Here is a 57,671-nt window from a genome sequence, read left to right on the forward strand (position 1 = left end):
ATCTACAACGACTGGAATGGGCACATCTGGGCGAACCGAGGCGACGGAAAGCCGATCAAGGGAGTTCGAACGACCGAGGAGCTTCACAATTACCTTTACGAGAGGCTGAAGTCCAGCAGGTAGAATCATCAAGCTCCTCGTCGTCCAGGAGATTCTGGATGAGGAGTGGGTGCAGAAGATGTAGAAGGCAAGGCTGTGGTATGTCCGTTCGTGCACGGATAGAAGATGCTCTTATCGCACGGTGCTATGGGCGCCACGAAGGCGCACTTCTGTCGACCTTGGTCGCGATCGCGGCTACATCTCGTCAGCGTTATCCTCGCCATGAGGTGACAGGGGTTCTCAAGAAAGACATGGTCGTGCCTGAGTCTGATCGAAGGCTGCGACCGGCGGGCCACGCATCAGCGCCGGGGAGTTGCGGTTTGATTCGCTGATCGCCGGTGTGCTCACGTGGTCTGCGCTTGCAGAGCCGCGCTTGACCACGGCACCGCGCTTCGCGCAGGAATGGCGGGCTCCGGAACGGGCCGTCGCGGCGTGTCGTCATGCCGGCGCGCTAGATTCGCGAAGGCGGTCCGGTTGGAGCCTCGCTTTCCGCGGAGAACCCGGCGGGCAGCGGCTCGAGGTAGTTTCTCGCATAGGCCTCGCCGATCGACTTGACCATCATCAGAGCGACCAGCGCGAGGAAGACATCGAAGACGTCGGAAACCACGTACGCGAGGGCGGACACGGCATAGTCGTTCGCGTCTTCGGCGCGGATGCTGAGCCGGAATGCAAGGCGTCCGAGGAACGCTGAGATGAGCCAGAGACTCCACCACCAGACCAGGATCGAGTGAGGCGCATCCTCGTCCTTATGACTCACCATCCAGATTTCCTTCATCGACTGGTACGGCTTGAACAGGTTTGCAATGGGGACGAAGTACCATCCGACCGACCAGCCCGGGGTGAACTCCATGGGCTCATCGGACAGGGCCCGGAGGTTCTTGTTGCTTCGATGTATCCATCGAAGAAACGTGATGGCCGTGACGATCCAGAGGATGAACTGAATCAGGCCGGTAAGCGCGACGGCGGCGTCCGACGCGAGCAGAACTTCATTCGGGTCCACATCCGCTGGAAGAGTGGCGTACGAGTAGTAGTCATAGACGCCGGCTGCCGCGGCGATGCCTGCCACGAAGACGGTCATTGTCAGAAGAATGCGCAGGGCGCGCGTCAGTCCAGCGTGCGGCTTGAAGTCCATGGCGCGGCCACCTCCGTGGAGAACACCGACCCGTCTCGCGATCCCGGAACGGTGGCATCGTATGCACTGCAGAGTAACAGAGGCGACCGCCGTCGGTGGTTGCAGCTCGCCCGTGGCTGAGCGCTCGTTGCGCCGTGATGGATCGAAGGTCCCTGCCCGCTTGTAGATTCCCGCTTGCGGGGGAATGACGGATTCGGGCGCTGCGGCACGTTCGCACTCAGCAGCGGCCTTCGATGCGACTCGGGCCAGGGAGCCGGATGCTGAGTGGCGCCCTTGGTTATGGCGCGAGTGGGACGACATTGCATGTTCGCGGCCGGCGGTGCTTACTCGTCTGAGGAGAGTCCTGCGGGCGGAACTGCCGGTGGGCTGTTCTCGGGTACGATGCGCCAGATCACGCCCGTGCCGGGGACCGGTCTGGGCTTGTCGCCCACGGCCATGGAGCCGAAGTCGGCAACATAGAGCGCGTTGCCGTCGGGCGCGAAGCGCACATCGAGCAGCCGGCGCGGCCCGGCGGGATCGCCTTCGGGTGAGATGCGGAGGATGCGAGGAGCCGGCAGGTCGTCGCCGTATGAATAGCCCGCCTCGGCGATGTACATCTCGCCGCTGTCTCCGAACTCGACGCTCGTGGGATAGGTCAGGCCGCTGACCACGACCTCGACGCGGAAGCCCTCGGGCACCTCGACTTCGGACGCGTCGGGCGGCGGCACTTCGGGGCCGAGGAGCATCTGCGTTGCAGTCTCGCGATGCGGCGCTTCCTGCGTGCCGTTTTTTCTGATGTCGTCAATGAGCACCTCCATCTCGGCGATTTCGCGGCGCTGGGCGGCGATGATCTCATCCGCGAGTTTGCGGACACGCGCATCGCCGATCTGAGCCCGTTCGCTGGTGAGGATGGCGATGGAATGGTGCGGGATCATGGCCTCCATGTAATCCACATCATCGACCGTCACCTGGCTGCGCACCAGCCAGAGCGAGACTGCGAAGATCGCTGTGCTGGCGACATAGATGGCGACGTTGAGAACCCGGTTCTTGTGCATGCCGAGCATGAACGTCAGCATGATGACCGCCATGCAGGCGCCCATGATGAGCGCCATGAACACCCGCGTTTCGCTGAAGTGTGCGTGCCCGATGATCTGATACGAATTCACGTACGTCAGAAGGTACATGAACACAATCGAAGTCGCGATCATCAGGGCAAAGCGAACGTAAGGATTCATGGCGGGCGCTCCTTTGACTTCATCCGACGCGGAGGCACTCTGACGTGCAGCAGTTCGCGTCGCTGCAGCGCGCTGCCGACGGCGGAAAACGTCGTTCTATGTTGCGGCAAAGGAGGTATAGCCTGCGCGGCACGGCAGGGGCCTAAGCAGGCGGCCTAGAGACCTGAAGGGAGCGCGGAGGCGGCGTACGGCACTGCACGTTCGCACTCAGCACCCCAGAGCCGGATGCGCAGTGGCGCACTTGCATCGCGCGAACAGGGCGTGGCTGCCCGTTTGTGGATGCGGATCTTCCGCGCCACCGTGAGGCGAAGAACCTCCCTGACGGTCGAGGCTCAGTTCAGCGCCTACTGCGCGGTGAGGAATCCGAGTTCGGCGTCGATGGTGATGACCGTCTGCGAGGTGCCGCGCGAGAGAGTGATGACCGCGTCGGTGCTCTGGCTCAGGCGGCCGTAGGCGTCGTAGGCGAACTCGTCAGCCACCATGCCCGAGACGGCGATGGCGACGTCCACCGCGAGATCGGCGCGACCGACGCCCATGGTCGTGTCGTACGGGTCGCCGTTGGTCATGGTGAACGGCGTGGCCGGATCGGACGCCGGCGTGATCCACCAGCGGGCGTTGGCCGTATCGAAGTGAACGGCCACGTCGTCGGTCGGTTCGTTGATGGCGGTGGCCTGGGCGAAGTCGAGGTCGCTGACCATGAGCGCCGCTCCGGCCGAGACGTAGGCGGAGTCGGACGTGCCGAACATGGGTATGACCATGGCTGCGGCAATCATCATCAGAATCGCGGTGAGCATCACTTCGAGCAGGGTGAAGCCGCGTTGTTGGATTCGTGGCAAGCGGGTCATGTCGGTTCTTTCACTTTCAGCCTTCGACGTCGGCGGAAGCGGTATCGGTCTGATCGCCGGCCGGCTCGATGCCCGTGCGAAGCAGGGTCCACTCGACGAGCCGGTTGCGCGGGCTGGGATCGTTGACGCCCAGCAGCGGCAGCGGAAGCGGAATGTTGAGCGCTGCGGCGAGGGATGCAAGCGAGGCGTCGCTGATGTTGGTCACGGTGGCGAGCAGGACGGTGTTGAGCGTGCCGTCGTCGTTGTAGAGCGGGCCCTCGGTGTTCGTGTAGCCGCCGCGGTTGTCGAGTCGCGGGTCGTAGTGAAGCACGCTTGACGAGAGGACGCGCGCCTGCTTGGCGAGGAGGGCGCCCATGAGGCACGAACCAGTGGCGATGCTGACATCTGCATTGGGTGCATAGATGCGGGCGACGGCGATCGAGCCGTTCTGAAAGCGCCAGGTCTGGTGGTTGGTGAGACTGCCCTGGTAGATCTGGCATTCGGCCGGGTTCTTGTAGGCTTCCAGGCCCCGCTCAATGTCGCTGACGGTTGCAGCCTGTGCGAGTGAGAGGCCGATGGCGGCATCGTCCACGGTAAGGCTGCCGCTGACCCAGATGCGGCAGCGCACGCCGGGACTGACGTTGATAGTCGAGCCGTTGCGGATGGTGAGGTTGCCGTCAATGACGAAGTCGTGGTCGGTTTCGACGAGCATGCGGCCGCCGTTTTCGATCGTCACGTTGCCCGTGACGCGCCGGGTCACGAGCGAGCCGGAGTTGACGCGGACAACGCCGGAGTCGGCGATGCGCACGGAGGAGAGGATCCACGAGTCATTGGAGAGAACAGTGTTGCTCGTGATGTTGACGTTTGGCGTGGGCGAAGGAGAGCACATGGACGTGTTGGCCGGCGGCGGGTTGAGCAGCGGAAGCGTCAGGTTGGCCGCGAGCGAGCGGATGCGCAGGTCGCTGCCGTCGCTGGACGCGTCGCTGACGACTGAAGCGCCGCCATCGCTGTCTACATGGACGCAGCCGTCCAGGACGTGCGCGGAGCCGGAGACCAGTACTTCCCCGCCGGCGATGTTGTTGGTTCCGAGCCAGAGGGGCGCGCCCCACCGCGCGTCCGGCGATGCGGCCCAGCGCGTGACCACGGAGTCGGTGACTTGGACGGTGCTGCCGCCGAAGAGCGCAAAGTCGGCAAACGTAGGCATCGGCGCGGCGTCGTCGAGTTCGACGTGGGCGCGGGCCTCGGCGATCTGCGTCATGCCGTTGCACGAGCCGGTCGCGGTGATGTGGAAGTACTGCGTACCCGGAGCAACGGGCGTGCCGTCGAGCGCGGTGACTTTGACCGTAACCGTAGCGTTGCCGACGGGCTCGCTGTCGATGAGCACGCCGTTCACCATCGTGTCACGGAAGTCGGCGTCCTCGCACTCGAAGATAGCCCGCGCCATCTGGAGGCCGGCGGACGCGGCCATGCGCGCCGTCGAACCGCTGGCCACATTGCTGCTCAACTGCGGGGCGTTCTCGCGGCTGGCGATGTAAGCGGCGGCCATGATCGACGCGGCGGCGAGGCAGAAAACCACGAGCATCATGGCAATGCCGCGGCGCCGGCGCGCAGGTGCAAGTGAACAATGCGCACGATGAAGTTCGGTTGAGGCGCGTTTCATGATGTCGGCTCCTCCCACTGCTGGACGCTTGCCGCCGTGACGACGGCAGCGCCGCCGATGGCGTCTTCGAACGTGATGGTGAAAGTGACCAGGCGCTTGGCCTGCTCGGTGCTGGTGAGATGGTGGACGTCGAAGGTCCCGACGCCGTCGCACAGGCGCACGGTGTTTGTATAGGTCAAGAGTTCGTAGGATTGCAGCGTCGCCCACCAGTCGGTGGTGGCGACGGGCAGCACCACGTCGAGCAGGTCGCGCTCGACGGGCGAGAGCGAGTCGGGGAACGAAACGTAGTGCAGCCGAATCGTGCCCGTGTCGGGATCATGGTCGATCCAGCGGACTTCGGTGGCGTGGACGGTCTGGCTCTCGCGCGTGTCGTCGAGCCAGATGACCAGGCGGCTCGTGTCGGACGAAAGAACGCAGCGCGCCGGCGAAACGTAACTGGCCAGGCGCACCATGGCGGCCTGCGAGCGGACGGTGGTCTGGCGCGTGTGCTGGTCAAGTTCGGTGGCGCGGGCGACGGCGGTGACCATCCCTCCCATCGCCACGGAGATGAGCGCGGTGACCATGAGCGCCAGGAGAAACTCCAGCAGCGTCATGGCCCGGCGCGCATGGCGGCGGATCGGGATGTGCCGCAGCGGCTTCATCAGGATGCGGGCTCCACGATGAACACGACCAGGGTGACAAGCGTGCGGTCGTTGAGGTCGTAGGTCTCGACGGCGACTTCCTTGCCGCGCACCTTGACGCCCCACTCGGGCATGTCCTTGAGCAGTTCGAGCACGGCGACGCGCCGGCCCACTCGGTAGAACGATTCGGGATAGTTGACGCCGGCGAACGTCTGCATGGTGCCGGGCGTTTCGTCGCGGCCGTCGTAGGTGTCGAGCGCGTTGTAGTCGAGGGCCATGACTTCGGCCAGGAGCGCCTCGGCGGCAAGCGCGCCCTGCATCTGATCGACCGCCTCCGTCGCGTGCTGCCGCCCGCCGCCCAGCGCCATGGAGAGGGCGGTGACGGTGAGCGACATGATCACCAGCGCGATCATCGCCTCGAGCAGTGTGAACGCAGGTCGAGGCCGGCCGGGATGAGCGAGGGAGGCGTCGAGCATCAGCCCCCTCCCGCCGCGATAACGTCTTCGACGGGCGTGGCGCGATCGCGCTCGACCTTGACGCCGTAGCGTTTCATCCAGCGCGCCGTCACGCGCGCCTTGTCGCGCGGCGTGGCGGCGAAGGGATCGATGGGAATCGGCAGCGGCGGCGGGGCGGCCAGCAGCGCCAGGATTGATCCGAGCGTGCTGTCGTTGAGGTCGGTGAGCAGCAGTCGGATGTCGTCGCGCAGGTCCATGTCGGCGGCATAGAGCGCGCTCTTGGGATTCGTGTAGCCCGTGCCTTGGTCGAGGCAGTGGTCGTAGTAGACGACGCTCCCATTGGCGAGAATGATGCTGCGGCCCACGACGTTTCCGAAGATCGCCGTGCGGTTATCAATGGAAATGTCAGCCTTGGCGGCGCCGTACACGCGGGCGCAGATGTAGGAGCCCTGGTTGAGAATCCACGATTTGCTCGTGTTGTCGCTCCAGACCCACGTGGCGGCGGTGTCGAGATCGAGCAGGTTGATATCCACCGAGTTGATCGACGTGATGCGGTAGATCGTGCACAGGCGCGGGTCGAAGTACTCATCCATGCCCTTGCGCGCATCGCGCGAGAAGTCCCGCCAGCGCACGGGCAGGCCGATGACCGAGTCGTTGATGGACATCGTCCCGCCGGCGAAGATGCGCAGACTCACGCCCGGACCGATTTCGATCGCGGCTCGATTGAACATGTTGAAGGCGCCGGTGACGACGATGTCGAGCTGGCCGTTCTCGACCTGCAGCACGGCTTCGTTCTGGATCGTGAGCGGGCCGGAGATGGCCATGGTGCGCTTCACGCCGCCCAGATCGAGTTTGAGCGTGGCCCGGTTATCGATGGTGATGCTGTTGTAGCGGCGATCGCCGGGCGACACGACCGTGGTGTCGGTGGTGATGGTGGGAGTCCGGGCGCTGGCCCAGAGCAGGCCGCTGAAATCAGGCGTCGGACAGGCCGGCAGCAGCACCGTCTCGTTGTTCGAGAAGTTCACGCGGCGGATCGGGACGGTGACCTGGGCGGAGTCGCTGATGGTGCCCACGGCCGCGGTCGCCATGACGTAGCCCAACGCGTCGGGCGCGTTGGTCTTGGCGGCAATAATGAGCGAGCCGCGCGTCGTGGCGTTGGTGCCCACCTTGACCGGCAGGCCGATTTCGGACATCGGCGCGGCGGGCCAGCGCGCGATCCAGCCATTCATGACGTTGATGGACGAGGCGCCGAACGCGGCGAACTCGCTCAGGTCGACGCTGACGGTCTCTTCTTCGATCTTCTCGGGAAGCGGCGTACGGACCTGCATCCCTACGAGTTGGCGCATGTCGCCCACGCTGCCGCTCGTGACGACGACGGGGTATTCGCAGGTTGAACCGGGATTGGCGCCGGAGATGTCCTTGACCCGGATATCCACCTTGCCGTTGCCGATGGGAAGGCCGCTCACGAGAACGCCGTCGCTCTGAGCGCTGCGCCAGTCGAAGGTCTCGCATTCCATAATGGCCGTGGCGAGATCAGCGCCCGAGTCGGCGATGTAGCGCGACTGAATGCCGTCGTTCACGTTCGACACGATCTGCGGCGCGTTCAGCTGGCTGGCGACGTACGCCGAGCCGATGACGGCCGCGGCGGCGACGGCGACGATGACGAGCACGATGGCCACACCGCGATGCCTGAGGGGATGAGCGGGTGAGGAGGTGAGGGGGTGACGGGGCACGGACGCGTTTTGGTTCATGCCTTGTTCCCCTGATGCCTCAATGCCTTGATGCCTGCTCATGAGGAGGGCTCCTGAAGTTGTCGAATGCTCGCGGCGGTGATGATCGATTCGCCGCCCACCTCGGCCGTGAACTGCACCTGCGCGGTGATCATGCGCTTGGCCTGAGTCGATGCGGTGCTGTGAGAAATGGTCAGAGCGGCCACTTCATCGCACAGGCGAATCTGCGCGGTGTAGCCGGAGGCCTGCATGGTGGCGAGCGCGGCCCACCAGTCCGCGCCGGCGACGGGCACTTCGACATCCAGCGTGTCGCGCTCGATCTGCGTCATGCTGTCGGGAAAGCTCACGTAGTGAATCACGACCGTGTCGGTCGCGGCGTCGCGCTCGATCCAGCGAATCTCGGTGAGGTGCACGGTGCCGCTCACGCGCGAGTCCTCGAGCCAGATCACGATGGACTCGGATCGCGAGGCCGTATCGAGAATGCACAGCGCTGGTCGAATGTAACTGCCCAGCCGCACGTCCAGCGCCTGGCCGCGCACGATCGACTCGCGGCTGTAGCGGTCGGCCTCGACGGAGCGGGCCACGGCGGTGATCATGCCGCCCATGGTCACGGCGATCAGCGCCGTGATCAGGATCGAGATCATGAATTCGAGCAGCGTGAGCCCGCGCCGAACAGCCCCCAGAGAATGACGGAAGCGGCTGGTCATGGCGCCGGCTCCGGAACGAAGCGCGACAGCGTGACGATCACGCGGCCGTCCAGGTCATACGCCTCGACGGCGATGTCCATGCCTTTGATCTTCGCGCCCAGGGCGCCGATGCTGAGCAGCTGCTCCACGACTGCGGCGCGGCGGCCGATGCGATAGAACGATTCCGGATAAGGATCGTCGTCAAACGTGACCATCGAGCCCGGCGACTCGTCGTGGCCGTCGTAGGCAATGAGGCTGGCGTAGTCGGCGGCGAGGATCTCATCCATGAGCGCCTCGGCGGCCAGGCCGGCCTGCAGCTGATCGCGGGCCTCGAGCGCGTGCTGGCGCCCGCCGCCCAGCGCCATCGCCACGGCGGTGACGGTCAGCGACATGATCACCGACGCCACCAGCGCTTCGAGCAGCGTAAAGCCGCGTGCAAAGCCGCATCGGGCCGGACAGGTGGCGATCGGGCTGTTATGGGCCGCAAGGGTCATGGAAGTCTCCTGATGAACTATCGAATGTTCCCTCCCCCGGCGGGAGCGGCAGACGGCGATACCGCCCGATGCCGCGGCCAATCGAGCGAACGAGCGGCATGGATACCGCAGTTTCGCGTCAGCAGGGTCCGGGAATCGACTTCCCAGCGGGAGCGGCCGAGAAGAATCGGCCTGCGCTTGGCGTTGGCGCGGGCGGTTCGCTATCGTCTGGGCAATCCGCCATGCCCTTGCTGCTTTTCTGGTACATCCTGCGCGACCTGCTGAAGGTGCTGGCCATCTCCACGGCGGTGCTCGTGACCATCATCTCGTTCGGGGCGGCGATCAAGCCGCTCAGCGACGGGACGCTGGGCCCGGTCGCGCTGCTCAAGTACATCCTGCTGGCCATGCCGCCCATGCTGCAGTTCGCCCTGCCTTTTTCCGCGGCGTTCAGCGCCACCATGGTCTACCACCGCATGACCTCCGATAACGAGATCTCCGCCTGCGCAGCCAGCGGCGTGTCGTATCCTCAACTGCTTCTGCCCGCGGCGACGCTGGGCGTGGTTCTCACCATCGCCTTGTCTCTCATCAGCAACTACGTCAGCCCGGCGTTCTGGGAAGCCATGGCTCGCACGAGCACGCGCAGCGTCGCCGAAGTCGTAGTCGGCCGCATCTCGCGCGGCGAGCCGGTGCAGACGGACACGCTCACGCTCTACGCGAGGCAGGCGCTGCGCATACCCGTTCCCGAAGGCGTGGACGCCGACGCGGCGATCGGGCTCGACCGCGTGCTGGCGGTGAACATGCGGCGGGGTGAGGTCATTTCAACCCAGACCGCCCGGCAGTGCATCATCTACCTCAAGCACACCGGCAGCATGACGGTCATCACGCCCATCATGGACCAGGGCCGCATGTTCCAGATCAAGGATGAAGGCGCGCAGGTGCGGGTAAGCGCCTCGGCGGCGCTGCTGCCCGAACTGGTGGTGGAAGACGAGATCGAGCGCTCGCCGCGCTTCATGGATGTCGGCCGGCTCAAGGCCGTGCACCGCGCGCCGGAAACCTACTCGCGCGTCGCGCAGAAGATCGATGAACTCCGGCGGTGGATGACCCAGCGCGAACTCTTCCACCTCATCGACCAACGCCTGCGCGAGACGGGGACGATGCGATTCTCGACCACGCGCCTCGGCCAGGACAACCAGCCGGTGGCGGCGCAGGTCGAACTCGCCGCCGGCGGACTGGTGGCGGGGGACGAGTCGTGGACCGTCCTGCCCCCGGCGGGCGGCGGGCTGGTGCGACTCACCATCACCGAAGGCATCAAGCGCACCGTCGCGCTTGAAAGCAGGCAGGTGAGGCTGCGGCCGCGCATCCGCCTGCTGCCCGAAGAGCCGACGCTGGACGCCGAGTTCAGTCAGGTCACGCAGATCGCGCTGGACACCTCGCCCAACCGTTCAAGGCAGTTTGAGCAGCAGACGGTGCCCTACCTGCGCGTCGAAGCCCCGATCGTGCGCGAACTCCAGAATCAGCCGGCTCGCGAACTCGTCAAAGCCGCGCAGAAATACGGCGACGACGCGACGCTGCGGCGTCTGGACACGGCCATCAGAACCGAAGTCAGCCGGCTGCTTCGCAGCATCGTCGCACGGATCCACGAACGGGCCGCGATGAGTGTGAGTTGCCTGGTCATGATGCTGCTCGGCTCGGTCCTGGCCATCTCGATGCGCAACGCCCTGCCCCTCACCGTCTACTTCTGGTCGTTCATCCCCGCGATTCTCGGCCTCGTCGTGATCAGTTCGGGCGCCGACGTCGTCAACGACGTGAGCCAGTTCAAGCACGCGGACGTGGTCGGCCTCGTCGTCATGTGGTCGGGCAACCTGCTCATGGCAGCCATGTCGCTGGCGTTTCTGCGGAGGGTGATGCGCAACTGAGCGCATAGTGCGATGACGTTCCTCGATCGTTACATCCTCCGCCAGTTCCTGCTGAACTTCGTGCTGCTGTTCCTGCTGCTGTTCGTGTTCACCTGCATGGTCGATCTCTTTCTGAACATCGACCGGTTCGTCGAAGCCGTGGATGCGACGGTGCCCGCCGAGGGCATGAGCGGGCTGGCGCGGGCGTCGGCGACGGCGTGGATGGTGATCGACTTCTACGCCCCGCGCGTGTTCCAGTTCTACTCATTCCTGCTGGGCATCATCAGCATCGGCGCCATCGGCTTCACCCTCGTGCAACTGCACCGGCACCGGGAGATGACGGCGGTGCTCGCCGCGGGCGTGAGCCTGCACCGCGTGGCCATGCCGCTCATCATCGCCGTGATCGTGCTCAACGTGCTGCAACTGGTCAACCGCGAAGTCATGCTGCCGCGCCTGGCGCCGATGCTGCTGCGCCAACACGGCGAGATCGGCCGCTCGGAAGTCGAGGGCTTTCGCGTAAACATGGCCAGCGACGGCAAGGACCGCGTCATCTACGCCCGGCATTTCTCGCCCGCCGCCGGCAAACTCGAACAGCCGTTCATCTGGGAGTACGACGAGAACGACGAACTGGCGCGGCTGATCACCGCGAGCAGCGCGAAGTGGGACGGCGACGGCTGGGCGCTGACCGACGGCCGGGCCACGCCGCTGAGCCAGGCCGACACCATGACCGCCCCGGCGCCGCAGCCCGTGGCCCGGATCCAGTCGCACCTCGATCCCACCGCGCTTCTCATGCGCCGGCATCTTGAGTTTCGCCAGATGCTCAACCTGCGCCAACTGGGCGAACTCGTGCAGCGCGAGGGCACGCGCGGCGTCGATGAGCTGCAGCGCATGCGCTTCGGCCGCTTCTCGCAGGTGCTCATCAACATCCTCACGCTGCTCATCACCCTGCCGTTCTTCCTCCTTCGCGAGCCGCGCAACCTGCTCGTGCAGTCGGTGAATTGCTCGGCCGTCGGCCTGACGGCGCAGATCGGCGGCGCCGTGGGCGTCACAGTCGGCATTCCCTGGGTGCCGCCCGCCGCGTCGGTGTTCGCCATCCCCCTGCTGATCCTGCTGCCGCTCGCGGTGTGGCGCCTGATGCGAGTCGAGACATGAGCGCCGGCGAAGATCAGAGCGGGCAACCCCGCGACGCCTACCTCGAACCATATCGACAGGCCGTCGAGCACTTCGGCGCGACCTTCGACGCCACGCTTTGGCACAATCGAGATTACCAGATGGTCCGCTTCGATGTGCTCCGGCAGATGGTGGACCTGAACGACCTCGTGCTGCTCGACGCCGGCTGCGGCCTGGGCGATCTGTGCGAGTTCCTGGCCGAGCGCAACGTGCGGCTGCGGCGCTACGTCGGCGTGGATGGCGTGGCGGAGATCATCGCCGGCGCCGCCGCACGCCAGTTGCCGCGCGCCGAGTTCCACTGCCGCGACTTCGTGGCCGACCCGGCCGTGCTGGCGATCGGCCAGCCGGATGTGATCTACTTCTCCGGCTCGCTCAACACCGTGCCCGAGCAGCAGGCCCGCGCGGTGCTCGAGCGGGCGTGGACGACGGCGCGGCGGGGCGTGGTGTTCAACTTTCTATCCAATCGCGCTTCGCCCGCCGCCCTGAGCCGCGACACCGGCCCGGCCCGCCGCTTTGACACCCTCGACTGGATCGACTGGGCGCTGCGGGCCACTCCGGTGATGCTCTTCCGCCAGGACTACCTCGGCGGCCACGACGCAACGATCGCGATGATGCGGTCCGCAGCGGATTGACGCACAGTGTTGCGGCTTCGACGGCGAATTGATGCACGGTACAATTCGCACCTTTTCGCGAGGCCGCCATGGCAGTCATCGTCCAAACCGCGCTCATGCTCGTCGTGTCAAACCTCTTCATGACCTTCGCGTGGTACGCGCACCTCAAGGACCTCAACCACAAGCCGTGGTTCATCGCGGCCCTGGTGAGCTGGGGCATCGCCTTCTTCGAGTACCTCGTTCAGGTGCCCGCCAACCGCATCGGCTACACGGAACTCCGCCTCGATCAGTTGAAGATCATGCAGGAGGTGATCACGCTGATCGTGTTCATCCCCTTCGCGGTGCTGTACATGCGCCAGCCGATGAGGCTGGATTACCTCTGGGCGAGCCTGTGCATCTGCGGCGCCGTGTATTTCATGTTCCGCGGCCATGTCGCACCCGTGGCGCCGCCGGCGCCTTGAAAGTGCGCCTTGCACTCCAAACCGGCCAAGCGCTCACTACAATACGAAGTCGCCAACCCAGGGCGAATGGGCCACCGACGAACCGCCACACAGGAGGAAGAACATGCTCATCCAGGTGAACGCGGCCGAGTTTCACAGCACGCCGGCGATCATCGCGCACGTCGAAAACGAAGTGGAGAAGGCCCTCAAGATCTACCGCGATCGCATCACCCGCGTCGAGGTGCACCTGCATGACGACAACGGACCCAAGGCCGGGCCGGACAAGCGCTGCGTCATGGAGGCCCGGCCGGCTTCGCACAAACCGCTCGCCGTCGAGAATACCTCCACGGACATGTACGAGGCCATCATCGGCGCGGCAGGCAAACTCGAGCGGGCCGTGCGCAAACTCGTGGAGAAAGAGCGCGAATACGGCGGCGGCAAGTAACATCTGCAGCGCTGCTGCATTGACAGATCGATCAACCATCATCGCTTCGCACGCCGGAGGCCGCATGGCACTGCAACTCGGAGACATCGCGCCCGACTTCACCGCCCAGACCACGCAGGGCACGATCCAGTTCCATCGCTGGCTCGGCGACGGCTGGGGGATTCTCTTTTCGCACCCGGCCGACTACACCCCCGTGTGCACGACCGAGCTCGGCGCCTGCGCGCGGCTCATGAGCGAATTCGATAAGCGCCACGTAAAGGTCGCGGCGCTCAGCGTCGATCCGCTCGAGTCGCACCATGGCTGGATCGGCGACATCAACGAAACGCAGAACGCCGATGTGAACTTCCCCATCATCGCCGACGCCGACCGCAAGGTCGCCAACCTCTACGGCATGATCCACCCCAACGCATCAGAGACGGCGACGGTGCGCAGCGTCTTTGTCATCGGGCCGGATAAGAAGATCAAACTCACGCTCACCTACCCCGCCTCGACGGGACGTAACTTCGACGAGCTGCTGCGCGTCATCGACTCGCTTCAACTCACGGCGAACTACCAGGTGGCGACGCCGGCGAACTGGAAGCACGGGCAGGACTGCATCGTGGTCCCGGCCGTGCCGACGGCGGACATCCCGGCCAAGTTCCCCAAGGGCTACCGCGAGGTGAAGCCGTACCTAAGGTACACGCCGCAGCCGAATCTGTGAACATCATGTCCGCGCGATCGCGACGGTCTTTCATGCCGGGCGCAAACCCCGCTGCAATCCCTCCAGGCGTTCGGCCTGCTGGCGGCGGACCTGGTCGAGCACGAGGCGCGGGATCTTCCAGCTCGCCTCTTCTTCGGGCGTGTTGCTGCAGTGCTCCTGGATCACGCGGTACATCATCTTGAATGCATCGCGCGGCTGGCGCATCTGATCGAGCGCATCGACGATGTCCTGGCGCTTCACCGTCTCGTCGAAGAGCGTTGTCAAGCCGATCGGCTCGGCCCCCTCGTCCATGCACGCGTGCAGGCGCGCCGTGCACAGGTCGTAGAGCATGGCGCCCGACCACGTGAGGCGGTCGATGAGGTTCTGTTTGTCCAGCCGCGCTTCCTGAAAGAAGTTGCTGCTCTGGCGGTGCAGTTCGTGGCGCAGTTCGATGGGCAGCATCATCTTGAAGGCGATGCCGCTCTGCTGGAGGAACTTGTTGTTGAACAGCGGCCAGACCACGGCCTTCATGCGCTGCACGTCGCCGCTCACCAGCGTCGGTTCATCCACGCGGTCGATGAGCACGATGAGCCGCTCAAAGCCAAAGGGCTGCACGGCGCGGCGGAGACGGTCGAGCATGGCGTAGCGCGGATCGTCCAAGTCATCCACCGGCCAGCCGCCCGCGCGGCGCAGGTCCGCAGGCAGCTGCTCGAGCGAAGCGCGGAACGAGTCGGCCGATCGATCGAGCACGCGCAACTGGCCGGAGAGTTGCCGCGAGAGGCGCGACAGGCGCAGCCGGTCGTAGAGCACCTTGGCGCTGACGCCCAGCGTGAGCAGCGCCAGCAACCCCAGCCCGATGTGCATGAGCCAGTCAGTCTGCTCCTGATAGTGCTGCCAGGCATAAGCAATGCCGGCCAGGACAAGAAGGATCCAGAGGATGTTGCGCACCCAGCGCATGACGTTGATCCACGAGCCGCGCCGATCGCGCATCGCCCGGCGCAGCAGCCGGCCTCGGTTGACGGCCTGGTCGGGCCGGTCGTAGAGCGACTGGAGAATGACCCAGTCATTCTGCGTGTCGCGATCGAGGCGGCGGATTGTCTGCCGCGCATCGGCGCCCAGTTCGACGTGACCTTCGCCCTTGCGGCCGACGACGGCATCGACGAGATCGGCCACCGCGACGCTGAGCAGGCCGTCGATGTGATCGACCAGCCGCAACTGCTGGAGCGATTCGAGCGGCGTCTTGCCCCTGACGCGCCGCGCGAAGCGATCAAGCACCGGGTTCCATTCGTCGTAGGCGATGACGAGCGTGCGCCCCTTGCCGCCGGGCTGGGCGGCGTCGTACTCGTTGATGCGCTCTTCGAGCAGGAGTCGAATGGCGGTCTTGCCGCTGCCCTTTTCGCCGAAGACGACCGACGACGCGGGGCGATTGAGATCGCCAAGCACCTTGTAGAAATCAGGATGGGGCGACTGGCCGTGCAGGCGCGCCAGCACCTCATCCTGCCGCGCCTCTTCCGCCATGAACGGATTCTCGCGGATCGACCAGTGCTTGAGAAAGGTGGAAACGTTCATAGGCCCGATATTCGGCTTGAAGCGCGCCTCCCGTGCAGATTCGCCCAGGCAGGCGGCTCAATGAAGCATATGCGCTGCAACCGCGGTTGAACCGCCGTGCGGCTGCGGGACGAATCGGCCGCGCTGATCCGCTCCGCGCGTTATTGCCCGCGAGCCGGTCGGTCTGTAGCACCTGTACCGCGCGCCATCGAGACAGCCCGCGCACTTTGCTGCACCCGGTTCGACATCACCGCCACCGTATGGCACGCTTGAGGCGGGATTGCACGCGGTGCAATCGGGTGGATGGGACCTGGGAGTGGTGGATCGTGACCGGTGCTGAATTGACCAGAGCCGTCCAGTCCTTGCCGCTGGCGATGCGCACACGCCGCAACCTCGGCGCTTCGCTGCCGTTCGGCTACTGGAAGCGCCGCCGCATGGCCGTCGCGCTGCTCATGCTCACGCACATTCCCGTGATTGCCTGGGCGGCGACGCGCGCGCCCGTCGTCTCGGTCGCGCTCAGCGCCGGCTTCTTTGCGTGGATGTGGACGCTGGCGCGCACCCGCGCACTGCGCGGCTGGTCGGTGCGCCTGCCCGCCGAGGTCATCGCCGATCTGCTGCGCGTGCTGCTGCTCGTGGGCGCCCCGGCCGCGGCTCTGGCGTGGCTCGCGGGCGAGCCCATCTGGCTGCCCGTGCTTCTGCAGGGCTTCACGTTTGCCGCGCTCGCCGGACAGGCGTTGTTCTTTCGCGGCAAGCCGGCGTCGTGGGTGCGCATCCTCGGCAGCCCGTCGAACCTCGGCGCCGCCGTGGGCACGTTCGATCAATGCCTCGATCTGCTCGGCCACGCCGGCTGCCGCTTCGCGCCCTTTCGCGCCGACCGGCCCGAGATCGACGCCTGGGAGCGGCGCATCCGCGCATGGGTCGAGCGCGGCGAGACCGTGCTCGTCCTCGAAGCGCAACTGCGCGACCTCGCGCTGCGCCTGCGCTCGTGCGGCGACGTGATCATCGGCGACGACTGCCTGCTGTTCGCCTCAATGGCCCGGCCCGCCGGTCCGGCGATGAACATGATCCTCGACTGGCTCAACCGCGCCATCGCCTTCGCCGCCACGCTGACTCTCTGGCCGCTGGCGCTGCTCATGGCGGCGCTGATCAAACTCGACGACGGCGGACCGGTCTTCTTCGCACAGGAGCGCGTCGGCCTCAACGGCGCGATCTTCACCGTCTACAAGTTCCGCACCATGCGCACCGACGCCGACAAGTATGGCCAGAGCCCGCGCGGCGACTTTGACCCGCGCGTCACGCGCGTCGGCCGGTGGATGCGCCGCCTCTCGCTCGATGAGTTCCCGCAACTGGTCAACGTGCTGCTGGGGCAGATGCGCCTCGTCGGCCCGCGCCCCGAGATGCCCTTCATCGTCGAAAAGTACGACCAGCGCCAGCGGCAGCGGCTGCTCGTCAAGCCGGGCGTCACAGGCCTGTGGCAGGTCTCGCCGCATCGCAACGACCCGATCCACGAACACATCGAATACGACCTCGCCTACATCGCCCACCGCGGCCCGATCATCGACCTCGCCCTGATCATCGCGACACTGGGTCTGGCGAATCGCAGCGGAGCGTGAAGAGTGCTACGGATCGCGCGATGAGATCACCTCGTTGAGAAGCCGCTCGACGGCGTCATAGGGAGTTGGGTCGAAGAACGGAGACCGCTTCTGTTCAAGCGAGCGCGCCATCCTGACAAAGTCGAGTGAAGACCGCTGAAGATGATCCTGCATCAGCGGATCGGCCCCGAAGGCGAGCAGGCGGCCGACCGCCCGCTCGCTGACGCTGAGAGATTCCACCATTAGAATGGTCGCTCCGCTCTCGGTTTGGTGGTCGAGGTTGAGACCCGCGCTCAGGAGCAGTTTGACGAGATCGTCAGTCGCTGCATCCCAATCGACAGCAAACAGCAGACTTCGCCCCTGCTCGTCCGTGACCAGCGGATCGGCGCCGGATCGCAGCAGCAGACGGACGACCGGATCATTGGAACAGCTGACTGCCGCCCAGAGCGGGGTGGGCCCATGCACGCTCTCCAACGCGCAGTTCGCATCGGCGCCGTATTCGAGCAGAAGTTGCACGATGTCCGCGCCGGTTCGAGCAGCAGCGTCCCAGAGTGCCGACTGGTCCATGGATTCGAGACGGGTTCCGTTTTCGAGCAGCAACTGCGCCGCTTCACGCTGGTGGCAACTGACGGCCATGAGCAACGCGGGTTGCAGGAGAGACTGCGCGTCTTCCAAACCAGAATTCGCTATGCGGGAAAGAAGATACTGGAGATTATCCAACCTCCCGCTGGCAGCGGCGCTCTGGAGGGCTCTTGCGAACGCCACGCTGCTGGTTGGATCCTGGTCCATCTCAACCAGGAACGCGAGTATTTCCGTCGAGCCGTAGTCTGCGGCGTCGAGAATCGCCTTGTTGCGATTGAGAATCGCTGCGCGCTGAAGCATGAACTGCACCGTTTCGAGTGAGCCGTGACGAACTGCGACGTCGAGAGCGGAGTTGTTGCCATCCCCCGCATTGATATTCGCGCCTGCTGCGAGCAGTACCTCCATGACCTCGCGTTCATCGTGTGCTGCCGCCCACATGAGCGGCGTCGAGTCTTCAGGCCATGGAACCTGAACGATTGAGTCGGGCGTCCGACAGTCGGGCGAAATGCCCGCCGCAAGCAGCTGTTGCACACATTGGACATCGCCCCTTCCCGCTGCGACGAAGATGGGATCCAGCCGCACCGCGCGGATGGAGGTGAGGATCGCCAGTGCCACCAGCACAAGACACGAGATGGCAATGAGCCCTATTACGGCTCTCAGGTGCGTGCGCGAGGGCCACGGCCAGCGCTCCCGCTGATCCCACCCGCATTCCGGACAACGATCTGAGACCGCCCCGCGCATCAGATAGCTGCATGAGATGCACGCCTCTCCTCGTCGCCGCAGGCCGCGCCGGATGACCATCGGAAGCGAAAGCACGATCATCAGCCCCAGCCACACGCCTGCATGCACCAGCGAATCGATGAGCAAACCGACAGGCACCAGCCGCAACGGCATGGCCGAGCGCGTGAGAAGCGTTGCGTGCTCCCGGGTGGGTTGCCAAACCACTCCGGCGGCGCCGGGCGGCGGGTCATGGATCCACGGCAGCCGCACAGGCTCCACAATGATGCCCGCGTCAATGGCATCATCGGCCGAGACAAACGGATTGGCAGGATCCGGCCAGGAGACACGCAGCGCCGGCGCCGGCCATCCATGCCCAAAATCGCACGACCGGTCAATGCTCGGACTGATCACCGGGCACCACCACGGCGTCTCTTCCACCACCGACGAGAGAATCTCATTACGACCAGACGGCCGGCTGCGATGCAGCGCGACGGAGGCAAGCCCGCGGAACTCGGCGACGTTCCAGCGCTGCCATGAATACCGATGCGAACTCGACCACCCTAGTGGATTCCACCGAGCCAGACTCGGCTTGTCAAGAATGGCGTCCCCGGCAGCGACGCCGATGGATGAGAGTGCGCCCAGCACCAGGAGCAGGGCGGAAAGAAAAGCCAGGCGAGACGGAAGAAATCCGGGCATGCGTCTCCGTGGGTTCAGACGTTCGATCATACCGGCAGTTCCACGAGCAGCGGGTTCAAGCCGCCCACCGCGGCCCGGTGCTCGACCTCGCACTGATCATCACGACCCTCGGGCTGGCGAATCGCAGCGGGGCGTGAGCAGTTCGGGCTTGCTAGCATGTCGCCCGAGGCTCAGCATGCGCATACGAGACCTGATCAGCATTCTGCTTGTGGTGGTGGTGCTCTTGGCCATGGCATGGCTCGACAACTCAAATCACCTTTACTATCCGGGTGGCCGGGGAATGGTGTCGGTGAGTTCGTGCTTCGGCTATGTCGCCGGCGGACTCATTATCATCGCAGCAATGTGCACGGTGTTGGGAGTCGGTCCGGGCGGCATTCCGAAATTGACGCTTCACTGTGTTTTCGGATCAATTCTGGGTGTGGTCGTCGTTGGTGTAAGCTCTGGGTGGCTTTCGTCGTGGCAGTACATGGCCAAGAACCCGGGCGAGCAAATCTACATCGACTGGTTCAGCGACGTGGCCGGCCTGCTCACATTTTGTCTCATCTTCGGTGGCACCCTGTACCTGCCGTATCTGAGTCGGAGTCAGGTGGGAGAAACTCGCTGCCGCAAGTGCAACCACGTATTGCGCGGCCTTAAGGAGCCGCGCTGCCCGGAATGCGGCGAGGCGATCTGACGCAGGCGGCCGCCGCTGGATGGCCCACGACAGACCCAGCCCGCCCGGCGACAGTGTGATATATTGTCTCCAATGACGGAATCCGATGATCATCACGCCGGCATCCGCGCCATGCTGCGCCTGAGCATGACGCCGGGAATCGGGCCGATTCTCATTGCGCGGCTGCGCGAGCGCTTCGGCTCGGCGCAGGCCATCCTGGAAGCCCCGCTCACCCACCTCCAGCAGGTGCAGGGCATCAGTGCCGAGAAGGCCAGAGCGATTCAGCGCGGCGTGGATGAGGGCGAAATCGACGTCGAGCTGGCCGAGGCCGAGGCGCGCGGGGTCGCGGCAGTGAGCATTGACGATGCGGCCTACCCGCCGCTGCTCAAGCAGATTCCCGACCCGCCGCCGGTGATCTATGTACGCGGCTCGATCGCGCCGACCGACGTGTACTCCATCGCGATCGTCGGCACGCGCAACTGTTCGGCCTACGGGCGCGATCAGGCCGGGCGACTGGCGTCAGCGCTGGCGACGCGCGGCCTCGCGATCATCTCCGGCGGTGCGCGCGGCATCGACACCGAAGCCCACCGTGGCGCGATGCGCGGCGGCGGGCGCACGCTCATCGTCATGGGTTGCGGCTTGTCTCACCATTACCCGCCCGAGAACGAGTCGCTGTTTGAGTCGGTCGTCGCCGAGGGCCGCGGTGCGCTCATCAGCGAGTTTCCCATGCGCCTGGGCCCGAGCAAGGAGAACTTCCCGCGCCGCAACCGCATCATCTCGGGCTTGTCTCTGGGCACGCTGGTCATCGAAGCGGGCGAGCGCAGCGGCGCTCTCATCACGGCGCGTCTCGCCTGCGAGGAGCATCATCGCGAAGTGTTCGCCATACCCGGCAACGTCGATTCGCCGCGCGCTTCGGGCTGCCACAAGATAATCCGCGAAGGCTGGGCGAAACTCGTTACCGGCGCTGCGGACATTCTCGAATCGCTCGAGGGCAGCGAGCACCTCGTGGCCGGAGCGATGCAGCAGGCGGGGATCGATAATCGCGATTCTCTCTTCGCCACGCCGGCTGATTCCCATGCGCCGACCAAGGTGAAATCAACCCCGATCGGCGAACTCAACCTCACGCCGAGTCAGCAGAAGATACTCGCGGCGCTCGACGGCCAGCCCGTGGAACTCGATGAACTCTCCGCGCGCACAGGCCTCGCGATCCACGCCCTGCAGGCGGACCTGACGATGCTGCAGATCCGCGGCCTGGTGGCCAGGGCGGGACTGAGCGCTGTCGAACGGCGGCGGTAGACCTCGCGCGCCTGCTCGCCATCCACGCTATTCGAGCAGCGAGCGCCCCGTCATCGCGGCGGGAACATCGATGCCGGTCATGTCAAAAGCCGTGGGCATGACATCGGCGAGTCGTCCGCCGGTGCGCAGAACGCGCCCCTTGAATCCCTCGCCGACGATGATGAGCGGCACGTCGTACATCGTGTGCGCCGTGTGCGGCCCCATGGTGGCGGGGTCGAACATCTGCTCGGCGTTGCCGTGGTCGGCCGTGACGATGAGCGAACCGCCACGCCGCAGCGCCGCGTCGACGATCGCGCCGACGCAGGCGTCGACGGTCTCGACGGCCCTGATAGCCGCGTCGAGTTTGCCCGTGTGGCCCACCATGTCGGCGTTGGCGAAGTTGACGATGAGAAAATCCTCGCAGTCTTCCGCCGCCAGCCGCGCCAGCACCGCGTCGCGCACGCCCGCGGCGCTCATCTCCGGCTGCTGGTCATAGGTCGAGACTCTCGGGCTCTGGATGATCTGCCGATGCTCGCCTTCGAAGGGCTCATCGCGATAGTCGTTGAAGAAGAACGTCACGTGCGCGTACTTCTCCGTCTCAGCGCAGCGGAACTGGGTGAGGCCGAGGCGCGAGAGGTATTCGCCGACGATGTCGTGCAGCCGCGGCGGCTTGGGATAAGCCACCTTCACCCACTGGTTGAGTTCCTTTTCGTATTCGCACATGGTGATGACGTGCACGTTGCGCTGGTCATCGCTGTCGCCGGTGCGATTGAAGCCGCACTGCCCGGTGTCGGGTGAGGGCCTGACATGGCCATGGAATTCGGGCATGGCCAGGGCGCGGACGAGTTGGCGCGGCCGGTCGCCGCGGTAGTTGTAGAAGATGACGATGTCGCCGGGATCGATGCGGCCGGACATGGCGTCTTCGTCGCTCGCGCCGACCATGGTGGGCGTAACAAACTCGTCGCCGCGCATCTGCTCGTCGGGTGGATGGTCGTAGTGCTCCTGGACAGCGTCGCTGGCTCGCTTGGCGCGAGGCGGCGCGGGACCCGTCGAGTCGGCGCTCCACGTCAGGCAGTCCCATGCGCGGCGGATGCGCTCCCAGCGGTTGTCGCGGTCCATCGCCCAGTAGCGCCCCATCACCGACGCGACGCGCCCCACGCCGATCTCCGCGAGCCGGCCTTCCACCTGCTCGACGAAATGCACGCCGGTGAACGGCCCGGTGTCGCGCCCGTCGGTGAACAGGTGCACGCAGACCGACTCGGGCCGCAGGCCTTCGCGGCGACAGAGTTCGAACAGCGCATAGAGGTGCTCGAGGCGGCCGTGCACGCCGGCGTCCGAGCAGATGCCCAGCAGGTGCAGGTGATGCCGGCCGGACTGCCTGATGCGCTCCGTCGCGTGAAGGAAGACTTCGTTGGTGAAGAACGACTCGTCACGGATCGCCTGGCTGATGCGGACGGAATCCTGGTTGACAATGCGCCCGGCGCCGAGGTTCTGGTGGCCCACTTCGCTGTTGCCGGTCGTGCCCTCGGGCACGCCGACGTCTTCGCCGCTCGTGTGGATGAGCGTTGTCGGGTATTCGGCCATGAGCCGTTCGGCCACGGGGGTGCGCGCCAGGCGCACGGCATTGAACGAGTCGTGCTCGCGGTTGGGGTTCTCGCCCCAGCCGTCGCGAATGAGAAGAACCAACGGCGTATTGACGGGCTGGAGGCTTGTCATGATGAGAAAGGATATCGCGCCACGGCTCGGATGACGTCGGGCCGCGGCATGAGGCTTCCCGCAGCGCGCGATCCACGGGCGCGATCTAGACTTGGTCCTATGCATGAGCGGGTGCGCGATGAGCTTCTCGGCTGGCTGGGGCGGTTTGTCATCCGCCGCCGCGTGCCCGTGCTGCTGGCGGCGCTGCTGCTCGTGGCCGGGAGCGTCTGGCTGGCGCTGGCGCGCCTGACCATGCAGACCGACCGCAGCTTTCTCGTTTCACCCGATCTGACGTGGAACGCCGCCTACCTCGCCTATAAAGAGGAGTTTCCGCGCTGGGGCGACGTGATCATCGCCGTCGATCGCGGCCCGCGGGCGCGGCGCGCCCAGTCACCCGAATTCGACCGGGCGGCGATGTTCGTGCGCTCGCTGGCCCAGCGGCTGCGCGACGATCCGGCCGTGCTGGATGTGCTCGACGGCTACACCTTTCGCCCGCAATTCGCCCGGCTCATGCTCACGCTGCCCGAGGGCGCCTACGAGCGGTCGCTGGCGGAGTTCCGCTCATCGCGCGTGGTGCTGGAGTCGACTTCGATCGTCGATCTGCTCCGGGCGACGCTGACGGGTCTCTCCCGCGCCGCCCAGCCGGCCAGCGCAACGGGTTCGCTTGAAGGGCTGAGCAACCTGCTGCGCTCGATCGACCGCGCGATGGATGACCCGGCGGCGCCGCTGTTCGCCTCGGCAGGTGGCTGGCGGCCGCTTGAGAGCGATTCAGGTCGTTACCTGCTGTTGTCGGCGGCGCTGCGACGCGAAGGAGCGTCTGTTTCAGGTCTGAGCGAAGGAATCGCCGCCATCCGCCGGCACATGGCCGAACTGCAATCCACCCGGCTGTTTGCCGGCATCGAGGCCGCCGTGACGGGCGTGGGCGCGATCGAGAACGACGAGACGGCGCAGTCCATGGCCGACTCGACGTTCACTTCCGTCCTCGCCTTCGCGCTGATCGCGCTGCTTCTCGTGATCGTGTTTCGCGGCGTGGTCGTGCCGATCTGCGCCGCCTTGACGCTTCTGAGTGCCGTCGCGTGGAGTTTCGGCTGGGCCACGCTCGTCGTCGGCCACCTGCAGGTGCTCAGCGTGGTGTTCACGGTGATCCTGCTGGGGCTGGGCATCGACTTCGCCCTGCACCTCACCGCGCGCCTCGAACTGACGCGCGAAGAGCACGAAGATCTCGGCGATGTGCTGTCGCGCGTCTATCGCGGCATCGGGCCGGGCATCATCACCGGCGCCGTCACCACTGCGGCGTCATTCGCCGTCATGCTGCTGACTGATTTCAAAGGCGTGGCGGAGATGGGCGCCATCGCGGCGGGGGGCATTCTGCTGTGCCTCATCGCCATGCTCAGCGTTTACCCCGCGCTGCTCTCGCTGCGGCCCGACTGGCGCAAGAGCGTGCGGCACCGGCTGGGTGGAGAGGATGCGCACTTCGCGCACGGGCGACTCGACGTGGTCGATCGCCGGCCGCGCACTGTGCTGATCATCGCGCTGCTGCTCGTCGCCGCCGCAATCCCCGCGGCGCTGCGCACGCGCTACGACCCCAACCTCCTCAATCTCCATCCGCCGGGCGTCGAGAGCGTCATCTGGGAGCACCGCCTGACCGAAGACAGCCGGCGCTCGGCATGGATCGGCATCAGCATCGTCGATTCGCTCGAGCAGGCGCAGCGCCAGACGCTCGCGCTGCTGCAGCATGATGAGATCGCCGCGGTCGAGGGCGTGGGGTCGCTGTTTCACCCGGAGCGCGAGCAGCGGCGAGAAGCGTTTGTGCAGGACATGCCTCGCGACATTCCCTCTTCCACAGATTCGACGGCGCCGCAGGCGGCCCAACTCATCGCGCAGGTGCGCGGCGGCATTGAAGCGGCCGCGGGCGGCGACATCGAAACGGGAGAGACGCTCGACCCGGCGCTGCGCGAAGCGCTCACTCAAGTACTCGCGGCGAGTGATGACCTGCTCGAACGATTGCGCGGGCCGGATGCGGAGAGCCACTGGGCCAACGTCGCGCAGGCGTGGCGGCGCGATCGGCAGACGCTGATCGAAACCTGGCAGGCCGTCGCCGACCCGCGGCCGCAGACGCTCGACGACCTGCCCCTGCCGCTGCGCACGCTCAACATCTCGCCCGACGGGCGGCTGCTGCTGCGCATCCAACCGGCCGATCGCGGCGGCTCGGTGCTCGATCCCGACCGGCTGCGAGCATTCGTCTCGGCGATGCGCGCCGTTGATGCTGATGTGCTCGGGCCGGCCGTGCAGATCTACGAATCGACCACGCTCATCTCGCGCGCCTACACGATTGCCACCTGCCTGGCCGTCGCGGCGATTCTCATCCTGCTGCTGCTCGATTTCCGTTCGCTCGCGGATTCGCTGCTGGCGCTGCTGCCGGTGGTGGTTGGATTCATCGGTCTGTTCGCCGTGATGGGCGTGACGGATCTTCCGCTGAACTTCGCCAACATCATCGTCATGCCGTTCATCTTCGGCATCGGCGTGGATGCGGGCGTGCACATCGTGCACCGCTGGCGCGATGACCCGACCGGTGTGCCGCGCGGACTCTCGGGCGGCACGGGGCGCGGCATCCTGCTCACCACGCTCACGACCGTCATCGGATTCGGCTGCATGGCCCTGGCGCAGCACCGCGGCATCCGCGGCCTGGGCATCACCATGGTCATCGGCCTGACCATCACGCTCATTGCCTGCTACACCGTGCTCCCCGCAATCCTCCGCCTGCGCACCGCCGCCGAGGATGTGCATCGATAAGTGGCGATCGCAGCGCGTGCGCGGGCAAGTGTGCGCGAGTGCCTTACTTGTGGCGCAAAACTTGTGGCGCGAAGGAATGCTACTGCACGTTTGCGGGTTCCTGCATCTCTTACGGGTGACTGCGCTTCCAACCGTCGTTGAGTGCGGGATCCAGCACGGCCACATCAGCGGAGTTCAGCAGTTGGCGCGCGAGATTGTCCATGAGGATTCGCTCCTGCGCCAGCCGCGCCGCGCGAGCCATGTCGGTCTTGACCAACTCATAGGCAACGTTGCTCCGCGGGATCTTCTGCACCATCTGCACGAGCGCAAAGCCGCTCTCGAGCGGGATGATCGGCGAGAGATCCCCTTCATCGAGATCCGCCAGCACCTGCCGAAGCGCCATGGGATAGGAGGCGTCATAGGGCGAGATCGCGTCGAGCAATCCGCCGCGCTGCGCGCTGGCGGCATCCGTGCTGACCAGCGCCGCCACTTCGGCAAAGGGCTCGCCGGCGCGGATGCGGCTCAGCGCCGTGGCCGCCTCGTTCATCGTCGCCGACGTGATCAGCCGCACGCGGTACTTCGGGCCGTAGAGCTGCTCGTACTGCGAGCGGATCATGGTCTCGTTGATCTCGACGTCATCTTTCACCAGCTCACGGAGCATGGCGTTGCGCTTGAGCATGAGTTGAAACCGCCGGTCGCCCAGCGAGCGCCGCTGGCGCACGGCCTCGAGGCTCAGCGCCGCCCGGGTCGGGTCCGAGTCGAGCACCTCCATCATCAGCAGGCGCTCGCTTTCGATCGCGGCCGCATCGACCGTCTTGCGTTCGCGCACAAGGCGCTGGGACAGGAGTTTGTCGAGAATGAGTTCCTCGAGGATGGCGCCGCCGGCCGTTTCGGCCAGCAGGTCGCGCAACTGTGACCACTCCACCGCCTGCCCATTCACCAGCGCGGCCGGCGTATCGTCATCAGGCGGATTGACGGCCCCGGCCCCGGGAAGCAGCAGAAAGCACAGCAAGGCCGCCCCAGCCAGGAGCGGTGCGGCAAGGCGGGAGAAGTGCGGCATGGGCGATTTCCTTGGCGATAGCGGGTTTTCTGAATACGCTGACATGGGTCCTTCATCAGACCGTCGAGAAGACAGGATGTCAACCGCGTGCCCGGCGGAGATGTGAGCGGCCATGAGCGAGTCCCAGCCCGAGGTCATCTGTCCGTACTGCGGCCACACGCAGACCGGCGCCACGCGCTGCGACGTCTGCGGCGGCCTCTTCGAACCGCTCAGCCGCCAGGCCACCCAGAACGCCATGGGCCCATGGTTCATCCGTGATGAGGCTCAACCCTTCCGGCCCGGCTGCTGCTACGACGTACTCGTGCGCATGATTGAACGCGGCAAAGTGGGCCCGGCCACTATCGTGCGCGGCCCCACCACGCAGCAGTTCTGGAAACGCGCCGACCGGGTGCAGGGCTTGTCTCACCTCATGGGCCTGTGCTTCTCCTGCGGCGAGCGCGTCGGCCGCACCGACGTGTGCTGCGAGTTCTGCGGCGCCATGTTCACCGAAGAAGACGAACGACAGGTGCTCGGCCTGGCGCCCGTGCGCGACCTTGAAAAGATCGCCGCCGGCAAGATCCCGCCAGCCGACGAGGGCGTGAAGGACCCGCTCGCCTCCGTCGGCTACGACCGGCTGCGGGCGGCGGTCGAAGCCGCGGCGCAGGCCGAGACGGGCGAGGCTGCCCGCTCGGCGCTGGCGGATGCAGCCGATGCGGCCATCGATTCGACGGACCATCTCGGCGTGCCTCGCCAGCCGCGCCGCCGCCGCATCGTCAAGGAGCAGCTCACACCCGGCCAACAGGCCGTCGAACGCCTCCGGCGCGAGCGGCGCCAGAGGATGATCAAAGCGGGCGTTGGCGTGGTAACGGTGCTGATCGCCGCCGTCGTGCTGTTGTGGGTGCTCGCGTGGACCGGCGCGGTCGCGCTGCCGTTTGCCGTTCCGGGCATTGACGGCTCGTCGGGCGCCAACCGTGCCGCGGCCCCGGGTCCGGTCAGTGGCGCCGGCCGGACGACCGACAACGAGCCGCCAAGCGAAGGCGGCGGCCCGGCTGACCAGCCGGCGGACGAATCCGGCGGCGGTTGAGCAAATCGCCTGAACCGCGCGCTTCCGCGGGGCGAAAGGATCGAAGTAATGCGACCAGCAGCAATGTGCGAGCCCTGCGCTTGAACCCTCAGCAAGCCAACGATGCGGCTTCGTCGACTCCGCGTCCGGCGGTGCGCATCCGGCGCGGCAGCCGACCCGCCACGCCCATGCGCGTCTACATCTGGTCGCGCCCCGCCTCCGACGGCAAGGCCCCACCGCCGACGACGCAAGCCGGCGAACCCACGCCGGTGGTCATCGAACTGGCCGCGTGGCTGCGCACGTTCATGATCGTCGCTGCCGCCCTCGTCGCCGTGCCGCTGGCCGGGCTCATCGGCTATCGCCAGGGCTTTGCCGAGAGCGTCGGCGTGCCCGACCTGCAGCGGCAGTTCGGCTCGAGCCTGACCGACGGCGTGCAACTCATCCTGGCCGCCCCGCTGCGCATCTTCGAAGCCGGACTGGCCGACACGCTTTCGCTCATGCTCGCCATGCTGCTCGTCGTGACCGGCGCCGGCGCGCTGACGCTGGCCGTCATCGGCAATCGATCGGCTGACGAAAGTGGCGCGACCGCCGAACCCTCGCCCACCGCGCGCGCAGCGGCGGCGCTGGGGCTGGTCGTGTGCGCGCTCGTGAGCATCGCTCAGATCGTCTGGGTCATCGCGCGCTCGCAGGCGGCGCTGGGCGAGGTGATGCCGTGGACCGCCGAAGCTTTCGCGCCTTGGCACGAGTCGGTGCGCATCACCGCCGGGGTTGACCTCATCGCGCTGGCCGGCGCAGTGGTCTGGCTGCTGGTGGCCGTGCGGCTGCGCTGGATGCTGTGGCTCCGCGCGCTGACGCTGGTCCTGTGCGGCTTCGCGATCGCGGCCCTGTTCACCGCCGCATCGATGACCAACTGCATCGCATCACAGGTGGACCAGCAGCGCAGCCTCCTGCGGCGCGGCGACTCGACCGGCGCCGTCGCAGCCGATCTCATCCTCGGCCACACGAGCACCCACCTGGCCATCATTCGCGACGGCGGGCAACTCGAACTCATCTCGCCCGATATCACGATCACCGTCACCGGTCGCCAGAGCCTCGCGCAATTCATCATCCAGCCTTGATGCCCGCTGGAGATCTGTCACTCATCGCCGGGCGCTGACGGTGATGGGAGTTGGCGCCCAGGCTTCGCTGCCGCAGCGCACCATCCCGCGATCCATCCAGTAGAACTCGACGGTGCGCGAGTGATACATATCGGTGCGCCGGTAGATGCGAAACGGCAGGCCGAGCGATTCGGCTTCAGCGCAGACGTACTCGTACACGCCCGGCAGTAGTGCGAGATTTTCGCCCTGCACGGAGCCGCCGCGGCCAATGGGCAGGAACTGGTAGAGGTGCCAGGCGTGGACGTTGCCGCCGCGCTGAACGTAGTCCCCCAGCCAGCGCCCGACCTGGACGACTTCATCGAAGTTCGCCTGCGTGATAACGGTCGAGATCGTGACGGACTTACCCACGCGCCGCAGCGCTTCGAGGCGATCGAGGATGATGGCGTGGTGCCGGCCGCGGTAGAGGCGCATGGCGTTGTGCGCTTCGGGCTCGATGGATTCGAGCGGCAGCACCCAGCGGTCGATGGCATCGAGCTGCTCGAAGCCGCGCGGCACGGCGATGCCGTTGGTCCCGACCTGCATGGTCAAGCCGAGCCGCCGGCCCAGCGCGCCCAGGGCGATGACGTCGTGTGGCCAGTCGAATGGCTCGCCCCCGCCGAGCACGACCGAGCGCACCGTCCCGCCGGCGCGGAGGTCGCGCAGCAGCCGGGCGGCCTGGTCGAAGGTGAACGCGTTGAAGTTGTCTTCCGTGATGCAGAAGGTGCAGTGCATGTTGCAGCGCGGCTGGAGAAAGACCACGGCGACGCACGGCCCGGCGAATCGCGCGCCAGCCGCTGGTGAGCATGATTCCTGGAGCGGCAGAGTGGGCGAATCGGCGAATCGAACCACGGCGGGCCTTTCCTGCAGCGCGGAGCTGGAAATAGGAGTAGATGCTCCTTTATAGTAGCATATGGATGCCCTTCCCGCACCCGGGGAACCACCCTGTTCGCCGCGCCGCCCTCTGCACCGAGCCGCGAAATCAAAAGAAGCGGGCTCGGCGCACGCGCCGAGCCCGTCAAACCCGAAAAAGGTACCTGGTACCTTTTGTTAAGATGGGAGATCTGCGTTCCCGCCTGCGTCAGTTGATCCGAGTCGCAACCACGTTCGTCTTGTTCTCGAACTGGCACGCCTGGAACCACACGTTGCGGCCGCTGCCGCCCATCGGGATCGGCAGCGTCCAGTTGCACGCGCCCGAGCCGTCGGTCTGCTTGACGCCGCCCGCCTGGCGCGGCTGGGCAAGATCGAGAGTGACGTTCAGCTGCGGAACGAAAGTACTGCCCGTGCCCGCGAGGCTGTAGACGAGGTACGTCGCCGCGTTGGGCGTCGCGCCCGTCACGTGGAACGAACCCGGCTGCCCACCGGTAAGCGGATCGACCGCCAGCGTCGCGCCGCCGCCGAGCCAGTTGATAAGAATGTCATCGATGATGATGCGCGGCAGCGAGTACTGATTGCCGAAGGTCGAATAGATCTTCAGTTGATCGAACTGCGCGCCCGAGACGCTCAACGCGTTGATGGCGCCGTTGTCGCGCCCGCCGCCATCGGCGATCTGGAAACTGTCGCTCGCTACGACCTGGCCGCCCATGAGCGCATCGAGGTGCACGACGATGCCGCCCCACGGCCCGTTCTCGTAGTAGCCGACGTCCATCGACACCGAGTCGGCCACGCCGTCGAGATCGACCGTCACGCTCGACAGCCGGCCGAGGCTGAGGTTGTCGCCGCCGATGTAGGCGTTACCAAAGGTCAGCAGTTTGTCTTCGCTGCCCCAGCCCGGAAAGTCGTTGTACCACGCCGTCGCGTCTTCGCAGATGCACTCATCGGTCGGCTCGGGGCCGAACGGCGAACCATCGGGGAACACGCCCGAGACGTTGTTGAGGTCGTGGAACGTGAGGCCCTGGTACGACCACGGATCGCCCAGCGGACCTTCGGCCTGGTCTTCAAAGTCGACAAGCACGGGTTGGGCTGCGGCCAGGCAGGCCATGGACAGCACGGCGGTTGCGGCGGCGAGGGCCGCGTGACGCTGATTCATCTCGATCATCCTTTCCAAGGGTTCTTCACCAATCAAAGCCATCAACACAGTGCATCGCAGGCCCGGTCATCGAGGCGGCAGGTCGTGGCGGATCACGACCGAAGCCGGCATCGGCGGGTAGGCCATGCGAATGCGATACAGATCAAACTGGTCCGCGTCCCAGCCCACCGCCGAGAACGCAGCCCGGAGAATCTTCTGGTAGCCCGGCACATCGGGCGTGCGCGCAACCGTGATGCCGCGGCCGAGGAGCTCAATGGTCTCGCTGGTCGGCAACCGATCCTGCTCATCCTGCGTGATGGGCGAGTTGAGTTCGCCGAACACGCACATCTCGCGCTGCACGCGCGGAAACAGCCCGCGATGCACGAACTGGTCGTAGACGAACACCTCGGCGGGCGTGCGGACGACCGCGCCAAAGAGCATGCGCTTGTGCCCCGGCGTGGCGTGCACGGGCGACAGTTCGCGCAGCACCTCCCCGGTGACAATGGTCTGCTGTCCCGTGAAGCCGACGGGGGCGGGAAGCAGTTCGTCATTGAGCAGTCCCGGCTCGGCGCTGCGGCGGCGCAGTTCAGGCAGCGGCTGCGAGCAGAGGTCGAGCATGACCGGCACGCCGCCCATGGCTTCGGCGCCCTGCGGATCGAGCGGAGTACGCAGCATGCGCCGATCGGGAACGGTGTCATCGATGATCGCCGACTGGCTCACGATCCAATGCACGTTGCGCCGCACGCGCTTGAGGCCGATGAGGCCGCGCACCTGCACGGCGTCGAACCAGTCGCTCTTGCCGCGCGAGAAGTTGAGGATGCTCGTGGAGAGCAGCGTGCGCGCCTGGGCGCCAAAGATGAAACTGTTGCCCTGGAACGCTTTCTCGCGCCACTTTACCTCGGCCTGCTGCAGGCTGCTCTCGGACGCGGACTCGACGAGCATTTCCATGGAGGTGCGGTCGCCGGCGTGAGTCCTGACGAGATCGGCAAAGGAATCCGCCGCGGCGCGAAAGGTGTCAGATGTATGTGTCGGCAGGCCGAGGCGCTGGAGCGCGCTGAGCAGCGCCTCCATCCCCGCGGGAGTTGGCACGTGGCGGACCGCGGCGAACGGATCGGGCTCGTAGGCGACGTGCCGCACCTGCCACGCAAGTTTGCGGTGAATGCCCAGCGCATCGCAGATCTGGGTGATGCCGACATCCCCCCCGCCGCAATACCGCTCGAGCACGCCCGCAAAGAGGTCCTGCAGGGCGGGCATGCGTCGGGCAACATCCTGTTCAAAGGAGAGTTCGGGCATTGGCGGGCGTCGCGCGGGTGATGAGTTGCGACCAGTATACCTCGTTTCTGATATCCTGTCAAAAACTGTTTCAGAAACAAATGGGCGAAGTCAGCCCTCGATTCGAGGGTTATTGCGCCGCTCGACGGGTGCGCCGCACCGACGTGTAAGCGATTTGGGGGAAACCGAGGCGTTTTGAGATAATCCCTTGCGAAATCATCGGCATTTCCCTTAGGATGGGGAGGAAGCGACAAGATCGCTGCATTGGCTGTTTTCAGCCGGGGGACTACCGAGATGGGAAACGGTGTTTTCCGCGACGGTGCGTTGCAATTCAACTGGGCCGTTTTGGGCGTTCTGGCGGCGGCGGAACTGGCTGCTGCACAGTCCGGACTGCCTTACACCATTGCTCCGCCAGGCGATGCCGTCGCGTTCGGCCAGTCCGTGGCCTCGGGCGGTGATGTGGATGGCGATGCCCTGCCCGACGTCTTCGTCGCCGACCCGGCCTTTGCGAATGAGCATGGCGTGGTCGGCCGGTGGTCGCTCTTCAGCGGCGCCGACGGCCAGCTGCTCTGGACCGTGACCGGCGACCAGACCTGCGCCCGACTCGCCGCGCCGGTCGCGATCAACCTTGGATCATCCGGCGTACGCGATCTCGTTCTCAACGGCTCGTGCAACGCACTGTTCGTCGGCGACTCGCTGACCACCTTCGGCCACTGCGTGCGAATGACCCAACAGTGGGATGTGACGTTCCGCGGGGCCTACGTCGATCCCCAGACCTCGGCCGTCGGCGGCTTCACCAAGATCGATGGCAATCTCCAGAACGCCCTGCTGCTCGGCCGCAACCCAGACGAAACCGGCGTGATCGAAGACTGGCCGTTCAGTTCCTCCCGGCGGCGCGAGGTGAGCTGGCTGGACGACTCGCCGGACAATCAGAGCATCCTCAGGTTCCAGGTGGTCGCGGCCGCCTGGCAGGGCTGCGCGCGCCTCGACTGGGCAGGTCTGACGCCGCGCTCGCGCCACATCCTCATCGCAACGCCAATGAGTCCGCCTGTTCGAATCCGAACCATGCTCGATGGCGGCTCACCGCAGACGGATCCAAATTCCCCCGGCCCGTGCGCTCCAGCCTCAGTGATGGTTCTCGACTCCATTCGAGGCGAAGCGCTTGAGCCGGGGTGGGGCGTTGTTGAGAGCCGGGTGCTCACGGGCAAGGACATCGTCGAACAGACCGACGCTGAGATCGTGCTTCTGGGTTGTCGGCTGTCTGTGCCGGAGATGGCTCGCGGCTTTGAAGTCGGCAGCCACTCGTGGGGCGGCGCGACGAGCACCGACCACGCCGATGCGTCGAACTGGGATCCCGCCATGCTCGCCGATGAAATGCGCGCGACGGAGACGAATCTCGTCATCATCAAACTCGGCCAGAACGACGCCGGCGGCTGGCCGCTGCCGAGGTCCGAATTCAAGGCGAACATCGAGGTCATCATCGAAAAGTACACCGCGGCGTGCGCGCCCGGAGTCCGCTTCCTGCTCGTCTCGACGTGGGAAACCGCCAGCCGCGGTGCGGCACTCGCGGAGTACGCCGATGCGATGTTCGAGATCGCAGCAGCCGATCCGGCCCGGATCGCGTTCTGCGATCTGTTTCGGTATGTGCGCGACGAGTTGGGCCCATGGGACGCCTGGCATGAGACCTATCTTCGAGACGGCATTCACGCCAATAACGCGGGCGACGATCTTTTTGGCTCCTACCTCTGGACAATGATCAACACGCGCGATGACCCCGTCGCGCGCTCACTCAATCCGCTGCTGAACCACGAATACATGCTCACCGGCGCAATCATCGGCGATCTCGATGGCGACCGCAAAGCCGAGGTGCTCGTGGGCATCCCAAATGCAGACGATTTGCGCGGCGCGGCGTCCGTATTCTCAGGCGCGACGGGCGCGAGGCTGTTTGAGTACCGCGGCGTTCATCCCGGCGATCTTCTCGGGCTGGATGTCGAGGGCTTGGCGGATCTCAACGGCGATTTCGTGCGCGAGTTTGCGATCATCACCGACGCCGACGCGACGGATCGCGCCTCGCTGACCATTTATGACGGCGCGACCGGCGAACGCTATCGACCCGGACCGGTGACGCCATACCCTGCGCGGCGCCTGCGCGACGGCGGCGATCTCGACGACGACCACGTTGGCGATCTCATCATCGGCACGCGGAGCACATCTGCCGGCGAACCGCGCGGCGAAGTGCTCGCTCTCTCGGGGCGCACGGGCGAAGTTCTCTGGAGCGAGGAGCGCGGGGGCGGTTTGTTTGGCTCGGCCATTCTCGCCGGCGCTGATTACAGCGGCGATGATGTGCCCGACGTGGCGTCAACCTTCGGACCCGACGGCAAGATCGTGTTGCTGTCGGGCGCGGATGGCGCGGAGTTCGCAACCATTGACCCGCCGCCGGGCGTTCATTGGGACGCCCTGTGGCCGGCGGATCTCAACGGTGATGGAGAGTGCGAGATCGCAGCCATGCGCGTCGAAGGCGCGCGCTTTGGCGCGGACGTTGTTTCTCCATCCGATGGCGGCGAGGTTCATTGGGCAATGGGAAGTGCGCCCATCGCGCCGCTGCGCTCGATCAGCGGCAACGAACTGGCAGTGGCGGATGTGAACGGCGATGGGGCGGATGATCTCATCATCGGCTCAGTCGGCAGCGGAGCGCGCATCCTGGGCGGCAACACACTGCTGCTCAACTTCACTCAGCGCGCACTCGACTACCGACTCACGCCCGGCCGCTCGTACGGCTTTCAGATTTCCGGCGCGAAACCAGAGCGGGTCGTCCACGTGCTCGGCTCGCTCACCGGCAACGGGTGCACCATGCTGCCGCAACTGGGCATCTGCATGGATCTTCAGAAGCGGCTCTATTATGTCGGCCAGGCGGATGTGGATGCGCGGGGCATGGCGCGTTTCACGCTCGACGTGCCGACCGGCGCGCCGCCGTGCCGCATCTGGATGCAGACGATTGATCCGGCCGACCCGGCTCGCGGCGCGATCAAGAGCAACGTGATGGAACTCGAAGTGACGCGGTAGAAAAGTACCCGGCGCCTTTTGCTAAGAGCCCCTGACACAATGGCACGTGAATTGCTGATGGCCGGAGTTCGAAGCGGTCTTCTGACGATCTCATCTCGATACTGATCACTTCGCATCGGCGGTGCTCTGATTCCAACGGCACCCTGCTTCGACCCGCTTCGGGCGAAGCATGCGAGATCGCTGGGAGGTCTCACAACTGAACAGATTCGTCCGCGTCATCACCCCCGGCATGCTTCACGCAGAGCCGATGAAGCATGGCACCCGCATTCACTTCCCGCCCAACTTCGCCCGGTTGTGTTCGACCACACTCGGGCCCCAGCCCCCAACGAGGTACGGGCCGACCCAGCCCCATGAAGGCACGCGCAAGGTCCCGCTTTTTTCGAGTTGGAGCCAGTAGTAGTTGCCGGTGCGCTCGTGGCGGACGACGGACTCGCCAAGGCGCTGCGGATCGTCGGACTTCATGAACTGTTCGAGCAGCGATTCGAGCCGGCGCTGCGTCGCCGCCGCCTGGCGTGCGTCCTTGAGTTCGAAGTACACCGTCGTCGCGCCCGGCACCGGCACCGCCGGCGGCGGATCGTTGCTCAGCACCACGTGCGGCTCAAACGCCGACCAGAGCGCATCGTACGTCGCCCGCTGGCGCAGCCGATACTGCTTCACGCTCGCGTCAAACTCATCCAGTTTGTCGGCCGCGAGCGTGTCGCGATAGGCGCCCAGCACCCGATCGAACGCGGCGGCGAAGTCGATCGGAATGACCACGCAGTACTCCCCCGCCGGCCTGGGCAGCGTGAGGTCATCCGGCCAGTGATCGAGCGTGAGCGAACGACTCACGACGAGATCGTGCCGGTCACGGCGCCGCTGCCAGGTGAGATCGGCCACGAGAAAGGCGCCCCTCCACCGGCCGTGAAACATCCAGTTGCGCGCGCCATCGAGACGCCACGTCGTGAGCATGCGGCGCGGCCGGCCCTGCGCGAGGATGTCGGGCATGGTTTCGTGCAGGCGCTCGAAGTTGATCCAGATCTCGAGAAACGACGGCTCGACTGCATCGCGCTGCTGCTGCTGCACGGTGAGGCGGTGCAGAGTCAGCGTCGGATTCTCGGCGCCGGCCGCCTGCGCGTTGACCCAGCGCTCCAGCGAGCCGCGCCCGAGCCCGACGACGAACGAATCGGGCAGCGAAGCCCATTCCACTATCTGCCATGGCGACCAGTTCGGTTGGCTGAATCGCGCCGCCCGGCTGCCGGTCGGGAGGTCAAACAGCTCCTGCCCGCCGCTCGCGGCCTGGCCTGCTCCATCGCCGGCCGGCGCCTCACTTTGATAGTGCGAGAGGATCGTGCCCAGCGTGGAAAGAAACCCGCGGTGGTCGCGCGACGACTCGAGCACGAGCACGCTCTGCAGCTGCGTAAGCCGAAAGCCGTTCTTCGCCTGCACATCGAACTCGGCGTCGAGATCGAGCACACACAACGTGTGCGGCACAGCGCCGGCCACGCTCGCGGCGAGGATGCCGTCAAAAAGCGGATGAAAGTCCGGGCTCACCAGCCCCGCCTGCTCGGCCAGGCGCAGCGCCAGCGGCAGCATCGCGGCAGTCTTGGAGTCGAACCGCGAAGGATCGAAGCGATAGAACGCGACAGCATCAGGCGGAATGCGCGGCGGCGCCGCGGCTGCCGGCAGCGCCGCGCAGGCAAGGACCGACAGCGCCAGCACAGCCTGAGCCGCCCACCCCCGTCGCCGCGCTTCATTCGAGTGTCGCATGATGAACCAGACGCCCCCACCGCCGCAACGTGGGCGAAAAAAGCCGAACGCCCCCGAATTGAATCGGCGGCGCCCGGCTGAGTCCACATGTGTGCGTCAAAGTCAACGCATGTCTTCATCCGTTTCGTCGGCGTCGTCGCCGTCTTCCATTTCTTCGAACATCTCCATCTCGTGCATGTGCATCATGTGCTCTCTGCTCTCGATGGTCTGCTTGTGTTCTTCGGCCATGGCCGCGGCGATGCCGATGCCCACCAGCGCCGGAGTGACCCCCATGGAGCCCGCGCCGCCGGCGATGTTGACCATGAGCGAGGGATCGCCCGACGACTTGTAGACGAAGTCATCGCCGTCGATGCTCGTCACGCCGATCCATGCCTGCGCGTTCTTGCTCAGCGCGGCGACCGAGGGCGTCACCAGCCCCGGATCGCGCGAGGGATCGACCGGCGAGCGCACGAAGTTCGCCACCGCGGCGCCGACCATCTGCGCAATCGGATAGCCGCGGTTGATCGTGGCGGGCATGTCCATGAACGACACCTTGATGGCGTGCTCGAGCATGCCGGCGCTGGCCTGCCTGAAGCGCGGATTGTCGGTCAGGCTCGGCCGGCCGCTGCGCCAGTGATCGACCGCGGCAAGGACGCCCTGGGGCGTGGCGCCGATGACGAGCCGCTCGTCGATCACGCCCAGCGACACTTCGATGGGCACGGGCAGTCCGGGGAAGGCGAGGCTGAAGAGACTGGCCGCCTTGCCGCCGGAGGTGGTGTCCCACTGCCGCACGCGCACATAGCCATGCAGCGGCGTGGCGTGGAGATTGGCGGTGTTGGCCAGGCTGGAGAGCGCATCGGCCATCGCCGGGCCGTCCACGTCGGGCTGGATCATCACCAGCGACATAAGTCCGCCGCCGCCGGTTTCGTCGGCCATGTACGCGACCCAGGTCTTGCCGAGCGCATCGACGAGTGCGGCAAGTTCGGGCACGCCGGCCATGGCCGCGGCCATGCTGGCGGGCTCGGCGAAGCTGCTCAGGTCCTGCACCTGCGCGCTGGCCATGGTTACATCGCGCGGAATGAGCCGGTACGAATCGGCCGGAATGGACTCGAACTGCACGTTCATCGGCACGCCCATGCCTTCCATCGTTGCGGCGATGTCCTGCATGAGCGTCACGCCGCCGCGCATCCGCAGCACCGACCAGCGCCGGCCGTCCTTGATCGCCGAGGCGCCGATGAGATCGAGCGGGCCCTCGGGGAGGAAGCCTTCGATCATCTGGCTCATGTTCATGGCGTCCGGCTCGCCGCTGGCCTCCATCACGCGCTGGGCGACCCTGGCCGCCGCCTTGAGATTGAAGTAGATCTGGCCGTCAAGATCGGCGCTGGGCAGTTCAGCGGGACCGGGAACGGTCAGCGCGCCCATGGCGAGCCCGTCGCCAGCGCTGTCGAACCCGGCGATGAACTGCGTCTGCGCTTCGTTGGCCGGGCCGAAGATGAACTGGCCCATGGGCAGCGCCACGCTCATGAGCTGGTTCTGGCCGGGCGACAGCGCCAGGCCGTGCTCCTGCGCCGCCATGCGCGCGAGGAACTGAACGGCGTTGTGCATCTGCGCCGTGGTATCGCGGTTGCCGGTCTGGACGATGATGCGGGCATCGAGATCAGGCACCATGTTGACCATGCCGCCGTGATCGATGATCGCCAGTTCGCAGGGATGATCGATCATGCCGACGATCATCGGCATCACGCTCTTGAGGAGTGCCAGGCCCTCCTGCGCGTGCTCGTCGTCTTGCGTCAGCATGCTGATCTCGGTCGGAAGTTCGGTCAGGCGCTGGCCGAGCATGCCCATGGCCCGGGCGAGCCCTTCATCCTGGGGCGCGATAAAGATCTGCTTGAGCCCCGGCCCGCGGACCACCAGCAGCGCTTCATCCTGGGCGAGCGCCGGGCCCGCCGCCACCGCCGTCGTGCACAGCGCCGCCACGGCCAGCCGGCGCGGTTGAATCAGAATCGTCATGACCACTCTCCTTGCGTCGTTGCATCTCTCGGACAGTTCCACCAGTCGCCGCCCCGCCGAGGGGCAACTACATTACATGCTGTGAATCGCAACCCACCAGAACCGGTGAATCGTATCGCCATCGTGCGGCCCAGCGCGCTGGGCGACGTCTGCCGCAGCGTTCCCGCCCTGGTCAGCCTCCGCCGGGCCTTTCCGCAGGCCGCCATCGACTGGATCGTCCAGGACACCTTCGTCGATGCGGTGCGGGCGCATCCCGACCTCAATGAAGTTGTTCCGTTTCCGCGGCGGCGGTTTTCACGGCTCTGGCGCAGCCTGCCGGTGGCCAGGGAGTGGTTCGCGTGGAGTCGCGCTCTGGCAAGTCGTGGCTACGACGTGGTTTACGATCTGCAAGGCCTCGCCCGCAGCGGGCTGATCACCTGGCAGACCCGCGCCCCGCGGCGGGTCGGCTTTGCCGATGCGCGCGAAGCCGGGCACCTGGGCTACACCCACCGCCACCGCATTCCCGCGACCATGCACACCGTCGATCGCATGCTCGCGCTGCTGCAGGCCGACGGCGTGCCGGCCGAGCGCGACATGCGCCTCTACGCGCCCGACGACGCAACCCAATGGTGGCGCCAGCAGCGCGATGCAGCGCAACTGCAGGATTCGCCCTACGCCGTCGTCGCCCCCACCAGCCGCTGGGCTTCAAAGCGCTGGCCCGCCGAACGCTTCGCCCAGCTCGCGCCGCATCTGCGCCGAGCCGGTTTCGATCGCCTCGTCATCGTCGGCGGCCGCGACGAGCGCTCGCAGATCCAGCCGCTGCTCGACCTCGCCCAGCGCGACAACTCCATCGTCGACCTCGTCGGCGCGACCACCGTCGGCGGCCTCATGGCGGTGATCGCCGGCGCGTCGCTGGTCATTGCCAACGACTCGGCAGCGCTGCACATGGCCGTCGGATTCGATCGGCCCTACGTCGCACTCTTCGGCCCCACCGACGTATCGCTCGTCGGGCCCTACCGCGGCGAGCAGTGGGTCATCCAGCCGCCCGTCGATCCCGCCGCCCTCAATCACAAAGACGCGTCGCTGGGCTCGAGCATCATGGAGCGCATCAGCCTGAACCAGGTCATCGAGCGCATCGACCAGCGCCTCGCAGCGCCGGCGGAGCGACCGCAGTGACGCCGACGCCTTCACCTCATCCGCCGCGCCTGCTGCTCGCCAGCCGTTCGCCGCGCCGGCTGCTGCTGCTGCGCGAGGCCGGCTATGAGGTGGACGCCATCGACACCGCCATCGACGACGGCGAACTCAGGCCCGGCCGCGTCACCATCGCGCAGTGGACCGCGGCGCTGGCCCACCTCAAAGCCCGCGCGGCGCTCCACGCCCACGATGAGTCTTCGAATCGTGGGATGTTCCTCCCCGCCCACGCGCTCATCATCGGCTCTGACACCGTCGTCGAGATGGATGATCGGCTCATCGGCCAGCCGCGCGACGCCGACGACGCCCGCCGCATCATCCTCGACCTCGCCGATCGCGAGCACGATGTGATCACCGGCGTTTCGCTCATCCATGTCGCCACCGGCTGCGAAACGCTCTTCTTCGACGTCGCCAGGGTCACCGTCGGCCCCATTCCTCCCAATTCAATCGACGAGTACGTCGCCACCGGGCAGTGGCGCGGCAAGGCGGGCGCCTACAACCTTTCTGAGCGACTCGCCGCCGGCTGGCCCATTCAATACCAAGGCGATCCAGCCACCATCATGGGTCTGCCGATGAAGCGACTGACCCGCTGTCTCGCGAATCGCTGGAACATCACGCCCCGCACCATGTCCAAAGACGCCGCCTCCTCATGATGCTCCTGGCCAAACTCACCGCCGACTACGGCCCGCTCGTCCCGCTCGCGTGGACGGCGCCGGCGGCGGTCATCATCATCGGCGCCCTGGTCACCTACTGGCGCCGCCTGCGCCCGCGCGACATCCCGCGCAGCCGCCGCCGCATCCGCCGGGCCAACACCATCGTCCAGTTCACCCTGACGCTCATGCTCGTCTACGCGCTGAGCATTGCCGACGGCGACCGCCGCCCGGCCCAGTTCACCGTCGCGTGGATCGGCGTGGTGCTGCTCGTGCTGCTCACCATCGGCTTTGCCATCGCCGACTCGCTCAACACCATGCGCCTCCACCGCCGCATCCAGCGAGACCTGCGCCGCGGTGCTTTCTCCGACATCGCCGACGCCAAGCGCCAGCAGCAGTCCGCCAGCGCCAAGGCCGCCCCGCGCGCAGGTGGCCATGAATAACAGAACTCAGCCCGATCGACGCGCAACCATCGCCGGCCCCGGCAGTCCGATGCCCCAGGCGCTGCGCTGGCTCGGCCGGCCGCTGAGCCTGATCTACGGCCCTATCGTCGCGCGCCGCAACCGCTACTGGGATCGCCACGCCCCAAACCGCGTCGAGCGCCCCGTCATCAGCGTCGGCAACCTCAGCGTCGGCGGCACGGGCAAAACCCCCGTCGTCTCCTGGCTCGCGCAACATCTGCAGCAGGCCGGCTGGCGCCCCGCCATCGCCATGCGCGGCTACAAATCGACGCACGGCGGCAAAAGCGATGAACAACTCGAACACGAATCGCGCCTCGCCGCCGTGCCCGTCATCGCCCACCCCGATCGCCACGATGCCATCGCGCGCTTCCTGAACACCCACGAGGACATCGACGTCATCCTCCTCGACGACGGCTTTCAGCACCGCCAGTTGCACCGCGACCTCGACATCGTCCTCATCGACACCCTGCGCCCGCCATTTCGCGATGCGCTGCTGCCGCGCGGCTACCTGCGCGAGCCCGTCGCCAGCCTCGCCCGCGCCGATGTCATCGCCCTCACCCGCGCCGATCTCGCCTCGACCGATGCGCTCACCAGCCTTCGCTCGCGCGTCGCGCAGATCGTCGGCGAACCGCCGCCCGTCGAGTTCCGCTCCATCTGGTCCTGGCTCGACTCGTCCGAGGCGCCCGAGCCGCGCCCCATCGACTGGCTCCGCGGCCGCACCTTCGTCGCGGTCTGCGGCATCGGCCACCCGGACGCCTTCCTCGCCATGGCCGGGCGCGCCGGTGCGCAACTGGCCGATACCATCATTCTTCCCGACCATGCCCGATACACTGCGGCCCTGCTGACCGACATCGCCCGCCGCGCCCGCGACACCGCCGGCGTACTCACCACCGCCAAAGACTGGGTCAAGATCAAGCCCGTGCTCGAACAGCAACGAATCAACCTCGCCGTCCATCGGCCCCGCCTCGACTTCGAAGCGACGCGCGGCGGCGATGAACTGATCAGCCGCGTCACCACCATCGTGCGCCAGCACCTGGAGCGATCATGACCGCCGCCATTCGCAAGTGGCTCACGCTCGATGCGCTGCTCCGGCGACTCGATGAACATCGAAAGCGCGGCGAGCGCATCGTCTTCACCAACGGCTGCTTCGACATCCTCCACGTCGGCCACGTGCGCTACCTCCGCGCCGCGCGCCGCCTTGGCGAGCTGCTCGTCGTGGGCCTCAACAACGATGAATCCGTCCGCCGCCTCAAGGGCAGGGGCCGGCCCGTCAACACGCTGGCCGACCGCGCCGAAATCCTCGCCGCACTGCCCTTCGTGACGTATCTCGTCCACTTCGACACCGACAGCGTCGAGCCGCTCATTCGCAAAGTGCGGCCCGACGTGCTGGCCAAAGGCGGCGACTACAAACCATCGCAGGTCGTCGGCCACCGGTTCGTGCGCTCCTATGGCGGGCAGGTCGTCGTCCTCGAACACGCCAAAGACCGCTCAACGACCCACACCCTCAAGCGCCTCGGCCGCGGTTGAGTCGTGTGCAGTAGGCTCCACCCGAGGTTCGCCAGTATCATTGCAGCGCAAGCCACCGGATAACGGAGGATCGCGCCATGCCAGCCCTCAGGAGCAGAGGTCGCTTTCGCTGGGCAACGACTTTGATCGCCATCGGCTGTTTCCTCACGGCGCCATCGACGGCGCCCGCAGGCTTCGATGACTCCGCCGAGCCGGTCGAAATCCGCCAGAGCGATGTGGATCTCATCGCCCGCCATGTTCGACTCGATGGCGGCCAGCGCGAATTGGTCCAGGCGCTCTTTACCGGTTACAGCCTTCAGTACCGCGCAGCGGCCGAGGCGCATCGCAGTCGCCGCGACTCGCTTTTCAATCAGGCGGCGGAGGAGCCCGATCACCGGCGGCAGATTCAGGTGGAGTGGCGCGCTATGCACGAGCAGTGGCGCACGACGCGGCAGCGCCTCAACAGCGAGTTCTTCGATTCCATCCAGGCGCTGCTCACTCGCGATCAGCTCGATCGCTGGCCCCTGGTGGAGCGCGACCAGCGCCGCCGCCTGTTGCTTCAGGCGACACCCCGTTTCTTCGCCGAAAACGTCGATCTCTTCGACGTCGTCGAGCAACTCGACCTTCCCGCCGAGAGCCGCGAACTCGTCGACGCTCCGCTCAACCGCTGGGCGGATGAACTCGATGCGCTGCTCCAGGCTCGCCGCGAAGCGCAGGACCAGTGGGAGCAAATCCAGAAACGACGCAGCTCAGCGCAACTTGCGGCCGACGACGAGCTCGTGCGCAGCGCTCGCGACCGCCTCGACCATGCGTGCCAGTCCATTCGCAATCTCAACGTGCGCGTCGCCGAACTCATCAGCACCCAGCTGCCGCCTCCCGCCGGAAGCGACTTCCGCGCCGCGTTCAATCTCGCCGCATACCCCACCATCTATCGCCTGAGCGCAGCGGCTGGGTACATCGACAAAGCGCTGCAATTGCCCGACCTGACTTCCGAGCAGCGATCCGCAATCGAGACCATCGGGAGGGAGTATGCATCCGAGGTGCTGCTCATCAACGACCAACTCGCCGTCCTGCTGCGCCGCCAGGAGGACGCCGATCCTCAAATGGCTGCCCTCAAGCGCAACGCCTTCGAGCAGCCCGGCGGCGTGAAGATCGACGCCGAAGGCAATGCCATCATCGGCAATCTCAACGGCGTCGCATCCATGAGCTTCACCACCGGGCCGATGCCCGGCGGGAGAGAGCGCCCTCGGGTGATCGTCCCTGGTCTCGATCGCGCCGAACCGGACTCACCCCAGGGCAAACTCGAAGTCGCGAAGCGCGATCTCATCCAGCAAACGATCGATTCCGTCTTCGCCACTCTTTCTGCCAGTCAGCAGACCGCTCTGCCAAAGCCCACGGCCGAGCAGATGCTCAGCCCGGAAGAGCACATGCGCCGCGTGATGGAGAAGGCATTTGCCGGCGCGGCCATCACACACCACGACGATGGCAGCGTCACGTTCAAGATCACGATCGAAGATCAGTGAGCAGGTCGCTTATCCACCCACACCCTCAAGCGCCTCGGCCGCGGTTGAGTCGTTCGAATCCGGTTCGTCGCCGGCGGCATCACCATCGCGCTCCGGCGGCGGCGCGTGACCATTGCCCCCCGCCGCACCGTCCTCGGTGTCCATGCTCGCCAGCACCGGCCGTTCGATGCCGCCCATCTGCGGGCGCACCGCCAGCGGCCGCAGGTCCATCGTAACCGGATGCCGCCGCTCGGCCGTGACGCGCCACAGCAGCGCCAGCGTGAAGATCCGCAGGATCGCAGACAAGCCGAACAGCGTCATGTACGCGTCGGTCGATTCCGACATCAGCCGCAGGATGACCCCGCCCAGCACCGACCCGCCCACCATCGCCACCGCGTTGGCAAAGTTGTACGACGCGAGCACGCTCGTGCGTTCACGGGCTCCGATGTTCTCGAAGATGAGCAGGAACACGCCCAGGTCATACGCGGCCCAGACCACGCCTGACGCGAGTTGCACGCCCACGAGAAACGGGATCGACGGCGAGATCATCCACAGCGCCGACATCGGCAGGATGCCCAGCCCGCCGATCCACAGCAGACGCCGCGCCCCCAGCCGCTGCGCCACCCGCCCCCACATCGGAAACGCGAGGAACTTGGCCACGAACGACACCGCCAGCAGCAGCAGGTACTGCTGGTACGAGAAGTGCAGCTGGCCGAGCATGTACGGCGTGAAGTACGGCCCCGAGATCTGAATCGCCACCTGCACGGCGAGCATGTACGCGATCAGCTGGCCGTCCGAACCGCCCGTCATGCGCTTCATCAGCGCCACGGGCGTCACGAGCCGCGTCGCCTCATGATCGACGCGATCTTCGCTCTGCCGCGCCAGAAATACCATCGAGACGAACCGCATCACCGCCGCGATCGAGAACAGGATCGCAAACGCCGTAAGCACCTGCTCGGTTTCGCGGCCGAATTGCAGCAGCAGTCCCCCGCCGACCAGCCCGAAAAACACCGCGACCTGCGACAGCCGGCTCCGCCAGGCAAAGTACCGCGCCCGGATGCGGCCGGGCACGATCGACTCCATCCACGTGTTCCACGGCGGGCCGCACGCCAGCGCCGCGCCCCAGTACACCGTCGCCGTGACGTACAGCGCCCACACCGGCATCGAGCCGACGAGCGCGCCGATCGCCAGCGGCACGAACGACAGCGCCTGGATCGTCGCAAACAGCACGACCGCCTTGCGGTTCGACCGCAGCCGCTTCACGAGGCGCGGCACGATGAGTTGCAGCGTCGCGCCGCCCAGAATCGGCACCGTCGCGATCAGACCCGCCGCCGTCTGGCTCCACCCCAGCGCCAGCGCGAACGCCGCCAGGTAGGTCTCGCCCACGCCCACCATCACGCAGTACGCCACCGCGTCCGTCACGCTCGACGACAGGTTGCGGCGCAACTCGCCCCGGCGGCGGTGCGGCTCCGGGCTCAACTTGAATGCAGACTGCGACATGGGAACTCGAACCGCCGCCGGGATCATCGAAGAAACATCGACCAGACGCCTCGCCCGGATTGCCGCGCGGCGCTCGGATTTGCCATGGAAACGAAAGTCAGATCGTAGCGGCCCGGCCTCAGGGGCGTTCGCCTCAATCTTCGTCCGGCTCGCCGTCGGGCCGGTCAGGATCGGCGTCGAGATGCTGCCGGTCGCCGAAGATCGCCGTGCCGATCCGGACCAGGTTCGCCCCGCACTCGATGGCGATCTCAAAGTCGCTCGTCATCCCCATCGAGAGAATGTTGAACGCCTTGCCGCCGATGCCCTGCTTGCGGATCTCGCCAAAGCAGTCGGCGCACCGCTCAAACGCGCCTCGAATCGCCTCCCGGTCGTCGGTGAGCGGCGCCATCGTCATCAGCCCGCGCAGCCTCAGGTGAACCATCGAGTCGATCTGCTCGGCGAGGTGCGCCGCGGCCGGCATCGCCACGCCCGACTTCTGCCGCTCGAACGAGGCGTTCACCTGCATGAGCACATCCACCGGCGCCTCCCGCCGCAAGGCGCACTCCTGGATCTCCTCGGCCAGCCGCAGCGTGTCCACCGTGTGGATGAGCGTCGTCAGTTCCAGCGCCTTCTTGACCTTGTTGCGCTGCAGGTGCCCGATCATGTGCCAGCGCACCTTGGGCGGCAGCGACACCGGCCGCGAGGGCGTCATCGTCTTGTGCCGCTCGAGAAACTCCTCCACCGCCGCCACCCGACGCGTCAGCTGCTGCACGCGGTTCTCGCCGAAGTCGGCGTGACCCATCTCGATGAGTTCGCGGATCTGCTCAGGCGATGCATATTTCGTCACCGCGACGATGAGCACATCCTCCGCCCGCCGCCCGGCCGACAGCGCCGCGCTCTCGACGCGCCGCTTCACGTCCTCGTAGCGTTCCTTCAGGGTGTCCATCGGCCTGGTGCTGGTGCTGACTTCGGGCATGGCGTCCTGCCTCCGAGTTGATCCGGCGCTCCCGCCGGCCGACGCTGATCGCGCCGCCGTTGCCGCGCAACGCTTCATCTCGCACGGCTCACCACCATTGTACCAGTCTCAACGCCCCCCGGTCCGGGCAGGCGCCGGTTCGCCCCGACGCGCACCCTCGCCGCCGCCTCGCCGCCGCGGAGCGCTGCCGCGTCCAACCCGCGCCGCGCCGCCCGCGTGCGGTCCAACCTCAAGGCTCGATGATCACGCGCCGGCGGTCCTCGGACGCGTTGAGCAGCCAACTAAACGGGACAGCTAACTAAACGGGACAGGTACGTTTGTTTTCGTTGGGGGGCATCGCTCGCGGCCGGCGGCGCGCCTAGACATTCTCATGCCCCGAACCGCTCGACCCACGCCCGGGGGGTACGTCTACCACGTGCTCAATCGTGGCGTCAATCGCATGGCCATCTTCGACGATGATGACGACTATCACGCGTTCGAGCGCATCCTCGCGCACTGCCTCGACCTGCACCCCGGTGTGCGGCTGCTCACGTACTGCCTCATGCCCAATCACTGGCACATGCTCGTGTGGCCGCGCGGCGATGGCGACCTCTCGCCGTTCATGCAGCGGCTTACGCTCACGCACACCCGCCGCTGGCAGGAACACCGCCACTCCCACGGCAGCGGGCACCTGTACCAGGGGCGGTTCAAGTCGTTTCCGATTCAGCGCGATGACCACTTCCTGACGGTCGCGCGATATGTCGAGCGTAACGCGCTGCGGGCGAATCTGTGCCGCCGCGCGGAAGACTGGCCGTGGTCGGGGTTGTGGATCCGGCGGTTCGGCGGCGAGGATCATCGTCGCCTGCTCTCGCCATGGCCGGTGGGCGAGCCGCGGAACTGGGTGGCGCTGGTGAACCGGCCGCAGGGCAAGGCGGAGGTGGAGGCGCTGCGGGCGAGTGTCCAGCGCGGCCGCCCGTTCGGGAGCGAGTCGTGGGTGAAGCGGACGGCGGCGGCGATGGGACTGGAGCACACGTTCCGGCCGCGCGGCCGGCCGAGGAAGGGGGCAAAGGCATGAGCAGACCTGATAAACGTACCTGTCCCGTTTTCTTGCCCTTGCCTGATAAACGTACCTGTCCCGTTTTCTTGCCTGTCCCGTTTTCTTGCCCGACTCGACATGTGCTCACCGAGAATGCATCCAAGTCCTGCCCCGTTACCTGCTCCTCCGAGGCATAACGAGCCAGAACCGTAGCCGCTATCATTCAGTTGAGCCGGAGCCAGTATTCCGCGGGAGTTTGACGTGAAGCGGGAATGGATTGTTGGCGGCCTCCTGTGCGTGTTCCTTGTAGTACTTGTTGTGCCTTGGCTGAGCTGGCTGGGAGGGCTGCGTGTCCGAGTCAGGACGGAAACGCAGATTCAGCATGATCCGCAAGAATTGTGCTTCGCGATTCGCGCCAATCTCTCCGACGATGTCATTCTTGGTATTCTCGACAAGAAGCCATATCTCCTGGATATGCCAGCATCTAATGGCTTTACGCCGCTATGCAGTGCTGTAGTCGCACAGCGCAACTCCATAGTCGCGGAACTACTGTTGCGTGGGGCCAACCCCAACGTTCACGTCGATGGAGAGACTCCGTTGATGATCGCAATTGGCCGAAGTAACAACGAGACCGTTTCCCTGCTACTCGCGCACGGCGCGGACCCGCGATTGGCGACGAGCGATGGCGAGACGCCGCTAGCCCGTGCGGAGCGCTTGCAGCGTTGGAGAATTGCTAACATCCTGCGCGAGGCTTTGAAGTAGTGATCGCCTAACGGGATCGCGGAGCAAAGCTGGACGGATCATCAATACATAGGAGCACTGGCGTCGAGGACTCCGCTGCGCTCCTATGCCATCTACCGCCGTTTGTGACAGTTCCGGCACCCGAACCTTCTCTCCTCGCGCGCGTCAGCAACATCAATCGCGTTCGCGTCCACCTGGCGGTGCGGCGCGATCGCCGGACCCGCGTTCTCAGGCATACTCAGCCCCGCGCCGCCGTCGAAGCCACTGCAATCCGTATCGCACACCATCGCCAGTGTCGCCGTGCCGCCCTTTGCCGCCGGGTGCATTGCAGTGCCCGGCCCGCCGCAGAGGCAGGCGGTGCTGCTCAGACCGTTCGGGATGACCAGCAGCCAGGTCGAGTAGTTGGCGCACTGCCGGGCGTCGAAACTCGCCGCGCCGAAGAAGATGGGGATCGGGATGGTGCCTGCGGGCGAGGCGGTGACCCAGAGGATAAAGCGGCGCGTGGTGCCGACGACCTGGTAATGCAGCACGGCGCTGGTGATCAGCGACGCCCGAGTCGACTCTGCTCAGCGGGCGAGCCACTTCAGCCAGCGGCCGTGGGGAGGGAAAACGGGACAGGTACGGGGAGGGAAAACGGGACAGGTACGTTTGTTTTGCATCGCAGCGGCCTCGATCGCGCCGCCGCGATGCACGATGAGTTGACTGATGACTTGGGCCCGACCCTGATCACCCGGCGTCGCGTACTGATCACAGGCGCCACAGGTCACTCCATCACCCAATCACCCAATCACCCAATCACCCATCACGCCCTCACGCCCTACACCCGCCCCCACACCTGCATCGCTGCGATCGCGCTCTGGCCGATCAACTGCACGATCACCAGCGGCCGCGGCAAGACCCGCACGCACAGCACCGGCCAGAGGAAGGTGAATCCGAGCAGGTAGCGGTCGTACACATCCCCTGCCGCGAGCGCCGACAGCAGCCAGCCCAGCACGATCGTCAGCAGCGCCAGCCATGAGCTGATCTGCACGCGCTTCTCCGCATCGCGCGCGTGCTGAGCCGTGAGCGCCGCCAGCGACGCCAGGCTCATTGCGCCCAGCGCCGAGAGCGCGGCCAAAACGCCACCCAGCAGCATCGGCGCATCGGCGATCGGCCGCAGCAGCGTCGCCACCGGCCCGGCGAAGTTCAACGCCTGCGGATCGCTCGAAATCGTCGGCGGCGCGATCGCCACCAGCGCCGCCCCCGCCGCGCCACACAAGACAATCAGCCCGATCGTCTTGCGCCCGAGTTCCCGCCGGCGCAGCGCCGCGGCGACCAGCGCCAGCCCGATCGTCGGCAGCAGCGCTGCACTCAGATACGCGAGACTATCCAGCCGCAACCCGATGCTGTAGCGATGCTGAAACGATTCTCCAACCAGACCGCCCCAGCGCAGATAAAGCGGCAGCCGGCTCAGACCGGCAAAAAGTCCCGCGACAAACCACGGCCAACTCTGCCAACGCTGCCGCTGCGCCGCCATCAGCACGATCGCCCCCGCCAGCGCCACGACGTGAATCCGATGATGCAGCAGCAGCGCAAAAAGAAGGCCGAACATGATCGGCCCGTCGAGGCGCCTCAGCCGCTCCCGATCGCTGCTCAGCGTCGCCACGGCGATCACCGCCATCACCGCGCAGCCCAGCAGAAAGCTCGGCTCGCTCATCACCAGTTGACCCATCACCAGCGCGTAAGGCAGCGTCAGCGCCAGGCCCATCACCAGCGTGAGCCGCGCCGCTGATCTCTCGCGCGAACCCAGCAGTCCTACCAGCGTCGCCGCCCACAGCGCCGTGCACACCAGAGAGACCGCCCGCAGCACCGCGACGCTGCGGCCGAAGAACTCGCCCGCCGCCGCGTACATCCAGAAGAACGCCGGCCCTTTCGTGTCGTCGTAGTCGAGCAGCGCGCTGCTCCACCACTCCGTGCGCCAGATCCGCTCGATGATCGGCAGCGCGTACTTCTCATCCCATGTGATCGGCGCCGCGCCGGCGCTGGTGATGAGTCGCACGACGACCAGAAGCGTCAGGCACGCCCAGCCGCACGCCAGCCAGGCGACCCACGTGCTTCTCGTTTCGCCTTGCTGCGCTTCGCTGCTCATCGCATTACAACCCGAACACCCGGTCCACGGCTTCGCCCAGCGGCGCGATCGCCAGCAGCGCCGTCGAAGCGATCGCGAACAGCACGCTGCACGCGATCACCACGTTGTCTTCCGTGAGGATCGCAAACGGGCTGTCGCTCGTGCCCCGCAGCGCTGCGCGGTAGATGCGGAACATCGCCACAACCACCAGCGGCGTGAGCAGCGCCAGCCCGCGCACGCCCGGCCCGGTGGCGCTGTGGCTCGACAGGCTGTACATGAGAAAGGTCAGTACCGAGCACGCCGCGCTGACGGCGAGCATCCAGTTCAACTCTTCCACGCTCTGGTAGCCCGCCGCCGCGTGCCACCGCGCTTCGCCCACTGCGGAACCGTCCTTAAGTGAACTCAGATCGCACAGTCGCTTGATCAGCGCCAGAAACAGACACACGCAAAACACCGTCTCCAGCAGCCACAAACTCGCGATGACGCCGATCGCCACGGCCCCGGCCCAGGCGCGGAGCACGAAGCCGATCGACAGCGTGATGACATCGACCATGGCGATGCGCTTGAGCAGCGTGTTGTAGAGCACCTGCAGCAGCAGGTAGCACAGCAGTACCGTCGCGAGCCGGCCGCTGCCCGTGGCGAAACTCAGCCCGATCCCCGCCGCCAGCCACGCGATTCCCGCCGCCATCCCGGCCGTGGGCGAGATGGCCCCGCTGGCTATGGGCCGCTTCCGCTTGACCGGGTGCAGCCGGTCGCTCTTCCAGTCGAGGGCGTCGTTGATGCAGTAGACACCGCTGGCGGTGAACGAAAACGCAAAAAAAGCGATGAAAGCGGCCCCGATCGCCGCCGGTTCGGTCGTTTTCCCTGATGCGAGCAGCGCGGGAAAGACGAACAGGTTCTTGGCCCAGTCGCCGACTCGAGCCAGTTTGACATACGCCGCCGCGCTCAATGCCCGATCCTCGCACCCTGCCCCGGCCTGCCGCACCGGCGATCAGGCACCTCACCCCTATCGGCCCAAAATCGCCGTCCGATGCAACGCCCGCTTCGCCGGGCGGCTGCGCCGCTCATATCATGCTCACGACAATACCGCCACTTTCCGATCGAATTGTGCGAAAACATCGCAGATCGCAGAGAACTCCATGACCAACACCCACGCACCCGCCGCCGTCCGCAGCATCGACTCGCCGCGCTCCTCCCGCAAAGTCCGCCTGCGCATCAAGCGGCAGGATGGCCCGGGCAAGCCCAGCCGGTGGGAAGAGTTCGACGTCCCCGTCGTCCCCGGCGCCAACGTCATCAGCTGTCTGCAGTGGATCTGCGCCAATCCGCGCACAATCGAGGGAAAATCGACGCAACCACCCGTGTGGGACGCCGGCTGCCTCGAAGAAGTCTGCGGCGCCTGCACCATGGTCATCAACGGCAAGGTGCGGCAGTCCTGCTCGTGCCTTATCGATGAATACGCCCCAAACGACGGCGATGTCATCACTTTGGAGCCGATGTCCAAGTTTCCCGTCGTCCGCGACCTCTGGGTCGATCGCGCCCGCATGTTCAACGAACTCAAGCGGATCAAGGGCTGGGTGCCCATCGACGGCACGTGGGACCTGGGCCCCGGACCCCGCTCCACGCCCGACAAACAGGCCATGCGCTATCGCATCTCCGAGTGCATGACGTGCGGCTGCTGCCTCGAAGCCTGTCCGCAATACCTTGAAAACAATAACTTTGTGGGCGCCAACGCCGTCGCCCAAGTCCGCCTGTTCAACGAACACGAAGTCGGCGCGTCCCTCGAGGGCGACCGGCTCGACGCCCTCATGGGCCCCGGCGGCCTCAATGACTGCGGAAATGCCCAGAACTGCGTGAAAGTCTGCCCGAAACACATCCCCCTGACCGAAGCCATCGGCGCCATGGGCCGGGCCCTGACGGTCCATTCCATCAAGCGGTTCTTTACGGGAAGCTGAGGCGGGGGAAAGAGTTAGGCACTAGGCACTAGGCACTGGGCACCAGGCACTAGGCACTAGGCACTAGGCACTAGGCACTAGGCACTAGGCATTAGGCATTAGGGACTAGCAGGCATCGGGGCATCGGGCGATTAGCCGTCGGCGGGAGCGGACGGTTCCGGGCGGTCGCTGATAGCGCTTCCCCTCAAAAATCACGCCTGAAAGGGCACGGCGGCTCAAGGCCAATAATGCGCTGGCCGATCTCCACTTGTGCGAATCTGCCGATTACTGGACTTTTCTGATCCGAAGTCGGCCGATGAGCGTCCTAATGATGGAGGATCAGACATGAGCGCCCCCCTCGCCTTCACCGGCCCCGATCGCCGGCGGCACAGCCGCTTTGCCACTCCGCCGATGTACCACTCCGTTTCAGTGCGGCCGATCGAGTCGATTGAGGCCTCGCTGGATGGTCACGCGTACGACATTTCCGAGGGCGGGGCCCAGATCGAACTGGATGAAAACCTGCCGATCGGCGCGGAAGTGGCCCTTTGTCTGCATCTTCCGCCCGGTTTCGACACCGGCCCGGGCCGGTCCATCGTCATCCTCGGCCGGATCATCTGGGTCGAGGAAGATGAGACGCCCGGCCCGACGCGAATGGCGATCGCATTCCGCGAATTCGCCCGCGACGTCGATGCCGCGAGGCTGCGCAGGTACTTGTATAGAGGGCAGTTGCGCGTCGCGGCGTGAGCGGCGGCTTCGCCGCTGAGGCACTGGGGACCAGGCACTAGGCACTAGGCACTAGGCACTAGGCACTAGGCACTAGGCATTAGGCACTGGGCACTAGCAGGCGGCCAGGTAGCCAGGCAGCGAGGCATCCAGGCATCGGTGCAGCGCGGCGTCGAGGGGGTGGTCTCGCTGCGCTGGTGGCGGTCGGCGCTTCGCCGATGCAAGTTGCGTGCCGGCACGGGGGGCGCACGGGGGCGCACCGGGTGGCGTGCAGGGCTTGCGCGCGGGGGTGCTCGTGAGGGGCGGTTTTTGAGCAGGTCTGTGCGCGTTGCGATGCTCGTCTTTGCCCAGAGCGCCAAGTGAGCGCGGCGTTTGAACGATTTTCATCGATTTTGATTTTTCTGAGGGGGGGTGCCGGGGAGTTTTAATCCCTTTTTCCGCGTTTTCACAGGCCCCGCGCACAAGTCGCGCGCAGGGTGGTGCGCTGGCGCGCGGGGGATGAAAAGGCTTCACCACGGAGGCACGGAGGGCACGGAGAGTGCGGGGGTGAGGGGGTGTATGGGGAAGGGGTGTATGGGGAAGGCATCAGGGAGAGCGAGGCACTGGGCACTGGGCATTAGGCACTCGCAGGCATCGAGGCATCAGGGGTTCGAGTCTCCTGCTCTACTGTCTCCTCCTCGGCCTGAGCAACGTCGAAGGCTCAACTCTCTCGGCGCTTCGCCGCGGGTCTCCTGTTCGACTTTCTACTCGCGCCTCTCTCGGCGCTTCGCTGCGGCAACGTTGACTGCCGATGGCTGGTCGCTTTATTCTTGGCACTATGACAAACAAGTCCGAGACGCGCTCGCCGATTCGGGATGCGCCTCTTCGCCACGCCGGTGACAGCACGCTCTCGCAGATCTTCGATCATGCAGTGCCATCGCTCAAGCCCGTCTTCATGTTCGCGATGTTGTGCGGCCTCGTGTCCGGCGTGTTTCTGGGACACCTCATTCATCCTTTCTATCCGTACGCGCACTTCGCGTTGATCCTGTTGCCAGCCGGCGCGTACATCTATGCGCATCGAGGCATCAAGGAGATGATGCGCACGGGCGAGCCATACCGGCTTGGGCTAACTGGCGAGCGCGCGGTCGCAGAGCGTTTGGATGAGTTGAAATCACGCGGGTACCGCGTGTTTCACGATATTCCTTCGATGCGTGAGCGAGGCGCGAACATCGATCATCTTGTGGTCGGCCATGGAGGCATTTTTGTCATCGAAACGAAGGCGCGGAGCAAACCAGTTGACGGCACGGTGGAGATGTTCTTTGACGGGGTCTCACTCACACGCGACGACGGCGTCGATGAGAGTGACGCGATCGGGCAGGTTCGGGCCGTGGCGGACGAACTGCGCGAGTGGCTGCTGGCTGAGCTTGACTGGGATGCATCAGCTACGATTCGACCGATTGTGACGTTTCCCGGCTGGTATATCAATCGCTCACGGTCGATCAAGGACAAGCGCGTCTGGGCGCTGAACGACAAGGCGATGATCGATTGGATCACCAGAGAAGACGCGCGGATGTCGGATGAAATCGCCGCACGCGTCTGCAACCGAATAGCGGAACGGGTTCGCCGACATCAGCGCGAATCGACGAATTCAGATCGCTGATTCGGCTATCGCGGCATTTGTCTCAGGATGCGTTGCCGAATCGCCGCCTAGGAATCGCGCATCTTCTGGGCCTCTCGAGCGTCGTTGCACTCGCGGATCATCATGCCGTCGCGCGATACGCCGTGCTCCATGTAATCGGCGGTGTTGTCCCACTCCTCGATGAGCCAATCGAGGTCGTCGAGCAATTGGCCAACGAAGTTGCGCGGCAGGTTGAGACTGACTGCTTGCCCGCCTTGAATCGCCATGTTTACCTCCTTCTGGACCGTGGGCATACTACACGCATCAACTCGCCGAGGTATTCGATGAAATCGCAAGCGGCTTGGATTGACGCCGAACCCTTGGACACGGAGTCGTTGGCGCGACTCTCGTATGAACTTGGACCGGCGCTGTTTGAGATGGCCATCGCGGATCCAGCTTGTGCCAGCGCACTGGCAATCGAGGCAACCGAACTGTTCCAGCGGCTGCACTTCTCGTTTGACTCGATCTACTGGGACTCGCGCAACTTCCCAGTCGCGATCGCCGAGTTCGCAGAGGGCGTGCGGGCGGCGATCCGAGCAGAACCGAAATGGTTGAATGAGCGGTACGTGACGGGCCGGGAGAGCCTAGTCGAGCTGCTCTTGCGGCAGGCTGAGTACATCGAACCGGCTTGAAGCCAAGCGCCGGACCGGAGCATCACTGCCACCGAGCACGATTGACACCGTCAACGGAAGGGCACGCCTCGTGTACGCTCGACCGTTCACGGGGCGCAACTCAACGGCTCAGCCGTCGTACTATTGCCGATAATGGCACTCGAACCCGATTCCGTCCCTGCTGTGATTACCGAGCGCGCGTTCTACTCAAACTCGATCGCGCAGTTCTTGACGCAGGGTAATGACGACGTGCTCGGCAGTCTGACCAGAAGCAGCCCGTTCGACATCGATATTGCTCAACGAGACGCGTGGCTGGCGGAAGTCGAGATTCTGCGGAATGTGCTAACTCCCTACCGGGATGCCGGATGGATTGCGTTTGAATTCGCCGTGCCCCGCGTTGGGCGACGCATCGACGCGCTTGTCATCATCCGCCATACCCTCTTCGTAATCGAATTCAAAGTCGGCGCAAAGAGCTTTGCCAATGACGCCATCGAGCAAGTTTGGGACTACGCACTCGACCTCAAGAACTTTCATAGCAGCAGTCACGATAAACGTATAGCACCGATCCTTGTTGCCACTCGCTCGGGGCAGACGTCAGTGTCGGACGTGCCGGTCACCGCACCAGACGGGTTACTGAGTCCTCTTTGTGCGAGTGCGGAGTCATTGCCCGACGTTATTCGCATAGTGCTGGCTGCTTTCGACGGAACAGAGATCGATGCCGCGCATTGGGCGCGCGGGCATTACTTGCCGACTCCAACGATTGTGGAGGCTGCCATAGCGCTGTATGGTGGCCATGGCGTACATGAGATTTCGAGGAGTGACGCGAGTGCCAGGAATCTGTCATGCACTTCAGAAGCGATCGAGACGATCATACAAGATGCGAAGCGCAATCATCGCAAGGCGATCTGTTTCGTCACAGGAGTTCCGGGAGCTGGAAAGACACTTGTCGGACTAAACATTGCCACTAGGCATCTCGACTCTGCCAATGAATTGTATAGCGTCTTCCTTTCGGGAAATGGGCCTCTGGTCGCAGTTCTTCGAGAGGCGCTCGCGCGCGACAGAGTGCACCGCCTGAGAGTGAAAGGCAGGAATATCAAGCTGGGATCGGCTCGCAGTGAAGTGAAGGCGTTCATCCAGAATGTGCATCACTTTCGTGACGACTGTCTGGCCGACGGTGACGGCGCGCCGATCGAGCACGTAGCACTCTTCGATGAAGCGCAGCGGGCGTGGAACAAGGAACGCACCGTGGACTTTATGACTCGAAAGAAGAAGCAACCGAACTTTGTGATGTCCGAGCCGGAGTTTCTGATTTCCTGCATGGACCGGCACGACGATTGGGCCGTTGTAGTATGCCTCGTTGGCGGTGGACAGGAAATTAATACGGGCGAGGCGGGAATCGGAGAATGGATTCAGGCTATTCTGCGATCATTTCCCAAATGGGAGGTTCACCTCTCACCACAACTGCGTGATTCGGAGTACGCCGCGGGTCAAGCGATGAGTCTCCTGCATGGCCGTGGTGGAGTTCATTTTGACGAATCTCTTCATCTGTCAGTGTCCATTCGGTCATTCCGCGCCGAAAGAGTGTCCGACCTCGTAAAGCAAATACTGGACATTGAGATCGATGGCGCAAGGGCGCTGTTGTCGCAAATTGGTGGTCGCTACCCAATCGTATTGACTCGAGATATCGAGCGCGCAAAGAGTTGGCTGAAGTCGCGGGCCAGAGGTTCTGAACGATATGGCATTGTAGTATCTTCACAGGCGCTGCGACTTAAGCCTCACGCAATTGATGTACGCGCAGCCGTCAATCCTATTCATTGGTTTTTGCATTCCAAAGAGGACGTACGATCCTCGTACTACCTTGAGGACGTCGCGACCGAGTTTCACGTGCAAGGACTCGAACTGGACTGGTCTTGCGTTGTCTGGGACGGGGACTTTCGGTATTCCCCGAAGGGTTGGCGCCACTGGTCGTTCCGAGGCAAGAAGTGGCAGCGCATCAGGTCAGCGGATCGGCAGCTCTACCAGAAGAACGCGTATCGCGTGCTGTTGACTCGAGCACGTCAGGGCATGGTTGTTGTAGTTCCACATGGCGAGCCCACTGACCCAACGCGGAGTGAGTCATTCTACGATGACACATACGAGTACCTTCGCAGAATCGGGCTGCCGG

General features: G+C 65.5%; 51 protein-coding genes (2 of these 51 running past the window's edge). 27 read left to right on the forward strand and 24 right to left on the reverse strand.

The genetic code is table 11. From position 1 onward, the window contains the following. A protein-coding gene (locus IT430_10085; protein ID MCC6908277.1) for a hypothetical protein crosses the window boundary here: on the forward strand, positions 1-123 show its 3' end. The gene continues 171 nt to the left of window position 1, outside the view; only the last 123 of its 294 coding nucleotides appear in the window; its start codon lies beyond the left edge, outside the window; its stop codon occupies positions 121-123. A 427-nt stretch (positions 124-550) separates the two neighbouring features. Here IT430_10085 and IT430_10090 read toward each other — a convergent pair whose 3' ends face one another. The 9 genes from IT430_10090 to IT430_10130 all read right to left on the reverse strand — a co-directional run bounded on the left by IT430_10090 (position 551) and on the right by IT430_10130 (position 8,914). Continuing rightward, positions 551-1,231, reverse strand: coding sequence for a DUF4328 domain-containing protein (locus IT430_10090; protein MCC6908278.1), 681 nt, complete (start codon positions 1,229-1,231; stop codon positions 551-553). Between the two features lie 323 nt (positions 1,232-1,554). After that, entirely contained in the window at positions 1,555-2,445 is an 891-nt protein-coding gene (locus IT430_10095) for a DUF305 domain-containing protein (protein ID MCC6908279.1), read from the reverse strand. A 344-nt stretch (positions 2,446-2,789) separates the two neighbouring features. Beyond that, positions 2,790-3,290 carry a prepilin-type N-terminal cleavage/methylation domain-containing protein gene (locus IT430_10100; GenBank protein MCC6908280.1) on the reverse strand — a complete coding sequence of 167 codons (501 nt, stop codon included), beginning with the start codon at positions 3,288-3,290 and terminating at the stop codon, positions 2,790-2,792. Between the two features lie 16 nt (positions 3,291-3,306). Next, positions 3,307-4,929, reverse strand: a complete 1,623-nt coding sequence (locus IT430_10105) for a hypothetical protein (GenBank protein MCC6908281.1) — start codon at positions 4,927-4,929, stop codon at positions 3,307-3,309. After that, positions 4,926-5,570, reverse strand: coding sequence for a type II secretion system protein (locus IT430_10110; GenBank protein ID MCC6908282.1), 645 nt, complete (start codon positions 5,568-5,570; stop codon positions 4,926-4,928). Before IT430_10110 ends, IT430_10105 begins: the two co-directional genes overlap by 4 nt. Continuing rightward, a complete protein-coding gene (locus IT430_10115) occupies positions 5,570-6,025 on the reverse strand; it encodes a prepilin-type N-terminal cleavage/methylation domain-containing protein (protein ID MCC6908283.1) in 456 nt (151 codons plus the stop codon). The genes IT430_10110 and IT430_10115 overlap by 1 nt, the downstream gene beginning before the upstream one ends. Continuing rightward, positions 6,025-7,683 carry a hypothetical protein gene (locus tag IT430_10120; protein MCC6908284.1) on the reverse strand — a complete coding sequence of 553 codons (1,659 nt, stop codon included), beginning with the start codon at positions 7,681-7,683 and terminating at the stop codon, positions 6,025-6,027. The genes IT430_10115 and IT430_10120 overlap by 1 nt, the downstream gene beginning before the upstream one ends. 110 nt (positions 7,684-7,793) lie before the next feature. Further along, entirely contained in the window at positions 7,794-8,441 is a 648-nt protein-coding gene (locus IT430_10125; protein ID MCC6908285.1) for a hypothetical protein, read from the reverse strand. Continuing rightward, positions 8,438-8,914, reverse strand: a complete 477-nt coding sequence (locus IT430_10130) for a hypothetical protein (GenBank protein MCC6908286.1) — start codon at positions 8,912-8,914, stop codon at positions 8,438-8,440. Before IT430_10130 ends, IT430_10125 begins: the two co-directional genes overlap by 4 nt. A 221-nt stretch (positions 8,915-9,135) precedes the next feature. On the opposite strand from IT430_10130, the gene IT430_10135 reads away from it, so the two are divergent. From IT430_10135 to IT430_10160, 6 genes are all read left to right on the forward strand, one after another. Continuing rightward, positions 9,136-10,809, forward strand: a complete 1,674-nt coding sequence (locus IT430_10135; GenBank protein MCC6908287.1) for an LptF/LptG family permease — start codon at positions 9,136-9,138, stop codon at positions 10,807-10,809. Between the two features lie 12 nt (positions 10,810-10,821). Continuing rightward, entirely contained in the window at positions 10,822-11,940 is a 1,119-nt protein-coding gene (locus tag IT430_10140) for an LptF/LptG family permease (protein ID MCC6908288.1), read from the forward strand. Continuing rightward, on the forward strand, positions 11,937-12,590 hold the full coding sequence (locus IT430_10145) for a class I SAM-dependent methyltransferase (protein MCC6908289.1): 654 nt from the start codon (positions 11,937-11,939) through the stop codon (positions 12,588-12,590). Before IT430_10140 ends, IT430_10145 begins: the two co-directional genes overlap by 4 nt. Positions 12,591-12,658: 68 nt before the next feature. Further along, positions 12,659-13,030 carry a DMT family protein gene (locus IT430_10150; protein MCC6908290.1) on the forward strand — a complete coding sequence of 124 codons (372 nt, stop codon included), beginning with the start codon at positions 12,659-12,661 and terminating at the stop codon, positions 13,028-13,030. Between the two features lie 103 nt (positions 13,031-13,133). Then, positions 13,134-13,454 carry a ribosome-associated translation inhibitor RaiA gene (gene raiA / locus IT430_10155; GenBank protein ID MCC6908291.1) on the forward strand — a complete coding sequence of 107 codons (321 nt, stop codon included), beginning with the start codon at positions 13,134-13,136 and terminating at the stop codon, positions 13,452-13,454. Positions 13,455-13,518: 64 nt separating this feature from the next. Beyond that, positions 13,519-14,154, forward strand: coding sequence for a peroxiredoxin (locus IT430_10160; GenBank protein MCC6908292.1), 636 nt, complete (start codon positions 13,519-13,521; stop codon positions 14,152-14,154). 30 nt (positions 14,155-14,184) lie between these two features. On the opposite strand, the gene IT430_10165 is transcribed toward IT430_10160, so the two are convergent. After that, a complete protein-coding gene (locus IT430_10165) occupies positions 14,185-15,702 on the reverse strand; it encodes a hypothetical protein (protein ID MCC6908293.1) in 1,518 nt (505 codons plus the stop codon). Positions 15,703-16,007: 305 nt separating this feature from the next. On the opposite strand from IT430_10165, the gene IT430_10170 reads away from it, so the two are divergent. Next, complete coding sequence (locus IT430_10170) at positions 16,008-17,294, forward strand: sugar transferase (GenBank protein MCC6908294.1); 1,287 nt, start codon at positions 16,008-16,010, stop codon at positions 17,292-17,294. Between the two features lie 6 nt (positions 17,295-17,300). Here IT430_10170 and IT430_10175 read toward each other — a convergent pair whose 3' ends face one another. Next, positions 17,301-19,271, reverse strand: coding sequence for an ankyrin repeat domain-containing protein (locus IT430_10175; GenBank protein ID MCC6908295.1), 1,971 nt, complete (start codon positions 19,269-19,271; stop codon positions 17,301-17,303). A 175-nt stretch (positions 19,272-19,446) separates the two neighbouring features. Here IT430_10175 and IT430_10180 point away from each other — a divergent pair, with 175 nt between their 5' ends. Together IT430_10180 and dprA are read left to right on the forward strand one after the other, a co-directional pair. Beyond that, complete coding sequence (locus tag IT430_10180; GenBank protein MCC6908296.1) at positions 19,447-19,944, forward strand: hypothetical protein; 498 nt, start codon at positions 19,447-19,449, stop codon at positions 19,942-19,944. A gap of 72 nt (positions 19,945-20,016) precedes the next feature. Continuing rightward, entirely contained in the window at positions 20,017-21,219 is a 1,203-nt protein-coding gene (dprA, locus tag IT430_10185; GenBank protein MCC6908297.1) for a DNA-protecting protein DprA, read from the forward strand. Positions 21,220-21,246: 27 nt separating this feature from the next. Here the strand turns inward: dprA and IT430_10190 are convergent, their stop codons facing one another. Then, positions 21,247-22,914, reverse strand: a complete 1,668-nt coding sequence (locus IT430_10190; protein ID MCC6908298.1) for a 2,3-bisphosphoglycerate-independent phosphoglycerate mutase — start codon at positions 22,912-22,914, stop codon at positions 21,247-21,249. A gap of 99 nt (positions 22,915-23,013) precedes the next feature. On the opposite strand from IT430_10190, the gene IT430_10195 reads away from it, so the two are divergent. Next, entirely contained in the window at positions 23,014-25,686 is a 2,673-nt protein-coding gene (locus tag IT430_10195) for an MMPL family transporter (GenBank protein MCC6908299.1), read from the forward strand. A gap of 109 nt (positions 25,687-25,795) precedes the next feature. Here IT430_10195 and IT430_10200 read toward each other — a convergent pair whose 3' ends face one another. After that, positions 25,796-26,725: a peptidylprolyl isomerase gene (locus IT430_10200; protein ID MCC6908300.1), complete on the reverse strand. Its 930-nt coding sequence runs from the start codon at positions 26,723-26,725 to the stop codon at positions 25,796-25,798. 112 nt (positions 26,726-26,837) lie between these two features. On the opposite strand from IT430_10200, the gene IT430_10205 reads away from it, so the two are divergent. Together IT430_10205 and IT430_10210 are read left to right on the forward strand one after the other, a co-directional pair. Then, positions 26,838-27,788 (forward strand): hypothetical protein, encoded by a 951-nt coding sequence (locus tag IT430_10205; GenBank protein ID MCC6908301.1) that lies wholly within the window; start codon positions 26,838-26,840, stop codon positions 27,786-27,788. A gap of 80 nt (positions 27,789-27,868) precedes the next feature. Further along, positions 27,869-28,885 carry a hypothetical protein gene (locus IT430_10210; protein ID MCC6908302.1) on the forward strand — a complete coding sequence of 339 codons (1,017 nt, stop codon included), beginning with the start codon at positions 27,869-27,871 and terminating at the stop codon, positions 28,883-28,885. A 21-nt stretch (positions 28,886-28,906) separates the two neighbouring features. Here the strand turns inward: IT430_10210 and IT430_10215 are convergent, their stop codons facing one another. From IT430_10215 to IT430_10225, 3 genes are all read right to left on the reverse strand, one after another. Beyond that, entirely contained in the window at positions 28,907-29,752 is an 846-nt protein-coding gene (locus IT430_10215; protein ID MCC6908303.1) for a radical SAM protein, read from the reverse strand. A gap of 229 nt (positions 29,753-29,981) precedes the next feature. Then, the gene (locus IT430_10220; GenBank protein MCC6908304.1) at positions 29,982-30,929 is read right to left on the reverse strand and encodes a hypothetical protein; all 948 of its coding nucleotides are present in this window, start codon (positions 30,927-30,929) and stop codon (positions 29,982-29,984) included. A gap of 66 nt (positions 30,930-30,995) precedes the next feature. Beyond that, positions 30,996-32,162, reverse strand: a complete 1,167-nt coding sequence (locus IT430_10225; GenBank protein MCC6908305.1) for a hypothetical protein — start codon at positions 32,160-32,162, stop codon at positions 30,996-30,998. 312 nt (positions 32,163-32,474) lie between these two features. Here IT430_10225 and IT430_10230 point away from each other — a divergent pair, with 312 nt between their 5' ends. Beyond that, positions 32,475-35,243, forward strand: coding sequence for an SGNH/GDSL hydrolase family protein (locus IT430_10230; protein MCC6908306.1), 2,769 nt, complete (start codon positions 32,475-32,477; stop codon positions 35,241-35,243). Positions 35,244-35,510: 267 nt separating this feature from the next. Here IT430_10230 and IT430_10235 read toward each other — a convergent pair whose 3' ends face one another. Continuing rightward, positions 35,511-36,989 carry a hypothetical protein gene (locus IT430_10235; protein ID MCC6908307.1) on the reverse strand — a complete coding sequence of 493 codons (1,479 nt, stop codon included), beginning with the start codon at positions 36,987-36,989 and terminating at the stop codon, positions 35,511-35,513. Between the two features lie 102 nt (positions 36,990-37,091). Beyond that, positions 37,092-38,978 carry a hypothetical protein gene (locus IT430_10240; GenBank protein MCC6908308.1) on the reverse strand — a complete coding sequence of 629 codons (1,887 nt, stop codon included), beginning with the start codon at positions 38,976-38,978 and terminating at the stop codon, positions 37,092-37,094. Positions 38,979-39,083: 105 nt separating this feature from the next. On the opposite strand from IT430_10240, the gene IT430_10245 reads away from it, so the two are divergent. From IT430_10245 to IT430_10270, 6 genes are all read left to right on the forward strand, one after another. Next, the gene (locus tag IT430_10245) at positions 39,084-40,133 is read left to right on the forward strand and encodes a glycosyltransferase family 9 protein (GenBank protein MCC6908309.1); all 1,050 of its coding nucleotides are present in this window, start codon (positions 39,084-39,086) and stop codon (positions 40,131-40,133) included. Then, positions 40,130-40,801: a Maf family protein gene (locus IT430_10250; GenBank protein ID MCC6908310.1), complete on the forward strand. Its 672-nt coding sequence runs from the start codon at positions 40,130-40,132 to the stop codon at positions 40,799-40,801. Before IT430_10245 ends, IT430_10250 begins: the two co-directional genes overlap by 4 nt. Then, positions 40,798-41,241: a hypothetical protein gene (locus IT430_10255; protein MCC6908311.1), complete on the forward strand. Its 444-nt coding sequence runs from the start codon at positions 40,798-40,800 to the stop codon at positions 41,239-41,241. The genes IT430_10250 and IT430_10255 overlap by 4 nt, the downstream gene beginning before the upstream one ends. Continuing rightward, the gene (gene lpxK, locus IT430_10260) at positions 41,234-42,307 is read left to right on the forward strand and encodes a tetraacyldisaccharide 4'-kinase (protein ID MCC6908312.1); all 1,074 of its coding nucleotides are present in this window, start codon (positions 41,234-41,236) and stop codon (positions 42,305-42,307) included. Before IT430_10255 ends, lpxK begins: the two co-directional genes overlap by 8 nt. Then, positions 42,304-42,786 carry a D-glycero-beta-D-manno-heptose 1-phosphate adenylyltransferase gene (gene rfaE2, locus IT430_10265; protein ID MCC6908313.1) on the forward strand — a complete coding sequence of 161 codons (483 nt, stop codon included), beginning with the start codon at positions 42,304-42,306 and terminating at the stop codon, positions 42,784-42,786. Before lpxK ends, rfaE2 begins: the two co-directional genes overlap by 4 nt. Positions 42,787-42,863: 77 nt before the next feature. Next, the gene (locus IT430_10270; GenBank protein MCC6908314.1) at positions 42,864-44,288 is read left to right on the forward strand and encodes a hypothetical protein; all 1,425 of its coding nucleotides are present in this window, start codon (positions 42,864-42,866) and stop codon (positions 44,286-44,288) included. Positions 44,289-44,297: 9 nt separating this feature from the next. Here IT430_10270 and IT430_10275 read toward each other — a convergent pair whose 3' ends face one another. Both IT430_10275 and IT430_10280 read right to left on the reverse strand, forming a co-directional pair. Next, positions 44,298-45,767, reverse strand: coding sequence for an MFS transporter (locus tag IT430_10275; protein MCC6908315.1), 1,470 nt, complete (start codon positions 45,765-45,767; stop codon positions 44,298-44,300). 133 nt (positions 45,768-45,900) lie between these two features. After that, positions 45,901-46,722, reverse strand: coding sequence for a YggS family pyridoxal phosphate-dependent enzyme (locus IT430_10280; protein ID MCC6908316.1), 822 nt, complete (start codon positions 46,720-46,722; stop codon positions 45,901-45,903). A 370-nt stretch (positions 46,723-47,092) separates the two neighbouring features. On the opposite strand from IT430_10280, the gene IT430_10285 reads away from it, so the two are divergent. Then, positions 47,093-47,776, forward strand: coding sequence for a transposase (locus tag IT430_10285; protein MCC6908317.1), 684 nt, complete (start codon positions 47,093-47,095; stop codon positions 47,774-47,776). A 222-nt stretch (positions 47,777-47,998) separates the two neighbouring features. Continuing rightward, positions 47,999-48,499 carry an ankyrin repeat domain-containing protein gene (locus tag IT430_10290; GenBank protein MCC6908318.1) on the forward strand — a complete coding sequence of 167 codons (501 nt, stop codon included), beginning with the start codon at positions 47,999-48,001 and terminating at the stop codon, positions 48,497-48,499. A gap of 92 nt (positions 48,500-48,591) precedes the next feature. Here IT430_10290 and IT430_10295 read toward each other — a convergent pair whose 3' ends face one another. The 3 genes from IT430_10295 to IT430_10305 all read right to left on the reverse strand — a co-directional run bounded on the left by IT430_10295 (position 48,592) and on the right by IT430_10305 (position 51,534). Continuing rightward, positions 48,592-49,008, reverse strand: coding sequence for a hypothetical protein (locus IT430_10295; protein MCC6908319.1), 417 nt, complete (start codon positions 49,006-49,008; stop codon positions 48,592-48,594). Between the two features lie 287 nt (positions 49,009-49,295). Further along, positions 49,296-50,606: a hypothetical protein gene (locus tag IT430_10300; GenBank protein ID MCC6908320.1), complete on the reverse strand. Its 1,311-nt coding sequence runs from the start codon at positions 50,604-50,606 to the stop codon at positions 49,296-49,298. Between the two features lie 4 nt (positions 50,607-50,610). Then, positions 50,611-51,534, reverse strand: coding sequence for a UbiA prenyltransferase family protein (locus IT430_10305; protein MCC6908321.1), 924 nt, complete (start codon positions 51,532-51,534; stop codon positions 50,611-50,613). Positions 51,535-51,724: 190 nt separating this feature from the next. On the opposite strand from IT430_10305, the gene sdhB reads away from it, so the two are divergent. The 3 genes from sdhB to IT430_10320 all read left to right on the forward strand — a co-directional run bounded on the left by sdhB (position 51,725) and on the right by IT430_10320 (position 54,878). Continuing rightward, positions 51,725-52,537: a succinate dehydrogenase iron-sulfur subunit gene (sdhB, locus tag IT430_10310; protein MCC6908322.1), complete on the forward strand. Its 813-nt coding sequence runs from the start codon at positions 51,725-51,727 to the stop codon at positions 52,535-52,537. A gap of 324 nt (positions 52,538-52,861) precedes the next feature. Beyond that, the gene (locus tag IT430_10315) at positions 52,862-53,260 is read left to right on the forward strand and encodes a PilZ domain-containing protein (GenBank protein MCC6908323.1); all 399 of its coding nucleotides are present in this window, start codon (positions 52,862-52,864) and stop codon (positions 53,258-53,260) included. A gap of 769 nt (positions 53,261-54,029) precedes the next feature. Continuing rightward, positions 54,030-54,878, forward strand: coding sequence for an NERD domain-containing protein (locus IT430_10320; protein MCC6908324.1), 849 nt, complete (start codon positions 54,030-54,032; stop codon positions 54,876-54,878). Between the two features lie 47 nt (positions 54,879-54,925). On the opposite strand, the gene IT430_10325 is transcribed toward IT430_10320, so the two are convergent. Further along, complete coding sequence (locus IT430_10325) at positions 54,926-55,123, reverse strand: hypothetical protein (GenBank protein ID MCC6908325.1); 198 nt, start codon at positions 55,121-55,123, stop codon at positions 54,926-54,928. Between the two features lie 57 nt (positions 55,124-55,180). On the opposite strand from IT430_10325, the gene IT430_10330 reads away from it, so the two are divergent. Together IT430_10330 and IT430_10335 are read left to right on the forward strand one after the other, a co-directional pair. Continuing rightward, the gene (locus IT430_10330; GenBank protein ID MCC6908326.1) at positions 55,181-55,528 is read left to right on the forward strand and encodes a hypothetical protein; all 348 of its coding nucleotides are present in this window, start codon (positions 55,181-55,183) and stop codon (positions 55,526-55,528) included. 132 nt (positions 55,529-55,660) lie between these two features. Continuing rightward, positions 55,661-57,671: the 5' portion of a DUF2075 domain-containing protein gene (locus IT430_10335; GenBank protein MCC6908327.1), read on the forward strand. 11 nt of this gene lie beyond the right edge of the window; 2,011 of the gene's 2,022 nt are visible here — the first part of the coding sequence; the start codon lies at positions 55,661-55,663; the stop codon falls past the right edge of the window.

It is taken from the genome of Phycisphaerales bacterium, from assembly GCA_020852515.1.
In the GTDB taxonomy this organism is placed as follows: Bacteria; Planctomycetota; Phycisphaerae; order Phycisphaerales; family UBA5793; genus UBA5793.

Coding starts and splice junctions, on each gene's coding strand:
- IT430_10090 (MCC6908278.1), bottom strand. CDS start 1,231: ATGGACTTCAAGCCGCACGCTGGACTGACGCGCGCCCTGCGCATTCTT.
- IT430_10095 (MCC6908279.1), bottom strand. CDS start 2,445: ATGAATCCTTACGTTCGCTTTGCCCTGATGATCGCGACTTCGATTGTG.
- IT430_10100 (MCC6908280.1), bottom strand. CDS start 3,290: ATGACCCGCTTGCCACGAATCCAACAACGCGGCTTCACCCTGCTCGAA.
- IT430_10105 (MCC6908281.1), bottom strand. CDS start 4,929: ATGAAACGCGCCTCAACCGAACTTCATCGTGCGCATTGTTCACTTGCA.
- IT430_10110 (MCC6908282.1), bottom strand. CDS start 5,570: ATGAAGCCGCTGCGGCACATCCCGATCCGCCGCCATGCGCGCCGGGCC.
- IT430_10115 (MCC6908283.1), bottom strand. CDS start 6,025: ATGCTCGACGCCTCCCTCGCTCATCCCGGCCGGCCTCGACCTGCGTTC.
- IT430_10125 (MCC6908285.1), bottom strand. CDS start 8,441: ATGACCAGCCGCTTCCGTCATTCTCTGGGGGCTGTTCGGCGCGGGCTC.
- IT430_10130 (MCC6908286.1), bottom strand. CDS start 8,914: ATGACCCTTGCGGCCCATAACAGCCCGATCGCCACCTGTCCGGCCCGA.
- IT430_10135 (MCC6908287.1), top strand. CDS start 9,136: ATGCCCTTGCTGCTTTTCTGGTACATCCTGCGCGACCTGCTGAAGGTG.
- IT430_10140 (MCC6908288.1), top strand. CDS start 10,822: ATGACGTTCCTCGATCGTTACATCCTCCGCCAGTTCCTGCTGAACTTC.
- IT430_10145 (MCC6908289.1), top strand. CDS start 11,937: ATGAGCGCCGGCGAAGATCAGAGCGGGCAACCCCGCGACGCCTACCTC.
- IT430_10150 (MCC6908290.1), top strand. CDS start 12,659: ATGGCAGTCATCGTCCAAACCGCGCTCATGCTCGTCGTGTCAAACCTC.
- raiA (MCC6908291.1), top strand. CDS start 13,134: ATGCTCATCCAGGTGAACGCGGCCGAGTTTCACAGCACGCCGGCGATC.
- IT430_10160 (MCC6908292.1), top strand. CDS start 13,519: ATGGCACTGCAACTCGGAGACATCGCGCCCGACTTCACCGCCCAGACC.
- IT430_10165 (MCC6908293.1), bottom strand. CDS start 15,702: ATGAACGTTTCCACCTTTCTCAAGCACTGGTCGATCCGCGAGAATCCG.
- IT430_10175 (MCC6908295.1), bottom strand. CDS start 19,271: ATGCCCGGATTTCTTCCGTCTCGCCTGGCTTTTCTTTCCGCCCTGCTC.
- IT430_10180 (MCC6908296.1), top strand. CDS start 19,447: ATGCGCATACGAGACCTGATCAGCATTCTGCTTGTGGTGGTGGTGCTC.
- dprA (MCC6908297.1), top strand. CDS start 20,017: ATGACGGAATCCGATGATCATCACGCCGGCATCCGCGCCATGCTGCGC.
- IT430_10190 (MCC6908298.1), bottom strand. CDS start 22,914: ATGACAAGCCTCCAGCCCGTCAATACGCCGTTGGTTCTTCTCATTCGC.
- IT430_10195 (MCC6908299.1), top strand. CDS start 23,014: ATGCATGAGCGGGTGCGCGATGAGCTTCTCGGCTGGCTGGGGCGGTTT.
- IT430_10200 (MCC6908300.1), bottom strand. CDS start 26,725: ATGCCGCACTTCTCCCGCCTTGCCGCACCGCTCCTGGCTGGGGCGGCC.
- IT430_10205 (MCC6908301.1), top strand. CDS start 26,838: ATGAGCGAGTCCCAGCCCGAGGTCATCTGTCCGTACTGCGGCCACACG.
- IT430_10220 (MCC6908304.1), bottom strand. CDS start 30,929: ATGAATCAGCGTCACGCGGCCCTCGCCGCCGCAACCGCCGTGCTGTCC.
- IT430_10225 (MCC6908305.1), bottom strand. CDS start 32,162: ATGCCCGCCCTGCAGGACCTCTTTGCGGGCGTGCTCGAGCGGTATTGC.
- IT430_10230 (MCC6908306.1), top strand. CDS start 32,475: ATGGGAAACGGTGTTTTCCGCGACGGTGCGTTGCAATTCAACTGGGCC.
- IT430_10235 (MCC6908307.1), bottom strand. CDS start 36,989: ATGCGACACTCGAATGAAGCGCGGCGACGGGGGTGGGCGGCTCAGGCT.
- IT430_10240 (MCC6908308.1), bottom strand. CDS start 38,978: ATGACGATTCTGATTCAACCGCGCCGGCTGGCCGTGGCGGCGCTGTGC.
- IT430_10255 (MCC6908311.1), top strand. CDS start 40,798: ATGATGCTCCTGGCCAAACTCACCGCCGACTACGGCCCGCTCGTCCCG.
- lpxK (MCC6908312.1), top strand. CDS start 41,234: ATGAATAACAGAACTCAGCCCGATCGACGCGCAACCATCGCCGGCCCC.
- rfaE2 (MCC6908313.1), top strand. CDS start 42,304: ATGACCGCCGCCATTCGCAAGTGGCTCACGCTCGATGCGCTGCTCCGG.
- IT430_10270 (MCC6908314.1), top strand. CDS start 42,864: ATGCCAGCCCTCAGGAGCAGAGGTCGCTTTCGCTGGGCAACGACTTTG.
- IT430_10275 (MCC6908315.1), bottom strand. CDS start 45,767: ATGTCGCAGTCTGCATTCAAGTTGAGCCCGGAGCCGCACCGCCGCCGG.
- IT430_10280 (MCC6908316.1), bottom strand. CDS start 46,722: ATGCCCGAAGTCAGCACCAGCACCAGGCCGATGGACACCCTGAAGGAA.
- IT430_10285 (MCC6908317.1), top strand. CDS start 47,093: ATGCCCCGAACCGCTCGACCCACGCCCGGGGGGTACGTCTACCACGTG.
- IT430_10300 (MCC6908320.1), bottom strand. CDS start 50,606: ATGAGCAGCGAAGCGCAGCAAGGCGAAACGAGAAGCACGTGGGTCGCC.
- sdhB (MCC6908322.1), top strand. CDS start 51,725: ATGACCAACACCCACGCACCCGCCGCCGTCCGCAGCATCGACTCGCCG.
- IT430_10315 (MCC6908323.1), top strand. CDS start 52,862: ATGAGCGCCCCCCTCGCCTTCACCGGCCCCGATCGCCGGCGGCACAGC.
- IT430_10320 (MCC6908324.1), top strand. CDS start 54,030: ATGGCTGGTCGCTTTATTCTTGGCACTATGACAAACAAGTCCGAGACG.
- IT430_10325 (MCC6908325.1), bottom strand. CDS start 55,123: ATGGCGATTCAAGGCGGGCAAGCAGTCAGTCTCAACCTGCCGCGCAAC.
- IT430_10330 (MCC6908326.1), top strand. CDS start 55,181: ATGAAATCGCAAGCGGCTTGGATTGACGCCGAACCCTTGGACACGGAG.